Origin of the sequence: Faecalicatena orotica (assembly GCF_905197545.1) — a bacterium.
Taxonomy (GTDB): domain Bacteria; phylum Bacillota; class Clostridia; order Lachnospirales; family Lachnospiraceae; genus Faecalicatena_A; species Faecalicatena_A orotica.
In genome coordinates, this window is sequence record NZ_CAJJZH010000004.1 from 1 (window position 1) to 57,671 (window position 57,671).

General features: G+C 43.9%; 51 protein-coding genes, 2 tRNA genes, 1 pseudogene and 1 CRISPR repeat array. Of the genes and pseudogenes, 40 read left to right on the forward strand and 14 right to left on the reverse strand.

The window, feature by feature from the left end; translation table 11 throughout:
- The 4 genes from ABIN22_RS09515 to ABIN22_RS09530 form a co-directional block, all read left to right on the forward strand.
- A partial coding sequence (locus ABIN22_RS09515; RefSeq protein ID WP_346908183.1) for a hypothetical protein occupies positions 1–266 on the forward strand: 266 nt, incomplete at its 5' end.
- 19 nt (positions 267–285) lie between these two features.
- The gene (locus ABIN22_RS09520) at positions 286–1,581 is read left to right on the forward strand and encodes a DUF2812 domain-containing protein (RefSeq protein ID WP_346908185.1); all 1,296 of its coding nucleotides are present in this window, start codon (positions 286–288) and stop codon (positions 1,579–1,581) included.
- Between the two features lie 32 nt (positions 1,582–1,613).
- Entirely contained in the window at positions 1,614–1,928 is a 315-nt protein-coding gene (locus tag ABIN22_RS09525; RefSeq protein ID WP_109732908.1) for a PadR family transcriptional regulator, read from the forward strand.
- Positions 1,929–2,171: 243 nt separating this feature from the next.
- Complete coding sequence (locus ABIN22_RS09530; protein WP_346908188.1) at positions 2,172–4,298, forward strand: InlB B-repeat-containing protein; 2,127 nt, start codon at positions 2,172–2,174, stop codon at positions 4,296–4,298.
- Positions 4,299–4,438: 140 nt separating this feature from the next.
- On the opposite strand, the gene ABIN22_RS09535 is transcribed toward ABIN22_RS09530, so the two are convergent.
- The 3 genes from ABIN22_RS09535 to ABIN22_RS09545 all read right to left on the reverse strand — a co-directional run bounded on the left by ABIN22_RS09535 (position 4,439) and on the right by ABIN22_RS09545 (position 7,112).
- Positions 4,439–5,755 carry an MATE family efflux transporter gene (locus ABIN22_RS09535; RefSeq protein ID WP_346908190.1) on the reverse strand — a complete coding sequence of 439 codons (1,317 nt, stop codon included), beginning with the start codon at positions 5,753–5,755 and terminating at the stop codon, positions 4,439–4,441.
- Complete coding sequence (locus tag ABIN22_RS09540) at positions 5,742–6,188, reverse strand: MarR family winged helix-turn-helix transcriptional regulator (protein ID WP_346908192.1); 447 nt, start codon at positions 6,186–6,188, stop codon at positions 5,742–5,744. Before ABIN22_RS09540 ends, ABIN22_RS09535 begins: the two co-directional genes overlap by 14 nt.
- A 111-nt stretch (positions 6,189–6,299) precedes the next feature.
- Positions 6,300–7,112, reverse strand: a complete 813-nt coding sequence (locus ABIN22_RS09545) for a LytTR family transcriptional regulator DNA-binding domain-containing protein (protein WP_346908194.1) — start codon at positions 7,110–7,112, stop codon at positions 6,300–6,302.
- A 262-nt stretch (positions 7,113–7,374) separates the two neighbouring features.
- On the opposite strand from ABIN22_RS09545, the gene ABIN22_RS09550 reads away from it, so the two are divergent.
- Together ABIN22_RS09550 and ABIN22_RS09555 are read left to right on the forward strand one after the other, a co-directional pair.
- Positions 7,375–8,256 (forward strand): aldose 1-epimerase family protein, encoded by an 882-nt coding sequence (locus tag ABIN22_RS09550; protein ID WP_346908196.1) that lies wholly within the window; start codon positions 7,375–7,377, stop codon positions 8,254–8,256.
- A gap of 96 nt (positions 8,257–8,352) precedes the next feature.
- Complete coding sequence (locus ABIN22_RS09555; protein ID WP_346908786.1) at positions 8,353–9,348, forward strand: SPL family radical SAM protein; 996 nt, start codon at positions 8,353–8,355, stop codon at positions 9,346–9,348.
- A gap of 16 nt (positions 9,349–9,364) precedes the next feature.
- On the opposite strand, the gene ABIN22_RS09560 is transcribed toward ABIN22_RS09555, so the two are convergent.
- Entirely contained in the window at positions 9,365–10,171 is an 807-nt protein-coding gene (locus ABIN22_RS09560; protein WP_109732914.1) for an AraC family transcriptional regulator, read from the reverse strand.
- Positions 10,172–10,285: 114 nt separating this feature from the next.
- Here ABIN22_RS09560 and ABIN22_RS09565 point away from each other — a divergent pair, with 114 nt between their 5' ends.
- The 12 genes from ABIN22_RS09565 to ABIN22_RS09620 all read left to right on the forward strand — a co-directional run bounded on the left by ABIN22_RS09565 (position 10,286) and on the right by ABIN22_RS09620 (position 27,224).
- Positions 10,286–12,301 carry a beta-galactosidase gene (locus tag ABIN22_RS09565; RefSeq protein ID WP_346908199.1) on the forward strand — a complete coding sequence of 672 codons (2,016 nt, stop codon included), beginning with the start codon at positions 10,286–10,288 and terminating at the stop codon, positions 12,299–12,301.
- A gap of 490 nt (positions 12,302–12,791) precedes the next feature.
- Positions 12,792–14,145: a CRISPR direct-repeat array (repeat unit 32 nt; unit sequence GTCGTTCCCCTTGTGGGGACGTGGATTGAAAT).
- Positions 14,146–14,538: 393 nt separating this feature from the next.
- The gene (locus ABIN22_RS09570) at positions 14,539–15,015 is read left to right on the forward strand and encodes a GNAT family N-acetyltransferase (RefSeq protein WP_346908201.1); all 477 of its coding nucleotides are present in this window, start codon (positions 14,539–14,541) and stop codon (positions 15,013–15,015) included.
- Between the two features lie 472 nt (positions 15,016–15,487).
- Positions 15,488–16,240 carry a glutamine amidotransferase gene (locus ABIN22_RS09575; protein WP_346908203.1) on the forward strand — a complete coding sequence of 251 codons (753 nt, stop codon included), beginning with the start codon at positions 15,488–15,490 and terminating at the stop codon, positions 16,238–16,240.
- Between the two features lie 32 nt (positions 16,241–16,272).
- A complete protein-coding gene (gene deoC / locus ABIN22_RS09580; RefSeq protein WP_346908788.1) occupies positions 16,273–16,911 on the forward strand; it encodes a deoxyribose-phosphate aldolase in 639 nt (212 codons plus the stop codon).
- A 67-nt stretch (positions 16,912–16,978) separates the two neighbouring features.
- A complete protein-coding gene (locus tag ABIN22_RS09585) occupies positions 16,979–17,974 on the forward strand; it encodes a sugar ABC transporter substrate-binding protein (RefSeq protein ID WP_346908205.1) in 996 nt (331 codons plus the stop codon).
- Positions 17,975–17,988: 14 nt separating this feature from the next.
- A complete protein-coding gene (locus ABIN22_RS09590) occupies positions 17,989–19,473 on the forward strand; it encodes a sugar ABC transporter ATP-binding protein (protein ID WP_346908207.1) in 1,485 nt (494 codons plus the stop codon).
- A 16-nt stretch (positions 19,474–19,489) separates the two neighbouring features.
- Positions 19,490–20,458 (forward strand): ABC transporter permease, encoded by a 969-nt coding sequence (locus tag ABIN22_RS09595; RefSeq protein WP_118618012.1) that lies wholly within the window; start codon positions 19,490–19,492, stop codon positions 20,456–20,458.
- A 19-nt stretch (positions 20,459–20,477) separates the two neighbouring features.
- The gene (locus ABIN22_RS09600) at positions 20,478–22,841 is read left to right on the forward strand and encodes a pyruvate formate lyase family protein (protein ID WP_346908209.1); all 2,364 of its coding nucleotides are present in this window, start codon (positions 20,478–20,480) and stop codon (positions 22,839–22,841) included.
- Entirely contained in the window at positions 22,838–23,752 is a 915-nt protein-coding gene (locus ABIN22_RS09605) for a glycyl-radical enzyme activating protein (protein WP_346908211.1), read from the forward strand. The genes ABIN22_RS09600 and ABIN22_RS09605 overlap by 4 nt, the downstream gene beginning before the upstream one ends.
- 54 nt (positions 23,753–23,806) lie before the next feature.
- Entirely contained in the window at positions 23,807–25,006 is a 1,200-nt protein-coding gene (locus ABIN22_RS09610) for an ROK family protein (RefSeq protein WP_346908213.1), read from the forward strand.
- Positions 24,984–25,940, forward strand: a complete 957-nt coding sequence (locus ABIN22_RS09615; RefSeq protein WP_346908215.1) for an ROK family protein — start codon at positions 24,984–24,986, stop codon at positions 25,938–25,940. Before ABIN22_RS09610 ends, ABIN22_RS09615 begins: the two co-directional genes overlap by 23 nt.
- Positions 25,941–26,057: 117 nt before the next feature.
- Positions 26,058–27,224 (forward strand): class I SAM-dependent methyltransferase, encoded by a 1,167-nt coding sequence (locus ABIN22_RS09620; protein WP_346908217.1) that lies wholly within the window; start codon positions 26,058–26,060, stop codon positions 27,222–27,224.
- A gap of 65 nt (positions 27,225–27,289) precedes the next feature.
- Here the strand turns inward: ABIN22_RS09620 and ABIN22_RS09625 are convergent, their stop codons facing one another.
- Positions 27,290–27,574, reverse strand: a complete 285-nt coding sequence (locus ABIN22_RS09625) for a helix-turn-helix domain-containing protein (RefSeq protein WP_109732918.1) — start codon at positions 27,572–27,574, stop codon at positions 27,290–27,292.
- Positions 27,575–27,796: 222 nt separating this feature from the next.
- Between ABIN22_RS09625 and ABIN22_RS09630 the strand changes: the two genes are divergently transcribed.
- Positions 27,797–28,624, forward strand: a complete 828-nt coding sequence (locus tag ABIN22_RS09630) for an undecaprenyl-diphosphate phosphatase (protein WP_346908220.1) — start codon at positions 27,797–27,799, stop codon at positions 28,622–28,624.
- A 20-nt stretch (positions 28,625–28,644) separates the two neighbouring features.
- Complete coding sequence (locus tag ABIN22_RS09635; RefSeq protein ID WP_109732920.1) at positions 28,645–29,157, forward strand: P-loop NTPase family protein; 513 nt, start codon at positions 28,645–28,647, stop codon at positions 29,155–29,157.
- Between the two features lie 86 nt (positions 29,158–29,243).
- Here the strand turns inward: ABIN22_RS09635 and ABIN22_RS09640 are convergent, their stop codons facing one another.
- Positions 29,244–30,542 (reverse strand): dicarboxylate/amino acid:cation symporter, encoded by a 1,299-nt coding sequence (locus ABIN22_RS09640; protein ID WP_278321133.1) that lies wholly within the window; start codon positions 30,540–30,542, stop codon positions 29,244–29,246.
- A 195-nt stretch (positions 30,543–30,737) separates the two neighbouring features.
- Here ABIN22_RS09640 and ABIN22_RS09645 point away from each other — a divergent pair, with 195 nt between their 5' ends.
- The 6 genes from ABIN22_RS09645 (at position 30,738) to ABIN22_RS09670 (ending at position 35,332) form a co-directional block, all read left to right on the forward strand.
- A complete protein-coding gene (locus ABIN22_RS09645; RefSeq protein ID WP_346908223.1) occupies positions 30,738–31,982 on the forward strand; it encodes a sensor histidine kinase in 1,245 nt (414 codons plus the stop codon).
- A gap of 35 nt (positions 31,983–32,017) precedes the next feature.
- A complete protein-coding gene (locus ABIN22_RS09650) occupies positions 32,018–32,884 on the forward strand; it encodes a DNA-binding domain-containing protein (RefSeq protein ID WP_118618032.1) in 867 nt (288 codons plus the stop codon).
- Positions 32,885–33,062: 178 nt separating this feature from the next.
- Positions 33,063–33,725: a hypothetical protein gene (locus ABIN22_RS09655; RefSeq protein ID WP_346908225.1), complete on the forward strand. Its 663-nt coding sequence runs from the start codon at positions 33,063–33,065 to the stop codon at positions 33,723–33,725.
- Between the two features lie 209 nt (positions 33,726–33,934).
- Positions 33,935–34,270 (forward strand): nucleotidyltransferase domain-containing protein, encoded by a 336-nt coding sequence (locus ABIN22_RS09660; RefSeq protein ID WP_109732924.1) that lies wholly within the window; start codon positions 33,935–33,937, stop codon positions 34,268–34,270.
- 66 nt (positions 34,271–34,336) lie between these two features.
- Positions 34,337–34,657 (forward strand): HEPN domain-containing protein, encoded by a 321-nt coding sequence (locus ABIN22_RS09665; protein WP_346908227.1) that lies wholly within the window; start codon positions 34,337–34,339, stop codon positions 34,655–34,657.
- Between the two features lie 474 nt (positions 34,658–35,131).
- Positions 35,132–35,332: a hypothetical protein gene (locus ABIN22_RS09670; protein ID WP_109732926.1), complete on the forward strand. Its 201-nt coding sequence runs from the start codon at positions 35,132–35,134 to the stop codon at positions 35,330–35,332.
- Between the two features lie 137 nt (positions 35,333–35,469).
- On the opposite strand, the gene ABIN22_RS09675 is transcribed toward ABIN22_RS09670, so the two are convergent.
- A tRNA-Trp gene (locus ABIN22_RS09675) sits at positions 35,470–35,540 on the reverse strand.
- Between the two features lie 198 nt (positions 35,541–35,738).
- Positions 35,739–37,115 (reverse strand): MATE family efflux transporter, encoded by a 1,377-nt coding sequence (locus ABIN22_RS09680; RefSeq protein ID WP_346908229.1) that lies wholly within the window; start codon positions 37,113–37,115, stop codon positions 35,739–35,741.
- A 109-nt stretch (positions 37,116–37,224) separates the two neighbouring features.
- Between ABIN22_RS09680 and ABIN22_RS09685 the strand changes: the two genes are divergently transcribed.
- The gene (locus tag ABIN22_RS09685) at positions 37,225–38,046 is read left to right on the forward strand and encodes a MerR family transcriptional regulator (RefSeq protein ID WP_346908231.1); all 822 of its coding nucleotides are present in this window, start codon (positions 37,225–37,227) and stop codon (positions 38,044–38,046) included.
- 64 nt (positions 38,047–38,110) lie between these two features.
- On the opposite strand, the gene ABIN22_RS09690 is transcribed toward ABIN22_RS09685, so the two are convergent.
- Positions 38,111–38,770, reverse strand: a complete 660-nt coding sequence (locus ABIN22_RS09690; protein ID WP_346908233.1) for a hypothetical protein — start codon at positions 38,768–38,770, stop codon at positions 38,111–38,113.
- A 359-nt stretch (positions 38,771–39,129) separates the two neighbouring features.
- Between ABIN22_RS09690 and ABIN22_RS09695 the strand changes: the two genes are divergently transcribed.
- The 6 genes from ABIN22_RS09695 to ABIN22_RS09720 all read left to right on the forward strand — a co-directional run bounded on the left by ABIN22_RS09695 (position 39,130) and on the right by ABIN22_RS09720 (position 44,784).
- A complete protein-coding gene (locus tag ABIN22_RS09695; protein WP_118618044.1) occupies positions 39,130–39,816 on the forward strand; it encodes an N-acetylmannosamine-6-phosphate 2-epimerase in 687 nt (228 codons plus the stop codon).
- A gap of 128 nt (positions 39,817–39,944) precedes the next feature.
- Positions 39,945–40,859 carry a dihydrodipicolinate synthase family protein gene (locus ABIN22_RS09700; RefSeq protein ID WP_109732931.1) on the forward strand — a complete coding sequence of 305 codons (915 nt, stop codon included), beginning with the start codon at positions 39,945–39,947 and terminating at the stop codon, positions 40,857–40,859.
- A 12-nt stretch (positions 40,860–40,871) separates the two neighbouring features.
- A complete protein-coding gene (locus tag ABIN22_RS09705; RefSeq protein ID WP_118618048.1) occupies positions 40,872–42,377 on the forward strand; it encodes a sodium:solute symporter family protein in 1,506 nt (501 codons plus the stop codon).
- A 33-nt stretch (positions 42,378–42,410) separates the two neighbouring features.
- Positions 42,411–42,863, forward strand: a complete 453-nt coding sequence (locus ABIN22_RS09710; RefSeq protein WP_118618050.1) for a NanQ anomerase/TabA/YiaL family protein — start codon at positions 42,411–42,413, stop codon at positions 42,861–42,863.
- Positions 42,864–42,972: 109 nt separating this feature from the next.
- On the forward strand, positions 42,973–43,878 hold the full coding sequence (locus ABIN22_RS09715) for an ROK family protein (protein ID WP_118618490.1): 906 nt from the start codon (positions 42,973–42,975) through the stop codon (positions 43,876–43,878).
- 63 nt (positions 43,879–43,941) lie between these two features.
- Positions 43,942–44,784, forward strand: coding sequence for a MurR/RpiR family transcriptional regulator (locus ABIN22_RS09720; protein ID WP_109732934.1), 843 nt, complete (start codon positions 43,942–43,944; stop codon positions 44,782–44,784).
- Between the two features lie 54 nt (positions 44,785–44,838).
- On the opposite strand, the gene tsaA is transcribed toward ABIN22_RS09720, so the two are convergent.
- Both tsaA and ABIN22_RS09730 read right to left on the reverse strand, forming a co-directional pair.
- Positions 44,839–45,528: a tRNA (N6-threonylcarbamoyladenosine(37)-N6)-methyltransferase TrmO gene (gene tsaA, locus ABIN22_RS09725; protein ID WP_109732935.1), complete on the reverse strand. Its 690-nt coding sequence runs from the start codon at positions 45,526–45,528 to the stop codon at positions 44,839–44,841.
- 25 nt (positions 45,529–45,553) lie between these two features.
- Positions 45,554–46,498 (reverse strand): cation diffusion facilitator family transporter, encoded by a 945-nt coding sequence (locus tag ABIN22_RS09730; RefSeq protein ID WP_118618054.1) that lies wholly within the window; start codon positions 46,496–46,498, stop codon positions 45,554–45,556.
- Between the two features lie 267 nt (positions 46,499–46,765).
- Between ABIN22_RS09730 and ABIN22_RS09735 the strand changes: the two genes are divergently transcribed.
- The 7 genes from ABIN22_RS09735 to ABIN22_RS09765 all read left to right on the forward strand — a co-directional run bounded on the left by ABIN22_RS09735 (position 46,766) and on the right by ABIN22_RS09765 (position 54,973).
- Positions 46,766–47,845, forward strand: coding sequence for a hypothetical protein (locus tag ABIN22_RS09735; protein ID WP_346908237.1), 1,080 nt, complete (start codon positions 46,766–46,768; stop codon positions 47,843–47,845).
- 140 nt (positions 47,846–47,985) lie between these two features.
- The gene (locus ABIN22_RS09740) at positions 47,986–48,780 is read left to right on the forward strand and encodes an SseB family protein (protein WP_109732938.1); all 795 of its coding nucleotides are present in this window, start codon (positions 47,986–47,988) and stop codon (positions 48,778–48,780) included.
- 151 nt (positions 48,781–48,931) lie between these two features.
- Complete coding sequence (locus ABIN22_RS09745) at positions 48,932–49,597, forward strand: response regulator transcription factor (RefSeq protein ID WP_346908240.1); 666 nt, start codon at positions 48,932–48,934, stop codon at positions 49,595–49,597.
- The gene (locus tag ABIN22_RS09750) at positions 49,594–50,625 is read left to right on the forward strand and encodes a sensor histidine kinase (protein WP_346908242.1); all 1,032 of its coding nucleotides are present in this window, start codon (positions 49,594–49,596) and stop codon (positions 50,623–50,625) included. Before ABIN22_RS09745 ends, ABIN22_RS09750 begins: the two co-directional genes overlap by 4 nt.
- 81 nt (positions 50,626–50,706) lie before the next feature.
- The gene (locus ABIN22_RS09755) at positions 50,707–51,474 is read left to right on the forward strand and encodes an ABC transporter ATP-binding protein (protein WP_346908244.1); all 768 of its coding nucleotides are present in this window, start codon (positions 50,707–50,709) and stop codon (positions 51,472–51,474) included.
- The gene (locus tag ABIN22_RS09760; RefSeq protein WP_346908246.1) at positions 51,464–53,560 is read left to right on the forward strand and encodes an ABC transporter permease; all 2,097 of its coding nucleotides are present in this window, start codon (positions 51,464–51,466) and stop codon (positions 53,558–53,560) included. The genes ABIN22_RS09755 and ABIN22_RS09760 overlap by 11 nt, the downstream gene beginning before the upstream one ends.
- Before the next feature lie 54 nt (positions 53,561–53,614).
- A complete protein-coding gene (locus ABIN22_RS09765) occupies positions 53,615–54,973 on the forward strand; it encodes a metallophosphoesterase (protein WP_346908248.1) in 1,359 nt (452 codons plus the stop codon).
- A gap of 45 nt (positions 54,974–55,018) precedes the next feature.
- Here the strand turns inward: ABIN22_RS09765 and ABIN22_RS09770 are convergent.
- The 3 genes and pseudogenes from ABIN22_RS09770 to ABIN22_RS09780 form a co-directional block, all read right to left on the reverse strand.
- Positions 55,019–55,104: transfer RNA gene (locus ABIN22_RS09770), tRNA-Ser, on the reverse strand.
- Positions 55,105–55,186: 82 nt separating this feature from the next.
- Positions 55,187–56,584: pseudogene (locus ABIN22_RS09775) on the reverse strand (MATE family efflux transporter); the annotation flags it as partial.
- Positions 56,585–56,725: 141 nt separating this feature from the next.
- Entirely contained in the window at positions 56,726–57,382 is a 657-nt protein-coding gene (locus tag ABIN22_RS09780) for a DUF305 domain-containing protein (protein WP_346908250.1), read from the reverse strand.
- Positions 57,383–57,671 lie beyond the last annotated feature (289 nt).

Below are 57,671 nucleotides of genomic sequence, written 5' to 3' on the forward strand. Positions count from 1 at the left end.
TCGAGGGCATAACCAAACAGGGTGATAGGAAATGGATGGAAAGATTCTTTGTATGTGGTTTTGAAGGTATATATACAGATGGAATGAGGGAGACGGTACCAATTAGGTATCGTTTTTTTATGCATTTTTTCTCCAAATTGATAAACAATTCTGAAAACGGAGGGCAAAAGGGTCTGACCCCCTTGCACTTCATTGTCAGAATTTTGCAACTTGACATTATCGAGTATCGATATTATAATATAAATAGAAATATCGATACTCGATAATACGGGAGGAGGCGCTCTCATGAGAAATAGGAAAAGGGTTTTAAAGGGGTTTCATTACTGGGAATGTGATTCTTTTGGTGATTATTTGCACAATATGTCTGCGGAAGGATGGCATTTTGTGGAATGGAAGCTGGGATTGATTTTTGAGAGGGGAGAATCGAGGGATTACTATTATGATGTTGAGGCTTTTCCAAAAGGAAGTGAGATGGATACAAGGCCTGAACCGGACACGGAGGAATATGCGGAATATTGTGAAGCAGCAGGATGGAAGTTCATTGACAGCAAGCAGAGGTTTTGTGTGTTTCGGCGGGAACAAGAAGATGCACTGCCAATTGTAACACAAGAGGAACGTCTTCAAAATATAAAGAAAGCCGGATGGAGGAAATGGGTGTCAGATTCCATAGGTATGCTTTTTATCACAATTCTCATTTGGTTAGAGTTTTTAACAATCAATTTTGAAAGATGGATATTTTTTGACCTTATGCTTTTCTTAATACTTGCGGTTACTGTTGGAAGTATAACGAAGATTCTGGAATGTTTTGTCATGATACTGGAAGGACATAAGAAAAAGGCAGAGATTGCAGCAGGCAATATTCCCTATTATGGAGGTAAGTTTCAGGCGGCAGCACGTTTTTTTCGAAATTATATGTGGGTATTTGTAATAACAATTGCTTCTGTGATTGCATGTATTCAAAAATATTATTATTTAGCAGTGATTGTACTTGTGTTTGTTTCGATTATTTTTTTTATCACAGCCGTGATAGCTGTACGAAGGCCTTCCAGGGCTGATAACTGGATATTTCAGATAGGAGGAGCTCTTGGCCTGTTAATGGTGATAATCCCTGTTATTGTTTTTATAGCAATAACAGCAGGAGACCAACAGATAAATAATCTATCGATGCAGGAGATCCCCTTATTACAATCAGATTATAAAGAGATAACAGGAAAAATTGATTTGACAGATGAGGGACATTTTCAGGGAGTTTTAGGTTCCATGTCCTATTTTCTGGTCCGCTATGACGAGACAACAAATTCCGTAGGGGACAGCAGCGACAGCTTATGGTACTACGTTTATGAGAGCAGCCACTCATGGATTTTGAATAAAATATGGAAACAGCACTTGGAAAAAACAGATGGAGCGAGGGACTGTACGCAGGAGTGGCGGGCAGAAGCTGCTGTATGCAGTGGGAGCCGGGGAAGTATCTATACTGTACTTTATCAGGAAAAGCTCCTGTATTTATATTCAAATGATCCACTTGATGAGGAACAAATCGATATAATTCGTATGAAACTGAAATTAGGAGAGATCATGTAAGTTGTATATAATAAATAGAAGGCAGGTATAATATGGCACGAGAACAATTTCAGACGTTGACAGAGCCGATGTATTATATTTTATTGGCCCTGTTGGAAGAATGCTGCGGCGTTGATATTATGGATAAAGTAGAAAAAATATCAAAAGGACGAGTGAAAGTAGGGCCGGGAACACTTTATGCTATGCTGTCGAAATTTGAGAAGAATAAAATCATAAGACTTACTGAAGAAGAGGGGCGCAGGAAATCGTATATCATAACAGAGAGCGGGATGAAAATGCTTAAGAAGGAATATGACCGCCTTAAGATAATGACCGGAGATGGAAGACGTTTAATGGAAAATATCTAAAAATCATTATTTTTTATACTTTAAATATTAAGAAGATTCTGAAAACGGAGTGCAGAAGGGTCAGACCCCTATGCGCTCTATTTTCAGAAATAAATAATAATATCTGCAAATATACAGAAAAAATTAAGAAAAACTTAAACTATACAGCTTTTTTTATTTGTAATCTCTGTTATAATATAATCAAGAAAGAGTCTGTATGGTAATGTTCGTATTCAGATATAATCTCTGAAGGAGGTGAGATTTATGAAACGGAAGTGTAGAAGTGGATTGGCGCTTGCATTGGCTTTTGTTTTGACGGGGGCGGCGTGTATGTTGCCGGTGATTCCGGTTTCTGCAGAGACAGGAGCCGGTGTTGAAAGTAAGGACGTAAAGAAAATAACTGTGAACGTTCAGACAACTGATAGTATTACATTAAAAGCAGAAGATAATTACGAATATGCCATAGAGACGGAAAAGGATAATGTGAAGACTTGGAAATGGGCGGAGGCCGGGCAGTATGACAGGACGAATAAGACTGTTATATTTAAAGGCCTTCAGGCAGAGACCCAGTATCGGTTTGGCTGCAGACTGGCAGGAAGTACCGAGGCAGTGAACCAGATTACAGTGCAGACATTAAAGAAGGCTGAGAATGTCCAGATACCGGAAAATCAGAATACACCGGCATCGAATGTACCGGACAACAGTCAGGAACAATCTGGAAATACGCAGGATCCTGTTCAGGTACCGGAAGAAAATATACCGAATGTACAAGATCCGATTGGTTCCGCCCAGACGCCGACAGGCGGGGAGAAGATTAAGGAAGAGGATAATAAGAATCAGTCAGACGAAGTTATCAGTCAGACAGATGGTCAGCCGGAAGGTAATGTCCCTGTAAATGATAATAATATGAAGGCACCAGACAAGCTGTCATCAAACCAAACGTTACCGAAACCGTCTGCTCCGGTTGTATCAGAAGTAAAGGATGTAGAAATCACACTGAAGCTGCCGGAAGATGCAGATACAAAGTATAATTATGAGTACAGTATCGATGGTATAAAATTCCAGAAAGATCCAGTATTTAAAGGCTTGACGGAGAATACGGAATATAAGTTTTACCTTCGGATTGCGGCAGGCACCTATGATAATAATGTTTATCCTGCAAGTGAAAACAGTGATCCTACTAACATGAAGACATTGAAGGCTGCACCTGAAAAGCCTCAATATCCGCCGAAATTGGCAGAAAAAACAGATACAGGAATTACCTTGAAGGCAGCGGACGGGGAAAAAGAGCCAGAAACTCTTGAATTTGGAAGGCTGACTTCTGCGACAGATATTGCATGGAATTCAACAGGAGTGTTTGATCAGCTTACACCGGGGACAGAGTATCAGTTTGTTACCAGACGCAAAGTTGATGAAAAGGAACAGATGCAGGGATTATCCAGTGATGTACTGAAGGTTACGACACTTCAAAGTGCGGCAGCGGCTCCGGCAGCTCCGGAATTACAGAAAAGGACAGATACATCCATTACCTTAAAAGCTATTGACCAGCAGCAGTATGCAATACTGATGGCAGATGGCAGTGCAGTCTGGCAGGACAGTGCAGTGTTTGACGGATTAAAGCCGAATACAGCATATTCGTTTATTACACGGATGAAATATAATCCGGATATGGATATGGAAAGCGCAGCTAGTGCAGCTGCAGCCTTTAAGACGGTTATTCGTTTCGAAGGTGCAAAGATAACCGGTATTACTCCGGGTGGTTCATATGAGGAAGGAACAACACTCACATTTACGGCGGCCGGTGTCGGTATGGAGAATGCATCTCCTCTGGCCGGTGATACGAGATGGGCGCCGAAATCCTGGAGCTGGGATGGAAAATCTTTTAAGAACTGGGACAAGGAACCGTATTCATACACTTATAAGTATACAACACCTGGTAATTACAAGTTAAGAGTTGCTTTCCAGCTTGAAGAGTGGACCACAGGCGGCTGGGTATCTATGGGCGAGACGAATACGATTACTACGGAATTTAAGGTTATTGCAAAAAAGGTGATTTATACAATTACAGCAGAAGCAGGAGCAAATGGTAAGATTGAACCAAAAGGCAGTGTAGACGTGGAAAAAGGAAAAGACTGTGAGTTCAAATTCACTCCGGATAAAGGATACCGCGTGTCAAAGGTTACCGTAGACGGCAAGGCAGTTTCTGTAAGCAATAACCGTTATACGTTCTCAAATGTACAGGGTAATCATAAGATTTATGTCACCTTTGAGAAAGACAACCGTACACCTAAGACCGGTGATACAACACAGGTGGCATTGTTTGGCGGCCTTGTTACGATTTCAGCAGTATTGATCCTTATGCTTGTGTACAGAAAGAGAAAGCACTTATAATAAAGTAAAAATGATAATGGCTAGAAAATGAAATGCGGAAAATAATTCCAGAGTCACAAAGGGCATTATATATGGCTAAAACAATTTGTCATATATGATGCCCTTTTGAGCGGATAGCATGCAGGATGTGAACTATTGGTTTAGTCTGCCCTTGCCGTGACATGTTTATATGGTTCAGGCTGCCTGTTGATAATTAGAAGGCTCAGCATCATCGCAAACAGTTGCGAGGCAGGGACGGAGAACCAGGTTCCGGAGATGCCTGCTATTTTGGGAATAAAAAGCAGCAGTACAAATAGGAAGAATACTTCCCCATATATCAGTATATATGCCCACATATTTTTTCCGGTTGCATAGAAGTAAGCTGTCGTTATCCTTGAAATACTGACAAATAGATAACCGAGGAGAAAGACAGGCAGTATGCGGGCGGCATTTCCGGCAATCTTACCGGAAGCACCGAATAATTCCGCAACACTCCTTCCTGCAAAAAATAAGACAATAAAACTGAATAATGCTGTGAGTAACCCGAAACGATAAGCCATATTCCGGAATTGCTTTGTTTTTTGGACATTACCTTCCCCGTAGGAAAGGCTTAAGAGAGGCTGGCACCCGTCGCTGACTCCCTGTAGCAGTAATAGGACGATACAGGAAATATAGCTGACCGGTGCATAATATGTTACAGCCAGTGTCCCACCGGTTAGTGCGGCACTCTTATTGATCAGAATTAATGTAATATTAGGTGAAAAAGTAAGTCCAAACGGGGAGAGTCCAACTTTAAGTATGTTTTTTACGAATGAAACCTTGTGTCCCTGAAAATGGAACAGAGGGACCTCTTTTTTTATAAACAGGCAGATCAGACATACAAGGAAGGTAACTGCCTGACCGCAGACGGTAGCTGCTGCAGCCCCCGTCATTCCGAGAGGATATTTCCACACAAACAGATAGTCCAAAATGATATTAGTAAAAAAACCTGCAGTCATTGCAAGCATTGCAGCGATGGAACTGCCCATATTCCTTATGAATGGTACAATACCGGTGCCGAGTATCTGGAAAACTGCGCCATAGGTAATATATAGAACATATTCTTCAGCAAGCACCTGAATATCACCCGAAGCGCCGAAAAACTGTAAGATGGCCGGGGCGGCAGGCAGATATATCAGTGTCAGAATTATGGATGACAGGACAAGCATGATCAGTGACATGCCGAAATACTGTCTGCCCCGGGTATGGTCATTAGTTCCGAGGCTTATAGCATATTCAACTGCGCCGCCCATTCCAAGCCCGGTGCCGGCGGCCTGCAAAAAAGCAGTGAGAGGGTAGGCGACATTGATAGCGGCAAGAGCACTGTCCCCCAGGGCGTTTCCAACGAAAAAGCCATCTGCAATTGCGTATACCCCAGAAAGTGCAAATGCAAACATAGACGGAATAACGCAGCGGAAAAATTCTTTACGTAGGTTCATCAGTATCAGCCTCCTTGAATAATTTGTTATAAAGGGCAGTAATTTCTATCAGGGCACGGGATTTTTCCTGGCCGAGTGAGTTCCAGACAGCACACTCATGTGCCTGCAGTTCATTGACTGCAATCTGGACAAATTCATTACCCGCATCTGTCAGGAGGATATCCTTATTGCGGCGGTCCTCTTCAGAAGGCACAAGTGTGACCCAGGAACGTTCCATGAAATGCTTCAGGATGGTATTGACAGTCTGCTTGGGGAGTACCCAATCCCGGCAGATGTCTTTCTGTTTACAGATTCCTTCCGATTCGGAGAGTGAGAGTATGACCAGAAGTTCATAGTAAGACAGGCCATGCCGTTTTGCCCAGTCTTCATACAGGCTTGTCGTTTCACGCCATAGTGTGGTATATAGTTTGATTTGTTCTAAAGATGTCTTCATAAGAAGCCCTCCATAAATAATAGTCTGTTTACGGACTAATATTAGCACAGAAATTTACAAGATGTCAATAGAAAAGAAAAATCCGCCGTTTGTAAAAAAATAGAGCCTTGGTCAGGCCCTATTCTGTTCACCCGTAAGTTGGATTTGTATCTCTACATATCGTTCCTTTCCGATTGGCAGCTGTGTACCATCTGTCAGTGTTGCCTTATACCGCCGTATAGACTGGATATACCTCAGGTTGGCCAGATAACTGCGGTGGATATGCAGAAACTGGGGATGTTCCATATTTTTAAGAGATGTCCGTGCAACAAATGCCCCACTTTCTGTATAAATGGTGCATAATTTATCGTTCGATTTGATATACAAAATTTCTGCAGGGAACAGAAAACGGACATTCCCATCCAGATCCTTTATCCGGATCTTTGTAAGATCACCTCCTGTCAGTTCTTCAATATGCATACGGTCGAAGAACAAAGCCTGCGGTGTATTGGCGTGAGCAGCCTCGAACGCACTGGACAGGAATGTTGCATCAGTTGCGTGGGTGGCATGAGCGTGAATCAGCTTCAGAAAATCCTTGTGCTGGTTCCATACAAAGGTAAAGTGCATTTTAACGGCCAGAAGAGAACTGTCAGGCATTGATGCGGAAGCAGTGAATCTGCCATAGGTGATCCAGGTCTGACGTTCATGGATCAGCATGCTGTATTCCTCATGTGAAATTTCAATGGCCGAGAGGGCACATTCTGATTCCACCTGCTTTAAAAATTCCTGGATTCCTTTCGTATACTGTACATTGTAATCCCCGATCCAGACAAAGTCCTCATCTAAAAGGTCGATAAATTCCGGTATCCGGCGGCCTACGAGTGCGTACGACAGTTCACGTGACTTATCGAGTACTTCCTGCTCTGTAAAATGATGATATTTCATAGCGGTTTCCTCCTTTTTGCTTATAATATAGTTTATATTATACAGTATTTTCAGGTAATATGTAAATATATGTCAAAAATTCAGTTAGTTTGTATGGATAAATGTCGGCTTTAAAGAAATATAAAGTGAAATGTTTAAATCCCGTTTAGGCGAAAGAATCAAATTAATTATTTGCAAACTGTGTGAAGAATGTTAAACTGTTTTTTTTACAAGAGAGGTGCTAATATAACAGTAAATAAAAGTATAAGGTAGGGATCAGATAATGGAATTTATTTTAGAAAATGAAGAGTTAACCGTTAAGATTCAGTCATTGGGTGGAGCGCTTTCGTCTATAAAGACGAAGGATGGACTGGAATACCTGTGGCAGGGGGACAGAAACTATTGGAGTGGGCAGGCACCTGTCTTATTCCCGATATGTGGGAGTTTAAGGAATGATTCTGCAAGGATAGGTAAGAATCATATAACAAAGATGCCAAGACATGGGATTGTCAGAAAGAGAGAATTTATCTGTGAGAAGAAGGAAAAAGACAGTGTTTTGTTCAGCATTGAAAGCGATGAAGAAATGCTGCAGCAGTATCCCTATCATTTTAAGCTTGGAATCCGATATACATTGTTGGAAAACAGAGTGATAACAGAATATTGTGTGGAAAATAGAGGGTCCGAAGTCATGCCGTTCTTTATCGGCGGACATCCGGGATTTAACTGCCCTCTCTGTCCGGGGGAAAACTATGATGATTACCGTCTTGTTTTTTCAGAGGAGGAGACGTGCAGTGTGCCGTATCCTGTAACGGAGACAGGTCTGATTGATATGGGGCGCAGGGCCGGTTTCCTGAATCACCAGCAGGAACTGCAGTTAAACCATGATCTGTTTTCACGGGATGCAGTGATTCTGGATGAACTGAAGTCCAGAAATGTAAAGCTTTGCTCAAAAAAGCATGAAAAAGGGGTGGAGCTGGCATTTGCTGATTTTCCATATCTCGTATTATGGTCCACGGCAAATAAGGGGCCGTTCGTGGCACTGGAACCCTGGACAGGACTCTCTACCTGCAGTGATGAAGGTGACGTGTTTGAAGAAAAAAGAAACGTTCAGTTGGTTGAGGCGGGCAAATGTAAGGCGTATAAGTTTGATATCAAAATTTTCTGAAGTCCATCTGTAAATTTCATGGAAAAGGTACATAATAAAGAAAAAAGTGAAGGATGAAAATTACGTTTCCTTCACCGGAAAGGTATGGACCTGAATATGAAGTTTGACGCAGTTTATTTTGAACCCGGCAGTTTAACATATCCTCTGGGGAAACAATTGAAGGAACAATTTGCAGCTCTGCCGTGGATTCCGATAGAGAGCCATAATTCCATAAAAGAAATGCAGGAGAAACCGAATTCTGAGTTTGGGCGTATGAAGCGGAATCTGATTATCGGAACCCGGAAAACGCATAAATATGTGGAGAACCATAAGGTGTCGGATTATCTGGTACCTTATACCTCCTCCGGCTGCACCGCCATGTGCCTGTACTGCTATTTAGTTTGCAATTATAACAAATGTGCATATCTGCGTCTGTTCGTTAACAGGGAACAGATGATGGACCGCCTGGTCAGGCAGGGGAAAAAGAGTGAAAGAGAACTGACATTTGAAATTGGCAGTAACAGCGACCTTGTTTTGGAAAATACAATTACAAATAACCTGTTGTATACAATACCAAGATTTGCGGAAGAAGGGACCGGGAAGATTACGTTTCCGACAAAATTCCATATGGTAGAGCCGCTGCTTGGCCTTTCACACAGGGAGAAGGTAATCTTCCGCATGAGTGTAAATCCGCAGCCGGTTATCGAACGGATTGAGCTGGGTACTTCGAATCTGAAGCAACGGATAGATGCCGTAAACGAGATGTGTAAGGCAGGCTATCCCTGCGGACTACTGATTGCGCCGGTTATATTGATGGATGGCTGGAAGACGATGTATACAGGACTACTTGAAGAACTAAAAAGCGGACTTAGCAGTAAAGTAAAGAAACAAATGTTTCTGGAAATTATTCTGATGACTTACTCATATGTCCACCGTGCCATCAATGGTGATGCATTTCCCGGAGCGGTCGATTTATATGATAAAGAATTGATGACCGGCCGGGGAAGAGGGCGCTATTGTTACAGAAATGAGGCAAGAGAGGAGGCGGAGCTTTTTCTCAGATCTGAAATCAGGCGGATACTGGGGGATGTACAGATCCTTTATATAAGTTAGCTAAGGACATTCTGTATCAGTTCAGTTTCCGGAATCCAAGAGGCGTCATTCCCGCCATTTTCCGGAAGATGGAGATGAAGTGACTCGAATCGGTAAAACCTACATTTTGTGCAATATCCTGAACTTCCATGCGCGGGTTTGTGAGAAGGAGTTCTTTCGCTTTGTTGATCCTGTAAATGGTAAGGTATTCATAAGTAGAACATCCAAGAAATCGTTGGAACAGCCGGGACAGATACTGCGGGGTGACGTAAACCCTGCGGCTGAGCTCCTGCACGGTGAGTTCAGTGGGATAGTTTGTTTCAATATCCTGTATTGCAGGGGCGACATACCTTTGATATAGAGGGTCGTCCATTAAGCTGCGGGTATAGACGCCGTCTGCAAAATACATCAGCAGGCGGTAACAGTCCGATGACAGGGCTATGACATCCAGCGGCGGATTTTCATATTTTTTTACAACATCAGAGATCAGGGCCTCAATCTGTGCGCCCTGTTCTTTTTCTATGAAGATATATTGCCTGTTTCCAAGCAGTCTGGAGATGCTGCTCTCAATTGTACCCGTAAAAGTAGCAAATAAAGTATGCCATTCATTCGTTTCTTTTGCATAGGAATGGCGGATAAAAGGCGCAATTAAGACACCTTCTCCTTCATGAAGAAAAAACTTTTTGCCCTGGATGAAGATTCTCCCGGTGCCTTTTTCGGACTGGAGGTAATGGTAAAGGGGGTATCCTTTTGGACGGGAGGTACTTTCCTGCACCCAGTGGCTGCCTACCGAGTCAAAAGTAAATGGTTCCGTGACCGGGATGTTTCTAAAATAGATTGCCATGATTATCTCCTGTTTCGATATCTTATATTATTTAGCTTAACATATTACACAATACTTTGTCTATCCATAATATAATCGCATTAGATTGATAAGATTTATAAGGAGATGGATGGTATGGAGAACAAGTTTAAAAGAATTTTATATGGCGGGGACTACAATCCGAATCAATGGCCAAAAGATGTTTGGGATGAGGATATGAGGATATTTAAAGATGCACGCATTAACAGTGCAACAATTAATGTATTTTCCTGGGCCAGGATTCAGCCGGCAGAAGAAGTTTATGATTTTCAGGAACTGGATGAAATTGTTGAAATGCTGGGCAGGGAGAACTATGATATTGTGCTTGCGACGTCGACTGCGGCTCTGCCGGCCTGGATGGTAAAGCGGTATCCAGAAGTAGCAAGGACGGACTATGAAGGCCGTCACCATAAGTTTGGCCAGCGGCATAATGCGTGTCCGAATTCACCTGTTTACCAAAAATATGCAAAAGCACTTGCAGCAGAGCTGGCAAAACGGTACGGAAGCAATAAGCATATTGCATGCTGGCATATTAACAATGAGTACGGCGGGGAGTGCTACTGTGAAAAATGCGAAAAAGCATTCCGTGTCTGGCTGAGGAAAAAGTATCAGACGCTGGAAGCGCTGAATAAAGCGTGGAATCTCGAATTCTGGGGGCATACCATATATGACTGGGATGAAGTTGTACTGCCGAATGCACTGAGTGAAGGTCTGGAGAATGATAAGACAGCATTTGCTGGTATTTCGATTGATTACCGCAGATTCAATTCTGACAGCCTTCTTGGCAATTATGTTATGGAGCGCGATGCAGTCCGTGAGTATGACAAAGAGACACCGATTACGACAAACCTGATGGGAACATTTAAGGGGCTCGATTATTTTAAATGGGCAAAAGAGATGGATATTGTATCCTGGGATAATTATCCGAGTTATGATACACCGTGGAGCCAGACGGCGATGCGCCACGATTTAATGCGTGGATTAAAAGACCAGCCATTTATGCTGATGGAACAGACACCCAGCCAGCAGAACTGGCAGCCGTATAATTCACTGAAAAAACCGGGGCAGATGCGTGCCCAGAGCTATCAGACGATAGCGCATGGTGCCGATACAATTCAATTTTTCCAGCTCCGCCGTAGTGTGGGAGGCTGTGAAAAATTCCACGGTGCAGTGATCGCACATGTAGGAAATGAAGATACAAGGGTATTCCGGGAAGTGAAACAGCTTGGAACGGAACTGGAAAAACTGGCGGACACAACACTTGGAGCGGTCAATGAGGCAGAGGTCGGGATCATTTTTGACTGGGATAATTACTGGGCTCTTGAATATACAAGCGGTCCTACGGTGGATCTTAAGTATGTCGAACAGATTCATCAATATTACAAGTATTTCTATGAACATAATATCGCGGTAAATATGATTCCTTATGACGCAGATTTCAGTAAATACAAAGTAGTGGTGGCGCCTGTACTCTATATGGTGAAAGAAGGGATGCAGGAAGCTCTGGAAGCTTTTGTGGAAAAAGGCGGGATACTTGTTACGACATACATGAGTGGTATTGTGGACCAGTCTGACAATGTTCATCTGGGTGGCTATCCGGGACCTCTGGGCAGGATGGCAGGCATCTGGGTTGAGGAAATTGACGCTTTGGCGCCGGAGCAGACAAATTCAGTGGTCTTCAATGATGGAGAGGAGGCTGCAGGCAGGCTGGTCTGCGATATCATCCATTTGAGGGGCGCAGAATCTGTTGGAAATTACGGATCTGATTTTTATGCAGGAAGCCCGGCTGTTACAAGAAATCAGTATGGAAATGGAATCGTATATTACATAGGAACCAATATGAATGAAGACGGCCTTGGGAAAGTGATGGGGATGGCAGCAGGTGATGCAAAGGTGAAGCCTGCTGTTGAAATCGAAACCGGACTGGAAATCACATGCAGGAAGAAGGATGGACATAAGTATTACTTTGTAATCAACTTCAAAGATGATGAAATAGAAATGCCCGATTGTTTTGCAGGATGCAAAGACATGCTGTCAGGGGAAACAATTCGCGGGGGTGAGATGCTTTCCAAATATGATGTGAGGATGGTATGCGTTGAGGAAAGGGGATAAGGAATAACAGAATATATATTTAACAGTCGGGGGAATGCAGCGATGGCCTCAGTATTGGGGCGATGCTCCTTGCTGAACATGAGGCGCTGGCACATAGCACCCTTGCCACAGGTGTCTTTTAATGAACTGATGCGGTTACTGTCACACCAGAAGGATGTGCACAGTAACCGGGAATGCAGGTTTACAGGTGGATATTGTAATTTAAGGTTGTATTGGAGATGGAAAAGGGATAAAATTTAAGGAGAAGGTAGATTTTTCTATAGAGGAATTGTGGATTGTAATTAGGAGAATTGCAGTTGACCAGATACTAATTATGTGGTGCGAACCAGAAGTGAACATAAAAACACTGGGGGATTCGCACCAGAAAAAATGCACAAATTGAGTGTGCCTGTAAATAAAATGAAGAGAAAATGAGCGTAAAGTAGATAAGTTAATCAGATGTTTAGGTGAAAATGACTAAATATTTGGAGAAGAAATTGTCTATTTTGCAGTCGTTCCCCTTGTGGGGACGTGGATTGAAATTTTATATGCTCCAGAGAGGCGTGTGACAGGTCCTGTCGTTCCCCTTGTGGGGACGTGGATTGAAATGTGTTAAAGTCCTTGTTTGTATCCGTCACCTGACGTCGTTCCCCTTGTGGGGACGTGGATTGAAATCACCAATCGTAATACCACAGGCGGCAAGCAGAGTCGTCGTTCCCCTTGTGGGGACGTGGATTGAAATTGACACAGCAGCTGGTGTCCCGGCCTTTGTATAGTCGTTCCCCTTGTGGGGACGTGGATTGAAATTGCTGTACCCCTTTGTGCTTCTTTAATCAAAAATGTCGTTCCCCTTGTGGGGACGTGGATTGAAATATTCGGAAAAACTCTGCAACCGCTCCTTTAGACAGTCGTTCCCCTTGTGGGGACGTGGATTGAAATCACAAATCTGTTCTGTTTCTTTGTCATTCAGGCTCGTCGTTCCCCTTGTGGGGACGTGGATTGAAATCTTGCGGCCTTTGTGGTTTACTTAGTTGCAACAGGTCGTTCCCCTTGTGGGGACGTGGATTGAAATCAACCATTTGCTTAGATCGTCTGCGTACTCTGCCTCGTCGTTCCCCTTGTGGGGACGTGGATTGAAATGTCTTCAATAATCGAAGCTATCATTTCTGCCTCGTCGTTCCCCTTGTGGGGACGTGGATTGAAATTTACATTCTTTGAAAACATGGTTGACAGTGTCTCGTCGTTCCCCTTGTGGGGACGTGGATTGAAATACTTACAAGGCTGTCTTCTGGATATACCTTTCTTGGTCGTTCCCCTTGTGGGGACGTGGATTGAAATAGATGGATAGAGCGAGTGAAAAGGACCTGAACAGTCGTTCCCCTTGTGGGGACGTGGATTGAAATCCAGTAAATGCGTAGCCTGTTCCGGGGCCTTTTGTCGTTCCCCTTGTGGGGACGTGGATTGAAATTCCTCGATCAATCTGATCGTCAACACACCCCAGAGTCGTTCCCCTTGTGGGGACGTGGATTGAAATCTGCATCTTAAATCCCATAAAATCAATGACAGCGTCGTTCCCCTTGTGGGGACGTGGATTGAAATTGGAATATCATGCATAACGCAATAGATTCAGCCACGGTCGTTCCCCTTGTGGGGACGTGGATTGAAATATTCCAGTTCCATCCAATATGCGGCATCGGAATAGTCGTTCCCCTTGTGGGGTCGTGGATTGAAATGCCTCCAATGTGATGGAATATATGCCATCTTCCGAGTCGTTCCCCTTGTGGGGACGTGGATTGAAATGATAAATTGTTATCTGATTGGGATGGGATCAAAGTCGTTCCCCTCGTGGGGACGTGGATCGAATTTAGATGGAGGTGCCTTATGAACCGTTTATTTCTCAGCTTAACAATAGTTTCATTGTTAGTTTTAATGATTTCTGGTATTGCTTTTTTAATAACGGGGATATATCATCCAATTGCCGGATTGAGTCTGATTTTGTATATGGTGTCTCTTGCCGCGTACCAAAAGACTAGAGCGTGTTAGATAATTCATTGTACACGTCTGACCGCCCCACTTCACGCCCTATTTGAGCCAAATTTTATCAACGTAGAACCACTACGCCTCAAAAATTCGGCTCAAATATCTCGCGAATTGGGACAATCAGCCTTATACATGATTTATCAAACACGCTCGAGAAGATAAGCAAGATTCTCCAGTATTGTGGCCTGTAGTTAATAACATGAAAATGTGGAGGAATAATGAACTATAAAATAAGGGAAATGAGAAAAGATGAGTATCAGTATCTTGATGATTTTCTATACGAAGCAATTTTCCAGAGAGAGGGAGATGATCCTGTCCCCAGAGAAATAATTCTTAATCCGGAATTACAGGTCTATATTAAAGATTTTGGCATGCTGCCGGATGATTACTGCCTGTGTGCTGAAGTTGATAACAGGTTAGTCGGTGCTGTGTGGGTAAGAAACATTGCCGGGTATGGCAGTGTCGATGATGGGACGCCTGAATTTGCCATTTCTCTATATAAAGAATATCGTGGATACGGTATCGGGAGTGAGTTGATGCGTCAAATGCTGCAACTATTGGGGAGCAAAGGTTATAGAAAAGTTTCTCTTGCGGTGCAGAGGGACAATTATGCTTTGAGTATGTATAAAAAGGCCGGTTTTCAGATCATTGATGAAAATGCGGAGGAATTTATAATGGAATATAATTTCGTATGAGTTAAAGGTGGGACGACTGAATTATATCAGTCGTTTTACTTTATACGGAATAATTAAATCATCGGCTCTATGCCACAAAGATATCAGTGGGGGAAGTAACAAATTGATAATGTGGGTCAGTATCAAGATATGGTACTGATCTATTTTTATGCTTATTATTTTATAGGAGAGCACACCATATGAAATAATAAGCCCTCCGTGTGGAATGCTCCCTTCGGCGTAAGTGGTAGATGTTACGATGCGGCTGATGCAGAAAACTTTCCTGATATGGTTATAAGGTTATTATAAACTATTATATAAAAGTGCAAATATAACAAAATTCTAATTATAAAACTGTTATATTTGACGAAAATATGAATTAAGTACAACACTTTTACTTAATTCATTGACAAAACAAAAATGCGAATGTATGATGAGATTAACTCGAAGAAGGCCTTTAAAAAATTTGTGGTGAAAGTGAGATGGTAGAGATTTGAAAGTATTATTAGCAGGAGAAAGTTGGGTAACCAGAGGGGAGAATGCAGTTGGACTGGATGTTATCGGCATGGGCTCTTACACGGAAGCGGCAGGAAGTTTCATGGAGAAGATCAGTGGACACGGGATTGAGTTTACATATATACCAGGGCAGCGTGTTTCAGTAGACTTTCCAATGACAGAGGAAGAGATGAAAGAATATCAGGTTATCATCATCAGTGATATCGGCAGTAATTCCATCCTGCTGCATCCTAAAGTACAGAACAATTGCGAGAGAATTCCAAACAGGTTAAAAGAGTTAGCCAAATATGTGGAACATGGCGGCGGACTGCTTATGTGTGGCGGTTATATGGGGTTTTCCGGATTTATGGGGAAAGCAAGATTTGGAATCACACCGTTGGCCGGGGTCCTTCCGGTAACATTATTAAACTATGATGACCGCATCGAAGAACCATCGGGCGTCATTCCCCAGATCCATGTGAAGGATCACCCTATTTTACAAGACGTTGAAGAAAACTGGCCGTATTTCCTTGGATATAACTGTTTGAAAGCCAAAGAAGGGGCAGTGGAGATTGCCAGTGTAAACGAGACGGACGCATTTATTACGGTATGGGATTACGGAAGCGGGCGCTGCGGGGTCTTTGCCAGTGATATAGCACCACACTGGGCGCCGCCGGCATTTTTAGACTGGAAATCATATGGTTTATTCTTTGCAAACTACTTAAGATGGCTGGGACACGGAGGATTATAAAATTGGGATATGATAAAAGTTATGCGAAATATATGGATCATACAGTATTAAAAGCAGATACAACGAAAGAGACATTAAAGCGGTTCTGCGATGAAGCGAAGGAGTATGGGTTTGCCAGTGTCTGTGTGAATCCTGCAAATGTTCCATTTGTAGCGGAACAACTGAAAGGCAGCAAGGTAACAGTATGCAGCGTGATCGGTTTTCCTTTGGGGGCGTGTACGACATTTATCAAGGCATTGGAGGCTCTGGAAGCTGTTAAGAACGGAGCAGGGGAAGTGGATATGGTTATTAACATCGGAGCTCTTAAAGATAAGGATTACGATTATGTAAAGAAAGATATCGAGGCGGTCGTAAATGCCGCACATCCTCAGGCGGAGGTAAAGGTTATCATTGAGACATGTTTCCTGACGGATGAAGAGAAGGTAACAGCCTGTAAGCTGGCGAAAGATGCCGGGGCAGATTTTGTGAAGACATCTACCGGGTTTGGAAGTGGTGGTGCAACAGCAGCGGATGTGCGTTTGATGAAAGAAACTGTTGGAGAGATGAAAGTGAAGGCATCCACAGGAATTAATAACCGTAAGGTATGTGATGAAATGCTTGAGGCAGGCGCATGCAGGATGGGGACAAGTAAAGGTATTTTTATTGTTAAGGATGAGGAACCGGACTTGTAAGTAGGAAGCTTCACCCGCTTAGATGAACGAGAAGTTACAATCAGATAATATTATGGAGGATTCAGATATGAGAAAGAAAATGAAGAAGTTAGTGGGAGTTGTACTTGCAGCAGCATTGGTATTGGGAATGACAGGATGCAGCATGGACGGCGGGAATGCGAAGAGTGAAGATAAAAAGACAGAGAACAGGGGTGAGGAGAAAGCAAAAAAAATCGGATTGTCACTCTGGGCATATGACAGCCAGTACTGGACAGAAGTAAGAGACGGGGCACAGGAGAAGTGTGATGAACTGGGGTACGAACTGGTCATTGCCGATCCGAACAATGTACCTTCCCAGCAGGTTTCTGACATTGAGAATTTTATTACGATGGGAGTCGATGCGATCATCGTGGCAGCAATTGATCCACAGTCGGTATCAGGTGTTTTAAAAGAAGCAAGGGAAGCGGGGATTAAAGTAGTTGCACAGTCCATCGAAGTGAATGAGGATGAGTGTGACGTATACTCATCAGCGGACGAATACCAGATGGGTGAGATGACCGGAGAAGGTGCAGGAAAATGGATCGTTGAGAAGTTTGGCGATGACGCGGTTGAATGTGCGGTGCTGAACTATGATTCTAACCCGTCCTGCATCCCGAGAGGAAATGGCATGGAAGAGGGGATTACAAAAGCGGCTCCGAATGCAAAGGTTGTGGCGAGGCAGGATGCCAGCACAATCTCAGACGGGCAGTCTGTGACTGACTCTCTTCTGCAGGCAAATCCGAATCTCAAAGTTATTGTATGCCAGAACGATGCAATTGCTCTGGGGGCATATTCAGCAGTACAGGCAGCAGGAAAAGATACGGATGATTTTTATATCGGCGGGATTGACAACACAGACGAGGGCAGACAGGCAATTGCAAAAGGCGGGGCATACCGTGCAACACTGGATATCATTGCAAGGGAAAACGGATATCAGGATGTGGAAATCTGTGAAAAATTATTAGGCGGAGAAGAAATGGACTGGAGGTATGTGATCGAACCTAAATTAGTTACCTACGATGATGTGAAGGATGAAAGCAAATAAAAAGAGGTGGCAGGATGCAGGATAATTTACTGGTAATGAAAGATATCGTGAAGACTTACAGCGGGACTGTGGCACTGAACCACATGCAGCTTACCGTAAGAAGGGGCACGGTGCACGCTTTACTGGGAGAAAATGGTGCAGGAAAGTCCACTCTGATTAAAACGCTGGCCGGGGCGATACGCCCCGACAGCGGAACGATCGAGTATGAAGGACAAACATATCAGGGATTTGAGCCAAAACAGGCACTGGAATTAGGGATTGGTGTGGTATATCAGGAATTTAATCTGGTGCCGTATCTGACAGTAGCTGATAATATGTTTCTGGGAAATGAGCCTGTAAAAGGTATCCATTTAAACAGAAAGCAATATTACAAAAAAGCACAGGAAATATTCGGGATGCTGGGTGTTGATGTGGATGTAAAAGCCCAGATAAAAAATCTGCCGGTAGCATACCAGCAAATGGCGGAGATTGCAAAGACTGCTTCGAAACAGGTGAAACTGCTGATTTTGGATGAGCCCACGGCTGCGCTTTCCGACTCAGAGGTGAATGCATTGTTTCAGCTAATCCGCAGACTGAAGGCACAGGGAGTTTCTATTATTTATATTTCTCACAGGATGGAAGAACTTGACGAGATAGCAGATGATGTGACAATTCTGCGGGATGGAGAGTATGTAGAGACACTTCCGATCGGTTCCTGCACAAGAGAGCAGCTCATCGCGAAGATGGTTGGAAGAGAACTGGGCAAACAGTTTCAGCCGGGACATTTTGGAACCGGTAAAGTGGTATTGAAAGTGGAAAACCTGAGAAATGACTATGTAAAGGATGTCAGTTTTGAACTCCATGAGGGCGAAATTCTGGGATTTGGAGGTCTGGTAGGGGCCGGAAGGACAGAGGTTGCCAGAGCTATTTTCGGAGCGGATTATGCTGCCGGAAAGATTGAAGTTATGGGAAAAGAGGTTACCATCCGAAGTCCGAGAGAAGCAATTCATAATGGAATTGCATTTATAACGGAAAACAGAAAAACAGAAGGACTGATCTTAAAAAGAAGCATCAGGGAAAACATTACGATTAGTTCTCTTGATAAAATGATCCGACACAAACCATCGATTAATAAAAAAGAAGAGAAAAAAATTGCACAGCAGTATGCAGACAAGCTGAAAACAAAATGTGCCGGACTTGAATATCTGGTATCAAGCCTTTCAGGAGGTAATCAGCAGAAAGTAGTACTTGCGAAATGGCTTCTGACGGAATCAAAGATTATTATTTTCGACGAGCCGACCCGGGGGATTGACATCGGGGTAAAGCAGGAAATTTATCAGATTATGAAGGATTTAGCAAAACAGGGAATCAGCATCATCATGATTTCTTCAGAAATGCCGGAGCTGATTGGTGTTTCTGACCGGATTATTATTATGAGGCATGGGAAGATAGCTGGAGAAGTGAACAGTGAAGACTGCACACAGGAACAGATATTAGATATTGCATTACATGAGGATTAAGGCGAAAGGAGCTTTTATGAAAAGGAGAAAAGGCGAGGTGTTCCAGAAATATGGAACTGCTGTAATCTTGGCATTACTATTTGTATTCTTTGCATTAAGAACAGAAACATTTTTATCTGTCAGCAATATATGGAACATGCTTAGACAGACGGCTGTCACAGGAATAATTTCACTGGGGATGACGATGGCTATGCTGACAGGAGGTATCGATTTATCAGTCAGCGCCGTCGTTGCAATATCATCAGTGACATGCAGTATGTGCATGGTAAACATGAAATTGAATATGTGGGTTGCGATTTTGATTGCGCTGCTTGCAGGACTTGCGGCAGGTTTTGTCAACGGGCTGTTCATTACATATATTAAAATCCCGCCGCTGATTGCTACACTTGGCACGCAGACTGCAATCAGGGGACTTGCTTATATTATGACGGGCGGATATACCGTTTATGGTTTCCCAAAAGCTTTTGATTTCATAGGAAAGGGATATATTGCCGGGATTCCGGTACCAGTCATCATACTTGTCATTGTCCTGATTATAGGCTGGTATGTGATCAATAAGACGAAATTTGGCCGCTATCTGTATGCAATAGGCGGAAACAGTGAGGCTTCGAGGCTTTCCGGAATCAATGTGAACCGCCGCCTTGTGATGACATACGCCATCTCAGGAGGTCTGGCGGCCCTTGCAGGAATCATTGAGCTCTCAAGGCTGAGTTCGGGCCAGCCGAATGCGGGTGAGGGTTATGAAATGTCCGCTATTACCGCAGTTGTATTGGGCGGAATCAGTGTATCGGGAGGAGAAGGGAAGTTCAGCGGAGTTGTTTTCGGTATCCTGATTATGGGGATCTTGTCGAGTGGTCTGATTATGATGAACGTTTCCACTTACTATCAGCAGTTGATTAAGGGGCTGGTCTTATTGTTTGCGGTAAGTATCGACCAGATTTTAAAACTGAATCTGCTGTCCAAAAGCAGCCGTGTCCGTTCATAGGCGGAGAAAGGAGTAATATATGTTGTCGGAAAGACTTCAAAAGATAAAAGACAGAGTTTTTGATGTGGAATTCCATGAACCAAATACGTGGTATTTTGCAGATGTGAATATTCTAAATGATGAGAATAAGAATGAACCTTTGGTAGTCAGAAAAGGACTGTCTTCCAAATTTCTCGGGGAGGCGCTCCCAGTCGTGATTAAGCCGGACGAACTGATTGTGGGTAATCCAAATATGAACAGTGTCGGTTTTGGTTCTGTCGTACCGCAATATGCAACTCCGAAGGAGGAAGCATATGGTGCAAAATATAAACTGAATGAAAAGTCAGTATGGGGGCATCATCCGCCATATTGGGAAAAAGTTCTGAACATCGGGTTTAAGGGAATCATCGCAGAGATTGGGGATGCCATTGAAAAGCAATATGATACAGGGCATCCTGATATGAAAGCAATTGCTGAATACAGGGCGATGCTCGCGGGGATTGAAGGAGTACTGATTTTTGCCGAAAGACATGCGCAGGAGGCCCTGAAAATGAGTGCGGCGGAAGAAAATGCTGACAGACGCAGGGAACTGTTCCAGATTTATAAAAACTGCAGCAGAGTTCCATACTTTCCGGCGGAGACCCTCTGGGAGGCATTACAGGCTTACTGGTTTACATATTGTCTGGTAAACAGCGGCGGTGAGTTTGTACCTCTCGGACGTGTAGACCAGAATGTATATCCTTTCTACAAAATGGATATAGAATCCGGGAGGATTACAAAAGAAGAAGCGAGAGATTTATTAGGTTCTTTCCTTGCAAAATGTAATGAAAGAGTCTGCACAGATACAAAAAAATGTGAGAATCACTACGATTTTGGCGTGTTTTCACAGGGGGTCCCGCCAAAGTTCGCGAATGATATGGAAGAGACCGGGGGACATGAAAGTGGAAGCTATGACAGCCGGAGCCTGATGTGGAAGGATGAGGATGATCCATACAGTGAGAATAATTTCAACTTTGGGCAGTCAGCCAATGACTGGCTGATGAACATGGTTATCGGGGGTCTGAGGCCGGATGGGGAGGACGGGACAAACGAAGTGTCCTATGAGCTATTGAATCTGCGTTTTGAAATGGATTTTGTCATGCCGACCTTATCTGCAAGAGTATCCCGTAAGACACCGGAAAGTTTTTGGAGGGCATTATCAGAATGTCTGAAACATAGTCAGGGTGAACCGGCTATTTATAACGATGACCTGATTATACCCGGGTTTGTTGAAATTGGTGTTCCTTTGGAAGATGCCAGAAATTACACAAACGATGGGTGCTGGGAATGCCTGATTCCGGGAAAGAGCCATTTCAGCTATGCGCATGTTCAGAATCTTCGCTGTCTGGAGTGGGTGCTGACAAGAGGGAAGACTCTTTTAACAGGGGAACAGGAAGGTATCGATACAGGGGAGCTGTCTCAATATGAAGATTTTGAAGACTTTTATCAGGCATATTGTAAACAGGTAAACTCACAGATTGACATGCAGGTGGAAAAGAGACTGGAAAATCTGGGCTTATCCTGTGCAATTGCGCCAGACCCGCTTATGTCATCCATGTTTGAAAATTGTATTGAAAAAGGGCGTGATCTGACAGACAGGGCGATCGTCCCGTACACCTTCCATCTTGTCCTGATTACAGGGCTTTCGGATACGGTAGATTCCCTGACGGCTATTAAAAAACTGGTATTTGAAGACCGTGAGGCGACTCTGGAGGATTTCCGGGATGCGGTGATTCATGACTGGGACGGGTACGGAGAACTTCTTCACAAAGTAAGGACCCAGTGCCCGAAATATGGAAATGACGATGACTATGCAGACGAGATTCTGCTGCGGGTTATCCGGGATTTTGAGGACCATGTTTCCGGCTGGAGGGAAAGGCAGGACGAAATCATGGTTCCGTGTGGAATCGGCACATTTGAAAATTATGCGGCCCTTGGCTGGAACTTAAGTGCAAGTCCAGATGGCAGGAAGGCAAGGGAGGCTCTGGCGCCGAACTACGCCCCGACGCCCGGAATGGACATTCAGGGACCTACGGCAGTAATCAAAAGTGCTACCAAACCGGAACTATTGAAATATTACTGTGGCTGTCCGCTGGATATTTCTCTGAATGCCAGTGACTTTATGGGGGATGTGGGCACCATGCGGATGACAGGAATCCTGAAATCGTTCTGTGAGCTGGGCGGCTGCATTGCAACGATTACCACCTGCGATATTGAGGAATTGAAGGATGCAAGGCTCCATCCGGAAAACCACAAAAACCTGATGGTAAGAATGGGCGGGCTGTCTGCATACTTTATAGCGATGTCACCGGCGCAGCAGGAAAATATCATACAGAGATTTTCAAAAGGGGCTTTGATAAAGTGAGTAAGATATGTATATCCAATATTCAAAAATTCTGTGTCTATGACGGACCCGGGATACGGACTGTAGTATTCTTCATGGGGTGCCCCCTGCGGTGCAAATGGTGCCAGAATCCGGAAAATTTTTATCATGATCCGGTCGTTATGTTTGACGAATTAAAGTGTACCGGATGCGGGATCTGTATTGAGCGGTGCAGGAACCATGCAATAAGCAGAGGCACATCAGGTGGTATCCTGCTGGACCGCAGGCTCTGTACATCGTGCGGGGAATGTGTCCTGCATTGCCGGCAGCAGGCGCGGGAAGTGTGTGGTAAAATCATGTCTTTGGAAGAAGTATATGAGGAAGTCATGAAAGATGAAGTGTTTTTTAGAAACACTGGCGGTGGTATTACATTAAGCGGGGGGGAGTGTACCCTGTTTCCGGAGTATGTGTCTGTGCTTCTGAGTAAGGTAAAGATGAGGGGCATTCATACGGCAGTCGAGACATGCGGGTTCTGTGAACTGGAAGCATTGGAGGAGATAGAACCATATGTAGATTTATTTTTATATGATATAAAGCTGATTACACCTGATCTGCATAAGAAGTGGACCGGGCAGGACAATGATAAAATCAGGGCAAATCTGGAGCATTTGTTAGGGAACGGCCGGGAAGTTGTAATAAGGATTCCTCTGGTTGCAGGAGTAAATGACGGAGATGAATTCAGGGAGATTTTAGATTATCTGAAAGGACTCCGGGAGATCAGAAATATTCACATTCTTCCGTTCCACCAGCTTGGATCATCAAAATACAGATTATCCGGGCAGGACTATGAGATGGAAGAATGGGGGGAATGCCCGGTTAAGATTGTTGACCAATGCGCTCTGATGGCTGAGAATGAAGGATTCAAAGTAAATGTGGGAGGCTGGAACTTGTAAATAAATATTTGAAAGTATATAATTGAAATGTGGAATAAATTACCAGGAGCGTACATGATGTTAAAGAATACAAATATAGTAAAGATGGCCAATCAAGCGTTGGTATTGGACTCAATTAAAAAGAATAAGATGATTACAACGGAAGAGATCATCAGCCAGACAAGGCTGAGCCGTACGACAGTGCTGACCATGATGAAAGAACTGGGGCAGCAGAAGCTTATTGAGAAACGCGGCAATGTCAGGCAGTCCGTGGGCCGTCAGCCTATTTTATATTCTTTAAGCAGGGATGTATATTATGCAATTGGGATTGATGTTGACGTTGCACCTATTTATATGGCCATATCCAGACTGGATGGTACGATCGTCTATTCCAGACAGTGGGACGTCTCGGAGAATGCTGACGGCAGGGAGATTAAAGAGTCCATTGCAGAGCATGTGAGCAGGGCGTTTGTAGAGGCACGAATCAGCCGTGATAAGATTATCGGGATGGGAATCGGACTTCCGGGGGTTATGAATCTTCAGGAGAATATAGCTGAGAAGATCAGCCGTATACGGGGATGGGAAAACTTTGATATTGCAAAAGAATTAGGCGATGTTTTTGATTTTCCAATCTACGTTAGGAATGATACCCATCTTCTCGGACACATGGAGATTGAATCAGAGAATGAAAATATGCTTTACATCCTCCATCGTTCCGGTATCGGTATGGCACCGATCATTAATGGGGAGGTGTATGAAGGGACCTTCGGAAATGCCGGATATATCGGGCATACACGGATTGGCGCCCAGGGCAGGAGATGCAACTGCGGGCTGAAAGATTGTCTGGAGGTGTACTGCTCCAAAAGAAGCATTGAGAAATCTTACGAAGAGACCACCGGTATCAGGCTGGGGTACGATGCTCTTATAACGGCAGCCCGGAACGGGGATGAGAATGCATGTGAGATTTTTAAGACGGCAGGCACTTATTTCGGTATAGGAATTACCAATGCGATTAAGACCTATGATATACTCGATGTCGTGATTGGGGACCTGCGGTGTCAGGAAGACCACATTTTCTTTCAAAGTATACAAGACAGTGTAGCGGAAAATTCCGTTAATTTCAGTGTAAAGCAGCCAACCGTAAGGCTCAGCAGCCATAAGAAAGACGAATATGGCATGGGAGCCTGCCAGTTTGTACTGGAGAAATTCTTTGAACAGCCTAAATTCCATACGAACATAAGTGAAAATGGCGGTGAATGGGTTGAGACAATGTAAATATAATGTAGGAATTGATATAGGAGGAACAAAAGTCAATATCGGGATTTTCCAGAAAACAGGACAACTTGTGGATAAGGTGAAGATTCCATCCCAGCAGGGGGAAGATATTGAAATTTTTGTGGATAGGATAGGATGTGAATTGAAGCGGCTGGCCCAAAAGTGCGGGATCATGATTGAGGAGATCGAATTTATTGGCTTAGGTGTTCCGGGGACCGTTGATATGAGAAGTGGTATCGTAGAATACTGTCCTAATTTATTCTGGGATATGGTCCCTTTAAAGGAGTATTTTCAGACTATTTTCCTGAAACAGGAAATACAGGTCATTCAGGATTCCTGGGCAGGTGCGCTGGCGGAGCATGAGTTTGGTGCAGGGATCGGATATGCAGATATGACCTGCATAACTCTGGGGACGGGAATAGGCGGGGGAATTATCGCAAATAACCGGATTTTTTCAGGAGGAATGCACTGCGCCGGGGAGATCGGACATACGATCATAGAAAAGGACGGGCGCGGCTGTAATTGCGGTAACTGCGGATGTCTGGAAAAGTATGCTTCCGGGAATGGAATATATGAACAGGCGCTGGAATATTTCCCTGAGAAACTGCGGGGAATGAAAGAGGGGGCGGAGTCTGTATTTGAGCTGGCTTATCAGGGCTATGAACCGGCCCTCAGGCTGATAGAGAACAGCGTGCAGATGCTGGCTGTCGGACTGGCGAATCTGGTCGGAATCATCTCGACGGAGGCGATTATTATCAGCGGAGGGCTTTGTGAGCATGAGGAGTTGATATTAAAGCCATTGCAAAAATATATATTAGAATATGGATATCATTCCTGGACCCGCCAGAACAGGCTTGTAGTCAGACAGGCAAAGCTTGGAAGTGATGCACCGATGATCGGGGCGGCTTTCATATATAAAGGACTGGGAATATAAATCATACAAGGCGGCTGGTTTTCATCAGCTGCTTTGTTTATTTCATACAGGGTTTTTCTTTCATGTGCATCATCCTCCCATAAAATGGCAATACTCCTTTTGAAAGGAGGCAGAACAATGCTGGAAGAAAACGTGTTAGTATCATTTTTGAGGAAATTTGACGAGCAGCCGTTTCTCGTGAAAATGAATGGCAAAGAATACTTAATCGGGGAGGGGAAACCCACCTTTACGGTGAAGATCCATAAGATGATCCCCATCAAAGACTTGGTGACAAGTACGTCCCTCGCATTGGGGGAAGCCTATATGGACGGAAATCTGGAGATCGAGGGAAACCTTTATGAGGCGCTGAATCATTTCTTAGGGCAGATGGATAAATTCTCTACGGACCAGAAAGCGCTGAAGAAGCTGATTTTCTCTTCTCCGGCAAAGAAGAATCAGGAGAAGGAAGTGCGCAGCCATTATGATATAGGAAATGATTTTTACAAGTTATGGCTGGACGAAACATTGAGTTATTCCTGCGGATATTTCCGGCGGGAAGACGATACGCTTTATCAGGCTCAGGTCAATAAAGTGGATCATATTCTGGAGAAACTGTATTTAAAGGAAGGAATGAACCTGCTGGATATCGGATGCGGATGGGGATTTCTTCTGATTGAAGCGGCTAAGAAGTATCAGGTGCATGGCACTGGGATCACATTAAGTGAAGAGCAGTACAGAGAATTTAGGCACCGCATTCAGGAGGAAGGACTGGAAGACCTGTTGTCGGTAGAGGTGATGGATTACCGTGATCTGCCGAAGACAGGAAAAAAGTTTGACCGGGTTGTGAGCGTGGGGATGGTAGAACATGTTGGACGTGACAATTACCAGCTGTTTCTGGACTGTGTAAATCAGGTTATGGAACCGGGCGGGCTGTTCCTCCTGCATTTTATCAGTGCGTTAAAAGAACACCCGGGTGACCCTTGGATTAAAAAATATATTTTTCCCGGCGGTATGATACCGAGTCTGCGGGAAATGCTCTCTGATATGGCGGAGGATAATTTTCATACTCTCGATATAGAAAATCTGAGACTTCACTATAATAAGACACTGCTCTGTTGGGAAGAAAATTATAAGAAACATATCCCGGAGGTCCGGAAAATGTTTGATGACAGGTTTGCAAGGATGTGGGATTTATATTTATCTTCATGTGCGGCGACATTCAGAAATGGAGTGATTGACCTGCATCAGATATTGGCGACGAAAGGGATTAATAACCAGCTGCCTGCAGTCAGATGGTATTCATAAGGAAAATATGTGCATCACTAAAGTCGTTACAGTGCATAACCGATAAGGAACGTACTGTAACGACATTATTTCTTTTTCATAGCTTTTATTAAATTTCTCAATGCAATGATTTCTTCACTGGATAGTCCGGATAAATCAACTTCCTGTCTGTTTTCAACACCAAGGAGATAATCTGTAGATACCTTAAAAATCTTCGCTATGTGAATTAAGACATCATACGATGGAAAACGAAGTCCGGTCTCATAGGCACTGATGACAGACTTTGTCATTTCCAGCTTTTGTGCCAGCTGTGCCTGTGTTAATTTATCTCGCAATCTTAGATTTCTTAAATTTTCTCCAAATTCTACCATAACAACTCTCCTTACACTATAAGTGTACTATATTATGTGCATTTAATTGGTTGATTAAAACTTTATTTAGTTGATAAAAGCATCAATATGCATATAATTGAGATGCAAAAAAATGGAGGAGAAAAAGAATATTTTGAAGGTTTCACGACTGAAAGGGACTCCCTGTTGCATTTTCCTGAAAACTAGATTACAATAGACCGATGTGGAAAGGAGAAGTTAAACATGGACTTTATTGAAATTTTGAAGGCGGTCATTCTTGGGATAATCCAGGGGATTACTGAATGGCTTCCTATCAGCAGTACAGGGCATTTGATTCTATTTGACAACATATGGCCCATGACCTCGACACCGGAGTTTTTTGAAGTATTCAAGGTCGTCATCCAGTTCGGCTCTATTCTGGCGGTTCTGGTGTTATTTTTTCATAAGCTCAATCCGTTTTCAGCACATAAGAGCAGGCGGGAAAAGAAAGAAACTTTTGACCTGTGGAAGAAAGTAGCCGTTGGCTGTGTACCGATCATTATTGTCGGGCTGCCACTAGACATGGTTCTGGAGGATTATTTGTCCAGTGTCTATATAATCGCGGCGACCCTGATTATATACGGTATCGCATTTATTGTGATTGAGAATATGAAGAGGCGTCCTTCTATGCGGTCTCTGGGGGAACTGACATTTAAGACGGCCTTTTTTATAGGGTGTTTTCAGGTACTGGCGGCTATTCCCGGGACCTCCCGCAGTGGTGCAACGATACTCGGTGCGGTACTGCTTGGATGTTCACGCTATGTGGCCAGTGAGTTTTCCTTCTTCCTTGCAATACCAGTTATGGCAGGTGCAAGCGGGCTGAAGCTGATCAAATATTTCCTGAAGGCGGGGATGTTCAGTGGGACAGAGTGGGTGCTCTTAATTATAGGCACAGTAGTTTCCTTCGTAGTATCTGTATTTGCAATCCGAATGCTTCTGAGCTATATCCGCAAGCATGACTTTAAGATATTTGGTGTTTACAGAATATTACTTGGTATCATTATCATCATTTATTTTGGATTTATCGGTTAATACTGGCGGAGGAAATCGAAATGAAGACGGCGGTTATAGGATACAGCGGATGCGGAAAGTCCACACTGGCACGATTTCTTGGAGAGAAGCACCACACAGAGGTTCTGCATCTGGACTGCGTACACTGGCTCCCTGAATGGCAGGAGAGAAGGCATGAAGAGGAGGCAAACATTGTCTGCCAATTTATGAACCGGAATAGCTCATGGATTATTGAGGGAAATTATACCGGTCTGTTGTACGACAGAAGACTGGAAGAAGCAGACAGGATTATCATGATGTGTTTTAACCGTTTTGCCTGCCTGTTCCGTGTAATGAAAAGATTATACAGATACCGTGGGAAAACAAGGGAATCTATGACGCCCGGCTGTCCGGAAAAGCTGGATCTGGAGTTCCTGATCTGGATATTAGGTAAAGGCCGCGATCGGAGGCAAAGGAACAATTACAGACAAGTCAGGGAGAAGTACAGAGATAAAACGATTGTTATCAGGAATCAGAGACAGCTCACGGCATATATGCGGCGAGAGACAATTTAGAACTAAAAGATACCCGGACAGTAGATTGAAAATTGTCCGGGTATCTTTTTTGTTTCTTTTTTCAAAGGGGTCTGACCCCTTTGGATTTATTCAGCAGGAACTTCGGCGATTGGGACTTCCGGGAATTCCATTCCGTGTACCGTACCGCCCGCAGCGGCCTTGGCGGCTTTCCGTGCTGCTTTGCGGTCTTCTGCCTTTGAGATACAGATGGCACAGTTTGCGTCACCGGTAATGTTGACAACGGTACGTCCCATATCAAGGATACGGTCAATTCCGGCAATCAGTGCGATTCCTTCCAACGGAAGACCGGCACTCTGAAGTACCATAGAGAGCATGATAACTCCGGAGCCGGGAACACCTGCTGTACCTACAGAGGCCAGTGTGGCTGTGAGCACAACCATGATCTGCTGTGTCAGTGTCAGGTGGATGCCGAATACATTTGCGATGAAGATTGCACATACGCCCTGATAGATGGAGGTTCCGTTCATGTTAATCGTAGCGCCTAAAGGAAGTACGAAGCTGGTAATCTCTTTTTTGGCCCCCAGTTTCTGGCTGCATTCGATGTTCAGCGGCAGTGCGCCCACTGAACTGGATGAGGAGAATGCCATAGTCATAGCGGGCAGCATTCCTTTGAAAAATGCCAGTGGTGACATTCTGGCCATTGTCTTTGTTGTGAAAGAGAATACAACAGCCATATGGAAAATATACGCAAGGTAGATAACGATAATTAGTTTTAATAATGGAAGCAGGACGGATGGGCCGTTTTCTGCAACTACAGGAAGCAAAAGGGCAAATACACCAACCGGAGATAGTTTGATGATGATCCCCATAATCTGAAGACAGACATCTGTCATGCTGTCGATCAGCCGTCCCAGAGGTTCTCCTTTTTCCCCGGCGAGAATGATTCCAAATCCGAAGAAGAGCGCCAGTACGATTACTTGAAGCATGGTAGCTGAAACAAGTGGTTCTACTGCGTTTGAGGGGAATATATTGAGCAGGGTATCCATAAAGCTCGGTGTTTCAACGCTCTCAAATGTGAGTGCTTCTGTTGCAAGGTTGAAGCCTGTTCCGACCTTGCTCACGTTGGCGAAAACCATACCAAGTGTAACTGCAACTGCCGTGGTCACCAGATAGAAGGATACACTTTTGAGTCCGACAGAACCGACTTTTTTAATATCCTTCATGGAAATAACTCCGCTGATAATGGAACATAATACAACAGGGACAACAATCATTTTAATCAGATTCAGAAACAGTGTACCAAATGGTTTGATATACTCGACTGCGAACTCGGGATTCTTCTGGAATGGGATTCCTCCCAGAATACCGAGTACCATACCCAGCATAATCAGGAATGGCAGTGACACTTTAAATTTCTTTTTCATATTAGAATCTCCTTTCAATTGCAAATCTCTTTTTAATCCGTTCGTCTCTCTACGTTATATATTAGTAATAACCTACAAAAAACTACAAAAATATTTCTGGAAAATATAAAATTGCACAATGCGATAATAATTTAACACTTGCGGCAGCACGGCCACGTCTGTATACTTAAAGGTAGACCAATGGGAGGTGGAGGCATGACTTCAATACCGGGGATTTTAAAAAATAAGCGGATCAGGGCAGTTTGCTATGGAATTCTGCTGGGACTTGTCTGTCAGATTTACATTGCGCCATTTGCCTATTCGAGTTATGTTGTCTCTCTGGGGACGCCGGTTTTAACGGCACTGCTTTTATTTTATCCATCCATTTGCGTGATACCGCTGACATTTTCCATGACAGTGACGGCGTGCCTGCTGCGGGGTGTAATCGGTGCAGCAGCCGGAAAAACTACATTTTCAGATATGTTTATCCCGGCTGTTTTTTATTATGGTGTGTACAGCCTGATCCTGTGTATTTGTGTCAGGCTTTTCAGGGAGCGTGGGAAGTCGAAGCTTATGGCAGGAATGATTTTCTGCGATTTTGCCGCGAATGCAGTGCAGCTCGTGCTTATGGGACATGTTGACGGTGCGGCGGTTGTAGATTCTGCGCTTGTAGCAGTGATACGCGGTGTGCTTGTCTGGATGCTGTACTGGATGTATGAATGGGAACACCTGTATCTGAGGAAAAAAGAACATCAGAGCCATTATGCACAGTTGAACCAGATCGTGACAGATATCTATGCAGAATCCTTTTACCTGAGGAAATCGATGGAAGATTTGAATGAACTGACCAGAAAGAGCCACCAGCTTTATGAGAATCTGGAGGCGGAAGGGCAGGATGGACAGCCGGCGCTTGATATTGCAAGAGAGGCGCACGAGATCCGTAAGGATTACCAGAGGATTGTGGAAGGAATCTCATCACTCGTACACGAGCATGAAGAGAAAAGCATGAAGCTTTCTTATATTTTGCGGATAATTGAAGACAATACGAAACGTCAGATAAATGAGCGGGGCAGGATGTTGTCATTTAAGCTGAAGAATCAGTCTGAGATGCAGATACAACATTATTATGATATATTTACGATTTTAAATAATCTGCTTGTAAACAGTATGGATGCCTGCGAAGAGAACGGACATATCAGCCTTACTGTTCAGGAACAGGACCAGATGTTGAAACTGGAGGTCGCAGATGACGGATGCGGGATGGATGAGGATACGAAAGAATATATCTGGGGAGCCGGGTTTTCTACGAAATATGATAAAGAAACAGGGCAGATGTCCACAGGGATCGGATTGTGCCATGTGGCAAATATAATCAGGCATCTGGATGGATCGGTAGAAGTAGAGAGTGCGCCGGGAAAGGGCACAAAATTCACGGTGCTGCTTCCACTTAAGGAATTGTAATGGAAAATATGGGGCATAAGACGGAGGGGTAGAAGATGAAACCTTCTATATTTATAGTAGATGATGACAAAAATATACAGAAAATGCTGGAACTTTTTATCCGCAGGGAGGATCTGGGAAGAATTACCGGGATTCAGGACTCTGGGGAGGATGCGGCGGAAGAAATCCTGTTTGCACAGCCGGACATCGTACTTCTGGACCTGCTTCTCCCGGGAAAGGATGGGATCCACGTTCTGGAGGAAATCATTCAGGGCGGTTTCAAAGGAAAAGTAATCATGATCTCACAGGTTGATGACCCCGTGATGATGGAAAAAGCCTACGAGAGAGGGATTATGTTCTATATTAACAAACCGCTCAATGCCATCGAGGTCATCAGTGTAATCTCGAATGTGGCTAAACTGGTAAACCTCCAGAAATCTATGGATACGATTCAAGGTGCACTTATGGGCATTCAGTCCGCACCGTCGGTTAGTAGAAATGTGCTGAATGAAAGATATCAAAAGATATGCTCTGATATCGGAATCTGGGGGATGAAAGGGATTGATGAACTGAAAAAGATTATTTTCACTATACTGGAATACCAGAAGGTGGAAAAGTCTTACCAGATGAAGGAAATATATGAAAAAGTAGCTGGTGAACTATATGGAACAGACCAGCTTGCTTCCAATAAGAAAGCACTGGAACAGAGAATCAGGAGAATCATGCTGAAGGCTCTGGACAATATTGCACAGATGGGGGCAGAGGACTATTATGACCCTGTGTTTGCAGATTATGCGAACCTGCTGTTTGATTTCGGACAGGTAAGGGCAGAGATGAGGCACTTAAAAGACTCCTCATCAGAGCCGGGGCGGATCAGTTCCAAGAAATTTATCGAAGGCTTTCTTCTCAGAATGACGGCTTAGATGGAAAATGCCGGGCTTCAGCAGCAGAAATAGTTATGTGTTGAAGCATAAATACAAGATATAAAAGAATATGATGACGGCTGACAGACTTTTATCTTTTTCAACAAAGGGATAATGCTATAATCTTCCGGACAAGGACCAGACGGCCCTGACAAGCTTAATTTAGGAGGAAGATTATATGTATAGGAAGAAACGGATCATAGCGGTACTGCTTGCAGCATTTATGCTCGCTCTGTTAGTTGGATGTGTCGGGAAATTCGATGCAGGCGGATACACGAAGTCACTTTTGGATGTTACTTATAAGAACGACACACAGCAGTATATCGAGCTGACAGGCTCCACAAAGGATGCGGCGGACAAGATATTTGAAAAAAATCTGGATGCCACGATGGAGGAATTTGAAAACCTGAATCTGCCGGACGAGCTGGAAAACAAATACCGTCAGCTGTTCGGGGATTTGATCAGAAATGTAAAATATACAGTGAGCGAGGCCAAGGAAGATGACAATGGGAACTTTACAGTCGATGTGTCGATTGAGCCGCTGACTATTTTTGACGATACATATACAGACTTTCAGAATCAGGCAAAGGAATATGCAACCCAGGTCAGCAATGATGTAATGAACGGGGCTCCCATGCCTTCTGACGAAGAGATGCAGAATCATATCTACGAGTTATATTATGAAATCCTGAATCAGGATCTGGAGAAAGGGCTCCAGTATGGGGAGACTGAGGTCATAACCGTGCATGTGAACCGGGGGGAAGGGGACATCTATGAGATTCCGCAGGAGGATATGACGGCGCTGGATGAAGCGATGCTGTCACAGACAGTGCTGCAGTAGGGAATAAAAAGAATGACCATAGCATAAAAAATTAAAAAATGCATTTAATTAAGTCTGCTGCCAGTTAAGGAATGTAATTGGCAGCATTTTTTCATTCTAATACTATAAAAAAAGTATCATGAATGGGTGATGATTTGAATAACCAGAGCATAAATGTTATAATCTTATTGTGAATTAGAAACATCAACTATTGGGAAAGGAGCAGGCTAATGCAGAAAAACACGCATGATATTTTACTTGAGTTTACACGTGGGATAAAGTCTATACTTGGAAACAGGCTGACTAAAGCGATTTTATATGGCTCATACGCGCGTGGAGACTTTAGGGAAAATTCAGATATTGATATCATGGTTTTGACTACTCTTACGGATGAAGAAATTGAAAAGGTAGAAACTCGTGTATTTGATTTGGCATTTGATTTTCAGATGGACTATGGGATAGATATTAGCGTAGTTATTAAGAATGAAGATCATTTCAATTATTGGCTCGGGGCGGTACCATTTTATAATAATGTGCAGAAGGAAGGAGTAGTTTTAGATGAATAGCAGGCAGATGGAGTTAAGTAAATATCGCCTTAAAGAATCAGAAGACAGTTTAAAGGTTGCGGGGCATTGCTTGAAAAAGGACTTTTTAAAGATTCTATTAACCGCTCTTATTATGCTGCTTTTTATTCTATAAAGGCGGTACTGGCAATAGGGACTATTGACTTTAAACGTCACAAAGATGTAATAGCATATTTTAATAAAAATTATATTGCAACAGAAATTTTTCCACGAGAACTAGGCAGACGCTTAGGAACATTAAAACAGCTACGTGAGAAAAGTGACTATGATGATTTCTATATAGCTTCCAAAGAAAAAGCAGAGGAACAATATCAAACAGCAGAAATGGTACATAATTACGTGAAAAATTATCTGTTAGAAAAACAATAAGTTATTTAGAGGCTGTTGAACATTTGGACTTATAAGTATGGCCTAATTTCGTCTGGCTTCAGTTCTAAATTTCCTAAAAATAATTTTATAGAAAAGAGAGATTACCCATCTAATTACAAATTTTTTGTTTTATGGACAGCATTTGTTCATTAATTAGTAATAAGAGAAAATAGGAGAGGTTAATAAACTGGGTTAAACAAGTTATTTTAAGATAATAAATGCGACAATCTACGAGTTTTATTATTGTTAGTAATGGAAAGATAAATAAAGAAAAACATGTATGATAATTTGATTCTGTCATTTTATATAGATATAAAGAACAAAATTATAAAAATATCTATATAGAACAGAAGAGATAACTCATCTTATGATGAACTATATGAATTTTAGTAAAGAAATACACGATTAAGTGATTTATGTATTTTGGGTGAGATGATATTATCAAGAAATATTTAAACTACGGGAGGGATAGATATGGATATATTTAAGTCAATATTGGGTTTAAATAATATTCAGGTTAGTCTATTTAACATGAATTATGATTCATTATTAAGTGCGTCGGAAGCACTTTGTATACCTTATTCTACTATTTCGCATATGCTTGACCAGAATAGTAAGGCAATGGAGATTAAAATTATAAAATACATGGTCAGGTATATAAATCATATTGAGTAATTCCCTTAGGATTGAAAATGCTATCTCATTTTAGGAGTGATTCCTAGTTGACTATATCCTTGACTACATAGGAATTTTTCGGAAAATGAAAAATGCCGGACTCCTTGAAAATTCAAGGCTTCCGGCACTTTGTAATACAGGGGATGAGAGAATCGAACTCCCACCAAAGGTTTTGGAGACCCCTATCATACCACTTGACCAATCCCCTATTTGTTTGTGACTCAATTACCAGTCACTTGATTATTATACTCATAGGACATATATTTGTCAAGAAAAATTAAAAACTTTTTTAAATTTTTCTCCGGCCTATGTTACTGTTCATACCCTGCGGGCGTGCATAGTAACCAGCCTATATCATCACACTTATGCAGAAGCAGGGTACAGCACGATACCCTGCTTTTATGCACTAAATGTTGTCTCCAGAGAGTCCAGCTGCCGGCTGTTTTTTATGTCCCCCGGCGTAATGGTAAACGCCCTTCTTGCACCAGATGAATCCTGCTGATACAAATACGGTTAAAAATTCCGCGGCCGGAACAGAAAGCCAGACGCCGTTAACACCGATCAGGCGGGGCAGCAGAAGGATACTGACTACAAGGAAACCAAATGTTCTCATAAAAGAGATGGCTGCCGATACCTTCCCGTCTGAGAGTGCAGTGAACATCGCTGATGCGAAGATGTTTATTCCTGCAAACAGATAATTGAAAGAGAACAGGAAGAAGCCTGTGGCAGCGATTTCAAAGGTTCTGCTTGTTCGTGGAGTAAATATTTCGACGATCAGGTCAGAGCCAGCCAGTGCGCAGGCCATGATGACTACGGAGGAGACAGCGATAAACAGCATACATATTTTGAAAATCCTGCGCAGCCTCCTGGTGTTGCCACTGCCGTAATTAAAGCTGATAACCGGCGCCACACCCATTGAGAATCCCATATACAGGGCGTTGAAAAGGAATTGGCCGTATAGCACGATTGTGATAGCAGCGACACCTTCTTCGCCCAGCATCTTCAACATGATGATATTGAACAGGTATGTCACGATAGCAGTGGAAAGATTGGTAACCATTTCAGAGGAACCGTTCAGGCAGCTGTTCAGAAGAACCTTCATATTGAATGTGGGTTTGACGAAATATAAATCATTCCGGGTAATCAAAAAGTAAAGGACTCCGATGACTCCGGGAATCATCTGTCCCATGCCGGTTGCAATGGCGGCACCTGCGATCCCCATCTGAAGGGGCCCCATCAATACATAATCCAGAACGGCATTTGCGATACCGCCTAAGATTGTTATTACAAGCCCGATCTGTGGCTTGCCCGCTGTTACGAAAAAGGTCTGGAACAGCATCTGGAGCATACAGACCGGAGCAAAATAGAGCAGGATACTGAGGTAAGTAACACTGTCGGCCACGATTTTTGGGGTTGCGCCGAGTAATTCCACAAGCGGCGTAATCCAGACATTGCCGAATATCAATACTGCGGCCCCAAAGAGGACGCCTGTTATGACGAGGAGCGTGAAGCTTTGTTTTGCCTCTTTACTTTTACCTTCGCCCATTTTTTTAGCAACAACCGCACTTCCTCCCGTGGCCAGCATAATCCCGACAGCGATCAGTATATTAATGGCAGGATAGACAATATTGGATGCGGACAGCGCGTTGCTTCCAAGCAGCCTTGATATAAATACGCCGTCTATAATAGTATAAAGCGACATAAACACCATCATAATCATGGATGGCAGTGCAAATTTTAATAAAGAAAACAGTTTAAAATCCTGTCCGATTGATTGACTCATAATATCACCTCAAAACTTTGTTTATCAGCTTGTCAAGCTGCGGGTATACATTTCCCAAAGGATATGATAAGGTATAGGGTAACCCGATAGTCAAGAGGAGATTTGCCATATGAATAATAATATGTACTTTACCACAGGAGAATTTGCAAAAATAACGGGAGTGACCAAACACACACTTTTTCATTATGACGACATCGGCCTGTTTTCGCCGGAGATAAAACAGGATAACGGGTATCGTTACTATTCGGTCGGCCAGCTGGAGGTTTTTGATGTAATCTGGACATTAAAAGAACTCGACATGCCTTTAGCGGCAATAAAAGAGTATCTCGCGGCTAGAAGCCCACAGGCATTTGCAGACCTTCTGGAACACGAAGAAAAAAGTATTGAACAGAAGATCAGAAAGTTGAAAGAAACAAGGAGATGGCTGCGCACGAAATCCGCACTTACCAGAGAAGCGATACAGAAAGATGTGGATGTAATTGAAAAGGCCGAAGTTCCGGAGCAGTATTATATAGAAGCTTTTTGTGAATTGAATGATGGAAAAGAGTTCGCCGTTCGTATCAGTGAACTTGTGAATTATTGCGATGACCTCGGGATAAAGAGCCCGTACAGTCTGGGCTACATCCAGAAACGTGAAAATATTTCCCAGGGGATTTACAACGATTATCATACATTCTATATGTTGTTTGATACACCGCCTAAAAAAGCGGTATATCAGATCAAACCGGCAGGGACATATCTGTTCGCATATTTCAGGGGGCACTGGGAGGACATCGGTTCAGCTTACGTAAGGCTCATGGACTTCGCAGAGGAGAATAATCTGAAGCTTGATGACTATTATTATGAGGATAACCTCCTGGATGAATTGACTACAGTGGGATGTGACAATTATCTGATGCGTATTGCAGCACGCATTATAAGACAGGCCTGAAGCAAAACAGCCCGGCTGTTCCGCATGAGCGGAAATGCCGGGCTGCTGGTGATTATATGGCAGTCTAAAAGATATCAGCAGCAATTGTCAGTTCATCCAGTGCAGTAAGGTCTGCCTCAGGAATCTCGTAAACATTATTATTTCCTTTGTTAACATGCATAGTTACGGTTTGTGCTTCCCCGTAATTAATACCTGCATCTATAGAAGCCCTTAAAATATTATAGTAAATCTCAAATACTTTATTTTGCATTTCTTGTTCGGAAGGTGTTTCGCCTCCGTTTATTATATCATTACTAACCTGAGTAGTATATTCTTCCGTTTTTGTCATGAATTCTTCGTAGGTATCCTGCAGATTGGTAATTGGTTCGACAGAAACATCTACTGTAAAGTTGCCTTTTTTATCCGGGACAGCCTCTCCGACAGTATACTTCACATTTTGGGCAAGATCTTCAAAGAATTCTTTGTAACTAGCCTGCAGTTCTTCGGAAAGATTTAACGCTGCAAACTCCTCCATGATTTGCTCCATATTATCTGAGAATACAGCTTCAGCCTCTTCTTTTGATGAATTGGTAAGCTTCATATACTGCTCAGTCTCGCCTTTGTAGCATACATCCAGTACTGCTTTCGTATATCCACTGGCATCAAATTTTCTTGCGCATCCACTCAGCATCATAACTGCCATTGACAAAATCAGAATGGACACAATTCCTCTTTTCTTGTTCATTCAATTTCCCTCCTCATTTCGTATGTCAGGTTTGCCGGATTATAGTGCCGGCAGGAATATAAACCTGTTAATGGTATTATACCATTCCTATGCAGACAAAGATAGTTAATTAATTGACACGGGGAAATTTTTAACGCAGAAGGTTACAACCTCCGCCTAACAGAGGTGTATTGCTTGGACATTAACGAAAGCAGGCACGATTGGTTGTGCAAAATTAACAAAATAGTGAATAGAAAAATGTACTAAATGCCATAGTAAAGAAAAAAGAATGAAAGCACTTTCAGATGAAATCAGGTCTATTGAAATTAAAAACAAGCAGGCCTATACTGGTAACAGATCGAGCAAGGAGGATGAGAAATATGAACGAACGAGTAGAACAGCTGAGAGGAAAATTAATCGTATCCTGTCAGGCACTTCCTCATGAGCCCCTCCACTCTTCCTTTATTATGGGAAGAATGGCACTGGCGGCAAAGGAAGGCGGGGCATCCGGAATCAGGGCGAATACAAAAGAAGACATCGCCGAGATACAGACGCAGGTAGACCTTCCGGTTATCGGAATTGTAAAAAGGGATTACGAAGACTGTAAAGTGTATATTACACCGACAATGAAAGAGATTGATGAGCTCATGGAAGTGAAACCTGAGATCATTGCTATGGATGCGACGATTGATAAACGCCCCGGAGGGGTGAGTCTGGATGAATTTTTTGTACAGGTAAAGGAAAAATATCCGGAACAACTTTTTATGGCGGACTGCTCCACTGTGGAAGAGGCGCTTCACGCGGATGAGCTTGGATTTGATTTTATCGGCACAACGATGGTTGGTTATACGGACCAAAGCAGGGACTATAAGATAGAAAAAAATGATTTCGAAATACTTCGCAAAATCGTAGCCAATGTAAAGCATCCGGTCATTGCGGAAGGCAATATCAATACACCGGAAAAGGCAAAACGGGTGATTGAACTGGGGGCATTTTCCGTGGTAGTAGGTTCAATCATTACCAGACCGCAGTTGATTACGAAGCCATTTGCGGATGCGTTAAAATAACTGACATTTTCACAAGAATGTAAGCAGAAGGATGCATCACACAACGGGACGGTGCAAGGAGACAGGTGCATATAAAAAGGGTAACTATATGGCCGCATATTCTATATAAAAGAAAAGGAGAATTTATCATGAGAAATCTGGACAAGTACAAAGGAGTTATCCCGGCGTTCTACGCATGCTATGACAAAGAGGGGAATATAAGCCCGAATGGAGTACAGGCGCTGACACGCTATTTTATTGACAAAGGGGTAAAAGGCGTGTATGTGAACGGGTCTTCAGGGGAATGTATCTATCAGAGCGTTGAGGATAAAAAGATCGTTCTGGAAAATGTGATGAAAGAGGCAAAAGGGAAATTGACTGTAATCGCACACGTTGCCTGTAATAACACCGCGGACAGCAAAGTGCTGGCGGCTCACGCAGAAAGTCTTGGCGTGGATGCTATCGCGGCAATCCCACCGATCTACTTCCATCTGCCTGAGTATGCGATTGCAGAGTACTGGAACGACATCAGCTCGGCAGCACCGAACACAGACTTTGTGATCTATAACATTCCCCAGCTCGCAGGTGTTGCACTGACTATGAATCTGTTTGCAGAGATGAGAAAGAACCCGAGGGTGATCGGCGTAAAGAACTCTTCCATGCCGGTGCAGGATATCCAGATGTTCAAGGATGCAGGCGGAGAGGATTATGTGATCTTTAACGGACCGGACGAGCAGTTCATGAGTGGACGCGTGATAGGGGCCGAGGGAGCAATTGGTGGAACTTATGGAGCAATGCCGGAATTATTCCTGAAACTGGATGCTTTCGTAAGAGCAGGAAAAATGGAAGAGGCAAGAGAACTGCAGTATGCAGTCAATGCGATCATTTATAAAATGTGTTCTGCACACGGCAATATGTACGGTGTGATTAAAGCAATCTTAAAGATCAATGAAGGGCTTGAACTGGGCGGAGTGCGCAAGCCGCTTCCGGGCCTTACTGAATCAGACATGGCAGTCGTAGAAGAAGCTGCAAAGATGATCACAGATGCAAAAGCAAAATATTAGGAGGAAGAAAATATGCAGGGCTTTACAGTCATTGATCTTGTAATACTGATTGTATATCTGGCAGCAGTATTATTTGCCGGACTTCATTTCGCGAAAAAGGATATGAAGGGAAAAGAATTCTTTAAGGGCGACGGGACGGTGCCGTGGTGGGTCACTTCCGTATCCATATTTGCCACATTATTGAGCCCGATTTCATTTCTGTCACTGGCAGGGAACTCCTATGCTGGGACATGGATTATGTGGTTTGCACAGTTAGGCATGCTTCTTGCTATCCCTCTGACAATTAAGTTTTTCCTTCCGATTTACAGCAAACTGGATATCGACACGGCTTACCATTATCTGGAGCTGCGTTTCGGGAGCAAGGGACTGCGTGTACTTGGTGCGGTGATGTTTATCATCTATCAGGTGGGACGTATGTCAATTATCATGTATCTGCCGTGTATGGTACTTTCAAACCTGATGGGCATTAATGTAAATATCCTGATCATCATCATGGGAATTATTGCAATTATATATTCATATACAGGCGGTCTGAAGTCCGTGCTCTGGACAGACTTCATACAGGGTTCCGTGCTGCTGATCGGTGTATCGTTCGCGCTGATCTTCCTTCTTGCACATATCGATGGCGGGATCGGGGCAATCTTCGGTGCCTTTGCCGCAGACCATAAATTCCTTGCAGCAGACCAGCCGGTATTTGATATCAATATCTTAAAAGACAGCGTATTTATCCTGATTGTGGGCGCCGGATTCAATACAATGGGCTCCTATGTATCAAGCCAGGATATTGTACAGCGTTTTACAACAACAACGGATACAAAGAAACTGAATAAAATGATGCTGACAAACGGAGCATTATCTATTTTTATTGCAACTGTATTCTACCTGATCGGTACCGGACTGTATGTGTTCTACCAGCAGAACGCACTTCCGCCGGCAGCAGCCCAGGACCAGATTTTTGCCTCCTACATTGCTTTCGAGCTTCCGGTAGGTGTTACAGGACTTTTGCTGGCAGCCATCTACGCGGCGTCGCAGTCTACACTGTCAACGGGGCTGAATTCGGTAGCATCCAGCTGGACACTGGATATCCAGTCCCGCCTGACCAAAAAGGAACTGAGCTTTGAAAAGCAGACAAAGATAGGGCAGTACGTATCTCTGATTGTAGGTATTTTCGCAATCGTGATCGCAATGGTACTCGCAAACGGTGGAGTAAAATCGGCATATGAGTGGTTCAACGGATTCATGGGTCTCGTACTCGGTATCCTTGTCGGAACATTTATACTCGGTGCATTTACAAAAATTGCAAATACCTTCGGTGCTACGCTGGCATTCATCGCGGCATCTGCTGTTATGATCGGTATTAAGTACTTTGCACCAGCCGGAAGCGTTACTATCTGGTCATACTCACTGATCTCAATTGCAGTATCTCTTGTTGTAGGAATTCCTGCGAGCCTGATCTGGAGGAAAGTAAAGGGTGATACTTCTGTACCGGCTCCAAATACAACTATCTTTAAAAATTAATCTATTGTAAAATAAAAAGAAGGGAGCAGAATTATGATTTTTGGAAACATCCGTAATTTAAGCGAGTACAGCTTTCTGGACAGCCAGATTCAGGAATGCTTTGCCTATGCAAAGGAACATGATCTGATTTCATTTGAAAAAGGATCTCATGAAATAGACGGAGACAGATTGTTTGTAAATATCGTGGAATATACGACAACGACGCCGGAAGATCGTTTCTGGGAGGCACACAGAGAGTATCTGGACATCCATGTCATGCTGGACGGGCCTGAACAGATCGATGTGAACTTCATTGAAAATATGAAGGAAGAAGAGTTCCAGCCAGAAAAGGATTTCCTTCCTCTTCAGGGCGGGGCAAACGGCCATGTTGTGCTGGATGCAGGGGATTTTCTGGTCTGTTATCCACATGACGCACACCGCACGGCTGTGAAGGTGGATGAGCCCAAGTTAATTAAGAAGGCGATCTTTAAAGTAAAGATCCAGTAATTGTAAAATAGTAAAAAAGGTCAGGCACCTGTTCAGCGGGTGTCTGGCCTGTTCAGGTATGAAGGGAGTTTCGGACATGGCATTGCAGAAAGCAGACAAAGAAACTGCGGTGGAGAAATATATAAGCATAGATATCGGCGGCACAGCTATAAAATACGGAATTATAAATGAAAACGGTCGGATATTGGAACGCAGGGAAATGCGGACAGAGGCGGAAAAGGGCGGCCCGGCTATTCTGGAAAAGGCGGTCGGTATCGTAAATGAACTAAAAGGACGTGACGCGCAGGAAGCAGGTGAAATCAGTGGAATCTGTATTTCTACGGCGGGAATGGTTGATACAGAAAAAGGCGAGATCTTCTATGCTGCACCGCTGATCCCTAACTATGCGGGCACAAAGTTTAAGGCAGTGATGGAGAAGAAATTCGGGATTCCGTGTGAAGTGGAAAATGATGTGAACTGTGCAGGACTTGCAGAGAGCATGTCCGGTTCAGCCAGGAACAGCTCAAGCACACTGATGCTGACGATAGGGACCGGGATAGGAGGCTGTATTGTACTGGATAACAAAGTTTTCCACGGTTTTAGCAACAGTGCGTGCGAAGTGGGATATATGCATATGTTTGACAGTGACTTCCAGACTCTCGGGGCGGCCAGCATTTTGTCAAAGAAAGTAGCCGAACGAAAAGGCGAACCACTGCAAAAGTGGAGTGGTTACCATATATTTGAAGAAGCAAAAGCAGGAGATGAGACATGCATTCAGGCGATCGCGGAGATGGTGGACATCCTCGGGAGGGGCATCGCAAATATCTGTTATGTACTGAATCCGCAGACTGTAGTGCTCGGCGGCGGGATCATGGCCCAGGAAGAATATCTGAAAGGAAAGATTCAGGGGGCAGTCGCGGGCTATCTTGTTCCGAGCATAGCACGCTGTACAACGATCACGTTTGCGAAGCATAGAAATGATGCGGGAATGCTTGGGGCATTCTACCATTTTATGGAGAAGCATGGTAAAATGTAAGCTCTCAGGCAATGTATCGAAGAAGCATGGGTAAATACAGGAGAAGATGAGGACCGGTGAGTGATGGAATATTATGTAAAGTCCGTAGTACCGATTATTGAATCAAATTATGATAATTTTACAACTGTAGAAAAAAACATCGCCGATTTTTTCATTCAGAACAGGAAGAAGATGGATTTTTCGGCAAAGGCTGTTGCGGAGCAGCTCTTTGTCTCGGAGGCGTCGCTGTCCCGTTTTGCGAAGAAATGTGGTTACAGGGGCTACCGCGAATTTGTTTACCAGTATGAAGAAACTTTTGTTGAGAAACCGGAGTCTATTACCGGGAATACGAGGATGGTGCTCAATGTCTATCAGGAACTTCTGAATAAGACATACAGCCTTGTGGATGAGGGACAGATCGCCAGAATCAGCCGCTATCTGAATCAGGCCGCAAGAGTGTTCGTATGTGGGATGGGCAGTTCCGGTCTGGCGGCAAGGGAAATGAAACTGAGGTTTATGAGGATCGGAGTGGATATTGATTCCATACAGGACAGTGACCTGATGCGTATGCAGGCCGTGTTTCAGAACCAGACATGCCTGGTGTTCGGGATCAGTATCAGCGGTGAGAAGGAGGAAGTGCTTTATCTGCTAAAAGAGGCACATAAGAGAAAGGCACGTACCGTGATGGTGACTGCCAGGAATAAGGAAATGCTGGAAGAGTTCTGTGATGAAGTGCTGCTTCTGCCATCGCTTCGTCATCTGAATCACGGGAATGTCATCTCTCCGCAGTTTCCGGTGCTTATTATGCTGGATATTATTTATTCCTACTTTCTGGAACAGAATAAGTATGAGAAGGAAACCCTGCATGATAATACACTGCGGGCGCTGCGGGAGCGGGAAGAAAAAGAACGGTATCTGGGAGAGTGAGGAAAACGCCGTCCGGGTATCTATCTGGCCAGAACGGCGTACTTACCGGTAATACTACAGTTTTTCGATCTTACAGATATGCAGGATATCTCCGTCTACATAGAACCTCACGTTCATGCCGGCGTATTTCATCCCATAGATGCGGTCTGGATCGCTTTGATAGGATGGACGCGGGTCCTGGGCAAGAACTGCCAGCAAGGAGTCGAGGTGCTGTGCAGGAATCTCCTTAAGACAGCGGGGAGGACAGTCCACCTCAAGCCGGTAATCCTTATGCAGACTGCCGAATCCCCCCAGGGCATCCGGGTGGCTGTCAACATAAGGAAGATAAGGCTTGATGTCGTAGATGGGTGTGCCGTCCAGCAGGTCGGCTCCTGTAATATGGAGAATGACGCCCCGGTCACTGGTATGTTCCATTCCGGTGAGGCGGACACAGGAGAGTCCAAGTGGATTGGGACGAAACGGAGAACGGGTCGCGAATACACCCATGCGCTGGTTGCCGCCCAGTCTGGGAGGGCGCACGGTGGGTGACCAGCCATCACGGACCGATTCTGAAAACCCCCAGATGAGCCATATATGGGAATATTCCTCAAGGCCCCTTAAGGCGTCAGGGGTGCGGTAGTCCGGCTCGAACAGGATGTCGGCTTTTAGCTCTTCTATCAGCCCGCTCTGTCGCGGAATCCCGAATTTTTCAGGAAAGTCACTACGGATATGGGCAATCGTTTTCAGGGTAAAGGGTGATTCCATTTTCTATTACTCACTTTCTGTTTTTTTAGACATCTTCAGACGCGGGAGGCTTCTCATCCTCCAGTGTAAATTCTATATCAGGGAGCAGCTCGAAGTAGAAGTCCGAAAACTTTTTCGCCAGCGCCTGTATGCAGAAATTTTGTACGATCTTGAATCTGCGGATAGAGACTTCATCCCGGTCAAAGGTAATATAGACGCTGATCCACAGTTTGCGTCCGGTACGGACAATATCATAATATAGCTTTTCATAACCGTAGGCTTCCAGAATAGGCTCTACGGTTTCTTTGATTTCATCTACTGTTTCCTCTTCCGGGGGCAGCAGGAATAAGTCTCTCAACCCGGTAATGACCGCTTTGACCGGAGTCGGAATCATGCAGATGGACAGAACTACAGTAATGATCTGGTCGAGATAAGGGATAATGCCTTTTAAAGGTCCGAAGGGAATGACAACCGGAAGAAAGAATGCAACCGCCATGCCGAGGGAGGCCACGCTGTCAAGCTGCCAGCCGTGCATCTCCATCTCGACTAAGTGGGAATTCATGACTTCATTTTTCCTGTGCAGATACACTGATACTGCAACACCTAAGACACAGGCAGCCAGTTCAAACCACGCGATCGTCCCGAAGGAAACAGTCCGCCCGCCGTGCAGCATGATATCAATGTTATTAAAGATCAGTCCGATCGTTACGGCCGCCATAGTCACACCTTTGACAACGACAAACATAGACTCTATCTGCATATAGCCGAAAGGATGCTTTTCATTGGAAGGTTTGTAGAGGAGCGGTATCAGAAAGATGGATGGCAGCAGCATGACGAACTCCACGCCGTCATAGACTGCATCCAGCAGAACCGCCTGGGAACTTGTATAAACTGCCATGATAAGTTCCAGAATAACAAAAAGCATATTGCCATACAGCGAAACAGTCATAGCCGATTTTTCCTTTTTCTGAGCCTTGCTGCCCACGTGCATAAATAAAACCTCCTAATGGGCCGGGGGTTGTCCTGTGGGGAGAGTTCCGGCCTTTTAACCATTATTTTACGACAAAAGCACGTAGTTGACAAGCCGTCTGTACTTTGAAAAATCTGTCAGTGTAAAATGTATCAATAAATAAACAGAAAATGTTATTGGAAAAGACAAGAATTCAAAAAATGAAACCATGTTCAAAGAAAGCAATGGTATAATTAATAATAAAAATAGTGATGATGTTATATAAAATTTAATTAAGGAGGGAGCAGGATGAAAAGATTAGTAAAGTTTTTGGTTATTTGTCTTTGTGTAGTGGGAACAATCGGTTGTGCGAAGAAAACCCCTCCGCAGGAAGAAAATAAGACAGGGGAAGAGAAAGTGGAAAAACAGGATAGGGAACAGATAGCAGAGATTAAAACCGGTTTGGAATACTTTGTGGAAGAAAAGGTTTCTCTACCCGAGGAAGCTGTGAATGTCATGGATGTCAGAAAAAGTGGGGATACCATTTTAATTGCATCCAGTGAAGGTAGGCAGAAAAGTTCTCTGATTTGGAAGACTGATGACAAAGGAGAGTCTTGGGAGAGAGTGCTGGATTTACCTGAGATGCTGCAGTATAGTCTGGTATCAGAGGCATTATTCGTGGAGGATAACAGTCTGATATGTGGAGTACAGGTGGATTTACTGAAAGAAGGGGCGGATACAGCAAATCGTCAGAAAAAATACTATAAGGTGAACTTACAGGGGGACTTTATAGAGCTTTCATCGGATATGTCTAATCAGGAAATAAGCATTTTGCAGTACTATGATTCTCAGATTTACGGGACAAACCAGAGGGATGGGATTTTCGTGTTTGATGGGGAAACAGGAGCGCTAAAGGAATCGTTTGATAAAATGAGTGGACAGATTAATGGGTTCTGTATTATGAATGACAAAATATTCATAGAAGGAATTGATCATATTGAAATATTAGATGCACTGACGGGTGAGCCTGTGGATGCTGATGAAAAGCTACGAGGATCTCTGGACCCGGTTTTGCTTAAAGGCAGCAGAACGACAGGAAAGCAGGGGTTTATTGACAAAATGATATGTGATCCGTCCACTGGTCTTCTATACTATATAAATGCGGATGCACTGTATCAGTATGATTTTGCTGACGCTGAATTTAAAGAAGTGCTATATGGAAAGAATTACAGATTTGCGGAAGAAGAGATGGTCCTGATGGAGATTTCCTCATCAGGAGACCATGAACTGTCAATTGTTACTTATAAAAATAATACAGAGGATTTGAAAACCCCGGTAAAACCGGAGATGTACTGGTATACTTACGTCCCAGAAGGGATAGAAAGCTAAACTAAGATTCCTGAAAATTATTTGCGTCCATAAGAATACTATAGTATAATTTAAAATATCAGGCTCAAAGGGTTATACAATGTATGCAATTGGATGACTTTGGGAACCGCTAATATAAGGAAAATGAATCGAGGTTTATCATGGACAATAATTTTCAAATTCAAGTGAAGAAGCTGCAGAAGCTTGAAACTACATATGTCGCATTCAGCCAGGGGACGAGAATGCCGTTCATTACCTGCGATGAGGAAACTTTTAATGATCAGGTGTGGATTTTTACTACGGAGGATAAGGCAAAAGAGTTTGGCGAGAAACGCAGGGATGAGGAGAAGGACCTGCTGATGATTGTGCGTCTGGAGAATAAGCAGCTGCTAGGTTTTTACAGCGGACTGTATCTGGTTGGGGTTAACGAGATTGTATTTGTGGAAGAGGAGATGACGACGAAGATTCCGCTGGACAAGCTGGTTGTACAGCCTGATTATTCTAAGCTGCCAAAGGAAAAGCAGCCGTTAGTAAACCCGCAGATGCATCTGACAGGCCTGTATTTTATGCAGGAGCTGCTTCGGGCAAAGCCGAATAATGAGAAGCCGAAACTGCCGGAGCTGGAAGAGGAGATGGTCGTGAACCTGATCCGTTCCAGATTCTTTATGGCGATCGAGGTACAGGGGGAAAAGCCGGATAAAGATGGCTCCAACATCAAGCTCCCATGTGTGAAGAATAAGGAAGGTAAGATGTTCCAGCCGATTTTCACAGACTATAATGAATTCCAGAAGTTTAATACGGAAGGAAAGTTTAAGGCTAATATGGTGGACTTTGTAAATATTCAGAAGGTTCTGGGAAATAATGTAGAAGGGATTGTTGTAAATCCGCAGGGGATGAACACTGTGATCGCTAAGAACATCATTCCGAATCTGCTGAACAGGTTCTCAAAAGGTTAGAGCGTGTTTGATAATTCATTTGGGACAATCAGCCGTATACATGATTTATCAAATACGCTCTAGAGTTTCAAGTTAATTTCGTTCATAGGGGAGCTTCACATGCGGTGGTTTCGCAGGTGAAGCTCTTTTTACCAAATGGGGAGGTCAGGTCATGGAACGTATTTATATAGTAGAAGACGAAGCACGCCTCAGGGATGAACTTTGCAGCGTGCTGGAAAAGAATGGGTATGAGTGCATTGCAGCAAAAGAATTTGACCGGGTGGCAGAGGATATTCTGCGGGAGGCGCCGGATCTGGTACTGCTGGATCTGAGCCTTCCGGTTCATGATGGGTTTTATATCTGCAGGCGTATCAGAGAGGCTTCTAATATACCAATTATTGTTGTTACAAGCTCGAACAGCGACATGGATGAACTGATGAGCCTGAATCAGGGGGCAGATGATTTTATTACGAAGCCATATAATATCCATATTCTTCTGGCCCATATATCAGCGGTGCTGCTTCGGACAAATGGACATAAAAACAGCCTTACATTGTCACATCTGGGGCTGACACTGGATATTGGAAAAAGCCGGGCATCCTATAAAGGAAATTATGTGGAGCTTACAAAAAATGAACTGGGGATACTGAAGACTTTGATGGATCATAAAGGGACGATTGTCAGCCGTGATGAATTGATCAGAGAATTGTGGGAGATGGAAGAATTTGTGGAGGAGGGCACATTGAATGTCAACATCAACCGTCTTCGAAAGAAGCTTGCAGACATGGGATTGAATGACTATCTGAAAACAAAACGGGGACAGGGGTATATTATATGAAATTTTCACGCTATTGTCAGGATAAATGGGTATCAATCTTTATATTTGCCGTGATTTTGTTTGCCGGATGGGGGCTTCTTCTGTTGATAGAGACACCCATTGCAGTGACCTGTGTGATAGAGGGATTCTATCTGGCAGGTCTTTTGCTTTTGTTCCTGCATGACTTTTTTTCCAGAAAAGAGTTCTATGATAAGCTTTTAGAATATGCAGAGGATGTGGATGAGATTGCATATCTCTCGGAACTGATAACGGAACCTTCTTTTCAGGAAGGACAAATTTTGTATTATATTTTGCAGAGAGATGAGAAATATATGAATGACAGGGCTGCGAGTCAGGAAGCGGAACTTCAGGAGTATAAGGATTATGTAGAGATGTGGGTGCATGAGATCAAAACCCCCATTGCAGTGTCCAGACTGATCATGGAGAACCACCGGGATGAGGTGACGCGGAGTCTTTCCGGCGAGATGAACCGGATAGAAAAGTTTATTGACCAGATGTTGTATTACAGTAAAAGCAGCAGCCTGCAGGATGACTATATGATACGTGCCGTGTCTCTGAAGGAATTGGTGATGAGCAGTGTGAAGGAACATGCGGCAGATATGATTGCCGAGAAAGTAACGCCAAAATTCGAGGGGCTCGATATCATGGTCCTTACGGATTTGAAGTGGATGAGGTTTGTATTGGGACAGATCATTTCCAACGGGGTGAAGTATCATTCCAAGGAGCGGAAACCGCAGCTTGTTTTTTCGGCTGTCAGAGTAGGGCGAAAGGTATGCCTGTCTATTTCGGATAACGGGATCGGAATACCGCCGGAAGATGTGGAGCGGGTATTCCGCAAAGGTTTCACCGGAAGCAATGGGCGGGAATATACAAAGTCGACCGGTATTGGGCTTTATTTGTGCGATATCTTATGCAGGAAACTTGGGACAAAACTGTCACTTACCTCGGTGAAGGGGGAAGGTACGGTTGTTTCCCTTGAATTCCTGACGGCTGGTGAGGAAGGGATGAAAAATATTACAAAAATGTAATCTTGCTGTTATGTAATGAAGTAGCAGTGCCCTTTTCCCTGTGATAAAATGATCCCATTAAAAAGGAAAAGGAGTATGATTATGAATCCTGTTTTAAAGATTGAAAACCTGCAGAAATTTTATAAAACAAAAGGTACCGTTACGAAAGCGATTAACCATATCAGCTTTGAAGTAGAACGAGGAGAATATATCGGAATCATGGGGGCATCCGGGAGCGGAAAGACGACACTTTTGAATTGTATTTCCACGATAGACCGTCCGACGGCCGGAAAGATATTGATTAGTGGGCGGGATGTGACCAATCTGAACGAGAATCAACTGGCAAGGTTTAGAAGGGAAGCACTGGGGTTTATATTTCAAAGCTTTAATCTTCTGGACACATTGAGCGGTAGAGATAACATTGCTCTGGCACTGGCAATCAACGGGGTGAAACCTTCGAAGATCCCCCAAATAGTCGGGCAGGCAGCATCAGATTTAGATGTAGAGTCTATTCTCGATAAATATCCATATGAGATGTCCGGGGGACAGCAGCAGCGTATTGCCTGTGCCCGGGCGATTGTGACGAATCCAGCCCTGATCCTTGCGGATGAACCGACAGGGGCGCTGGATTCTAAATCAGCGGGCATGCTGCTGGAAAGTCTTAGAATCATGAATGAGGATAAGAGGGCGACGATACTGATGGTCACTCATGATGCATTTACTGCAAGCCATTGTAAGCGTATTCTGTTCATAAAGGACGGAAGAATCTTCAATGAACTGGTCAGGGGCATGAAGAGCCGGAAAGAATTTTTTGATGAAATCATGCAGGTCGTTTCTTTTCTGGGAGGTGAGAAGAGCCATGCCCTTTAAGAAAATAAAAAACAGGTCCACATCAGGGCTTTTCGATGAACTTGCCAGAAAGAATGTAAGGAAAAGTGCGAAAGATTATTTTATCTATTTTTTTACTCTGGCTCTTTCTGTATGCTTATTTTATAGCTTTAACTCCATAAGTACCCAGTTCACTTCATTGGGAATCGAGGATAAGCTGAATTATCTTGCTTTTTCGTCCGGCATGCTGAACGGATTTTCTGTGATTGTCTGCATTATCATGGGCGCGCTGGTCGTATATGCAAACCGCTTTCTGCTGAAGCGGAGAAAAAAGGAAATGGGAATCTATGCGACGCTTGGAATGGAGCGTAAGGAACTGAACGGAATTCTTATGAGAGAAACGCTGCGTATAGGCGCATTTTCACTGGTCGCAGGTCTGGTCATGGGAATCTTTGCGGCACAGATATTGTCTTTGCTGACTGCAAAGCTGGCAGGGATCAGCCTGGAGTCCTATCGTTTTATGGTTTCTTTTAAATCAATAGGGCTGAGCGTGCTGTTTTTCGGAATTTTATTTATTTTCGTACACTTTTTTAATACAAAAGAATTAAAGAAAATGAGCCTTTTGGATATGCTGTATTCAGACCGGAAGAATGAAACTGTGGCAGCGGCAGGCATAGGTGCAGGATGGCTGTTTGCAGTGCTGTCAATCGCCTTAACCGCAGGTGGATATTATATACTCATCACTGTGGCCAAGGAGGATATTGCAAGGGCTCTGGGGCAGGGCGTGGTACTGCTCATGCTGGGGACATTGTTTTTTATCAAGTCTGTCCTTAGAATTTCGACCAGACTGGAAAAGATGAACAAACGATATTATTTTAAGAACCTGAACCTATTCACGACAAGCCAGTTCTCCTCCAGGCTGAAGTCAGAAAGTACTTCAATTGCAATGACCTCTGTTCTGTTGTTCTTATCGTTATCTTTAATCATTCTGGGGCCTGGAATGGGGAAATACGTGACGAATGGGATTGAGTATTCGACACCGTATGATGCTTCCATTTATTATTCATCGGTGGAAGGTAAAGATGTAGAGGATCCGATGGAGTTGTTGAAGTCAGCAGGATTTGACCTGCAGAAGTATTCCAATTCTTACGAGGCGTTCTGGACTTACACGGCACCTTCCCTTACCTCGGATTTCCTTTCGGGAGAGAAGGCGGAATACGAGAAAAGCGAAACGAATCATAAGGTAGAAATAAGTCATGAGGCTGGCGGATTCGAAGGGTATGACGAAGCAGAGTATGCAGCATATGAGCAGCAGATGTCCCTGCTTACGATTCTGGGGCTGGAGGACTATAATCGAATCTTAGCCTCCCAGAATCAAGAACCGGTACAACTGAAAGAAGGGGAGTATGCAGTGTCATATGCATTCCCTGTGATGGAAAAGAAGCTGGAAGAGTTCCAGAGGAATCCGAAAACACTGACCATAGGTGATACATCCTTATCTCTGGCACCAAAGGGGATTTACCGTGCCGGTTGGAAGAATCAGAATATATTATCTGAGAATGGAACAATCATTGTGCCGCAGAGTAAGGTTCAGGAATTGACACGGGACATGTGGTTCGTAGATCTTAACTATCTGAGTCAGGATGAATCTTTTGGCGATAAGGTTTACGATGGCTGGTTCAATGCAGACGTGACAGGTTTCCAATTGTGGACGAGGCAGGAAACAATGGTTTCCCTCACAGCGGATAATCTATTGACCACATATCTGGGGCTGTATCTGGGTATGACATTCCTGATTACAGCCGGTGCGGTTCTGGCGATCCAGCAGATGGCCCATTCAGCAGATAATATAAAACGCTATAACCTACTGAAGAAGCTGGGGGCATCAAAGAGGAATATGAAACAGACAGTGACAAAACAGCTAAGGGTTTACTTCGGCATGCCTCTGCTGCTGGCGGTCATTCATACAAGCGTTATTGTAGGTGTCGTATTTAGCGAGTTTGAAGGCTTTGATGCCAAAACAAAGCTGACGATTATCGGTGCCGGGGGTTTGATTGTTTTTGGCGTATATATTGTATATTATATTACGACATATCTGGGAAGTAAGAGAATCCTGCAGTTGAAATAAAGGGCCTTCAAAAATCTTCTGCCCTTGATTTATAGAGAATCAAGAGGTTATCTCATGCATAAAATGTACAGTATAAAATTGACTGGTACGGCAGATTCCAGCAAGATAAAGGACAGTGAGGCAATTATGAATAAGAATTCTATCAAGTCTGACCGGGCCCAAATAGCTGCAATTATCGGGGGGATTCTCCTGCTTTTTGCAGCTTTTTTTATCGCTTTTTCTGTGCAGGACCAAAAACAGGGAGAAAATAGGGAAGGCCTGATACAAGAGGCAGCACGGCTTGATACTTCCGGGCTGATTTTGGAGGTAGGTGAAGATGAGAGGAGTGTACAGGTAAATTGGTATTCGAATGAAAAGTCTGATTTTGAACTTCAGTACGGGATTCCGTCCGGGGATGGAGAAGCTGACAACTATGTGTCCGTACCGCTTAGCAGACGAAAAGGCGGTGTCGGGGGCGCCTTCTGCTATACAGCCGGTATGACGGCACTTGAGGCGGACAGCAGGTATGTATACCGGATTCTGGAAACTGGCAGTGGGAAAATGTCCCGGGATTATATTTACCGGACTGCACAAGTAGAAGAGATGTTCACCTTTTTGTTCGCGGGCGATCCGCAGATCGGGGCGGAGGGAACGGAGGAAGACAGTAAAAAATGGGATGAAACTTTAAAGAAGAGTGTGTCCCTTGTGCCGGAGGCTTCTTTTATTATTACGGCAGGCGATCAGACAGACAGCTCTGACAAGAAGAAAGCAAATAAGCAGTATCTTGGGTTTCGGAGTCCTGATGTGTTAAAGGAGCTTCCGGCAGCAGTCAACCGGGGGAACCATGAGGCGGGGAATGACCTGTATGAAAAACAGTTCCAGAGGGAAGGGCAGCAGGGGATGGAATATAGCTTCCTATATAAAAATGTGTTGTTTATCGCACTGGATTCGATGTCCACGGAACCCGTACAACAGATAGAGTTTTTTAGAAACACGGTGGAAACATATCCAGCGGACTGGATTGTGGTGACGATGCATTATTCCCTCTTCAGTGCAGGCTCTCATGCATATGATCATGACATTATCCGGCAGAGGGAGTATTTTGCACCTGTTTTTTCGGAGTGCAATGTGGACCTTGTGCTGGCAGGGCATGACCACAGCTATATGAGGACTTATTATATGAACGGATTGAATTCAACGGGAAAGGATGGCGGGAAGAAGGAAAGAGGAGAAGTCCTTTATCTGACTGGCGGTTCATCCACAGGAAACAAATTCTATAAGAAGACGAAAAAAGAAGTCGGGTATGATGCATTTTTTCTGGAGGATAAGATTCCAGTGGTTACGTCTGTGAATGTGGACGGAAAGACGATGACAATACGGACTTTTGATATGGATAGTAACGAGGAAATAGATTTCTGCGAAATAAGGAAATGAAAAATGACTGTTTACAGAATCATCTGTGAACAGTCATTATAAAAACGCAGCAGGAGGGATTTGAACCCCCGGAGCGTTGCCGCTCTTCTGCTTTCGAGGCAGATGCCATCAGCCAACTCGACCACTGCTGCATATGGGGCACAGTTATATAACTGTGCCTCAAATATTGTAACAAATTTCGGCAGGAAACTCCAGTATTTTTTCAAAAAAGTTTTATCTTATTATCTTCTGTCTCATGCCCTGTTTTTTCTGGAAATAGGGGTACCCCCATTTAAAAAACCAGAAGCAGAAGACGATCTGTATAACGGTGGAGCAGGGCGTTGCGAGGGCTATGTGGAACAGCGAAGCATCTGCGGCCCTGCTCATAAGATAGGATACCGGTATCCGGACACCGAAAGCGCCGATGAGGCCCTGTATCATAACGAAGGTTGTGCAGCCGCATCCGTTAAAATATCCGATGAAGCAGAATAAAAAGGAAACGAGCAGTGTATCAATGGCATAACCTTTCAGATACTCGGCGGAGGCAAGGATGACGGCACTGTCTTTCGCGAAGACTCTGGAGAGGAGATCGCCGTGGAAGAATGCGAAATAGCTCATGATAATGCCAAAGCAAAAGGAAGTAAGCATTCCGTAATACAAGCCTTTTGTTGCCCGTTTCGGCTGTCCGGCGCCTATGTTCTGTGCGACATAAGCGGACATGGACTGCGTGTAGGCGGAGGGCACAAGCATGATAAAACCACACAGCTTTTCTGCAACGCCTACCCCGGCAGACGCGATCACACCAAGCTGGTTGACGATAGCTGTAATAGCCAGAAATGAGATGCTGACAAGCAGGTCCTGCAAAGCACAGGGAGCGCCCATTTTTACGATCCGCAGGATGATTTTCCTGTCAAACTTAATCTGTTTTCTGGAAAACGGAAAAGCCAGTCCGCGTTTTTTGATAATGATAAGTGATAAAACAACGCTGATGGCCTGTGAGAAAACAGTTGCCAGAGCTGCCCCGGAAGCCCCCAGCCTGAATGCCGCGACAAACAAAAGGTCGAGAAGAATGTTCGCTGCACAGGCAATCATGACAGCGATCAGGGGAGTTCGCGCATCGCCCATTCCCCGGAAGATACTCCCCAGGGTATTATAGGCGGCGATGAACAGGATTCCGGCGGAACAGATCATGACATATTGTACCGTATATTCAAAAGCTTCCGGAGGTGCGTGGAGGAGTCTGACGAATACAGGGGTCATGAACATCATGACAGCGGTCAGCGTCAGGCTGAGTGCAGCAAACAAGCAGATTCCGGCGCCTACGGTATTGCCGATCTCATGTTCCCTGCGCTGCCCGAACTGCTGGCCTATGATGATGGTCACGCCCATAGCCAGTCCTGTGATGATGACGGTCAGTGAATAGAGCACCTGGCTTCCTGTAGCTACGGCAGAAACGGACGCAGGCGATGCAAACTGCCCGACAACGAGTAGGTCAACCGCCCCATAAAGTGTCTGCAGGATCAGGGCAGCCATGATGGGCAGGGTAAAGCGCATCAGCGGTCCCAGTATTTTCCCTTGTGTTAAGTCAGTATTTTTCTTCATAGTGTAAAAGTCCCCCATAAAAATGATAAAATAAAAAAGGACAAGAAAGCAGGCATTTCAGCCTGCCATCTTATCCGGCAAATCACTTCTTAGTGAGTATCCGCCCTCCGATGAGCAAGTATATTTTATCGGGGAGTGAAGAAAATGTCAACCTATTTTGGGGAGAACTTATTAAGATCTTTTCAAAATGGCCTGCATCTGGCCAATCTCTGCATTCTGTGATTCGATGATATTTTGTGCGAGTGCTGCTACCTGCTCTTCATCTGTGTTTCCTAAGATGGCCCGGGCCATGTCCACTGCCATCTGGTGGTGCATGATCATCCCTTGTGCGAAGGCATCATCTACGTTTTTAGGGGACTTGTGGGAGGCGTGGTCCATATGGTGTGCGGAAAGCATTTTTTCATAGGCATTCAAATATGTCTGCTCCTGCCCGGCGTTCTGGGTGCCCTGTTTTTTTATATCGTCGATCATTGTCTGCATCTGTTGGATTTCCTGCTTCTGGACCTGTATGATACTTTCGGCCAGCTGGCGCAGTTCATCATCGGAACCGCCGTATTTCAGATAGCTTTCTGACATGGAGACAGCTGCCTGATGATGGGGGATCATTCCAGTCAGGAAGTCCAGGGCGGCGTTACCGGCCGGGGCAATATTTTCCATATCCTGCATCATTTGATCCATGAGTTCATTTTCATCATTTATATAGCTGCTGAGATTTTCCTGGGCGGAAGAGCCGGCACCGGTATTTCTTCCGAAGAGGGCCCAGAAAATCAGTACGATTAGGACGGCTGCGGCTATTCCGCCTGTCCAGTAAACTGTTTTTTTGTTCATGATGACCTCCATATGAGATAGGGTGATTATATATTACAGTCTGTATATTCCGGTGCAGACTGTTAGTACTTAGAATGCCGCATTCGCCGGGGTTTATACGGATTGATCTTGAAAGAAGCTGGGATATATACCTCGGCTCGCAGCAGGTATGTTTCTCACGCGGATATCACGCACTCATTACCACAAAACTTATGCAAAGTTATATTAGGAAAATAAAAGTATTGTTAAAATAAATATAATATATTATTGACAATAGTGTGTGACACACAGTATAATAAAAACACAAGGA

Coding starts and splice junctions, on each gene's coding strand:
- ABIN22_RS09520 (WP_346908185.1), top strand. CDS start 286: ATGAGAAATAGGAAAAGGGTTTTAAAGGGGTTTCATTACTGGGAATGT.
- ABIN22_RS09525 (WP_109732908.1), top strand. CDS start 1,614: ATGGCACGAGAACAATTTCAGACGTTGACAGAGCCGATGTATTATATT.
- ABIN22_RS09530 (WP_346908188.1), top strand. CDS start 2,172: ATGAAACGGAAGTGTAGAAGTGGATTGGCGCTTGCATTGGCTTTTGTT.
- ABIN22_RS09535 (WP_346908190.1), bottom strand. CDS start 5,755: ATGAACCTACGTAAAGAATTTTTCCGCTGCGTTATTCCGTCTATGTTT.
- ABIN22_RS09540 (WP_346908192.1), bottom strand. CDS start 6,188: ATGAAGACATCTTTAGAACAAATCAAACTATATACCACACTATGGCGT.
- ABIN22_RS09545 (WP_346908194.1), bottom strand. CDS start 7,112: ATGAAATATCATCATTTTACAGAGCAGGAAGTACTCGATAAGTCACGT.
- ABIN22_RS09550 (WP_346908196.1), top strand. CDS start 7,375: ATGGAATTTATTTTAGAAAATGAAGAGTTAACCGTTAAGATTCAGTCA.
- ABIN22_RS09555 (WP_346908786.1), top strand. CDS start 8,353: ATGAAGTTTGACGCAGTTTATTTTGAACCCGGCAGTTTAACATATCCT.
- ABIN22_RS09560 (WP_109732914.1), bottom strand. CDS start 10,171: ATGGCAATCTATTTTAGAAACATCCCGGTCACGGAACCATTTACTTTT.
- ABIN22_RS09565 (WP_346908199.1), top strand. CDS start 10,286: ATGGAGAACAAGTTTAAAAGAATTTTATATGGCGGGGACTACAATCCG.
- ABIN22_RS09570 (WP_346908201.1), top strand. CDS start 14,539: ATGAACTATAAAATAAGGGAAATGAGAAAAGATGAGTATCAGTATCTT.
- deoC (WP_346908788.1), top strand. CDS start 16,273: ATGGATCATACAGTATTAAAAGCAGATACAACGAAAGAGACATTAAAG.
- ABIN22_RS09585 (WP_346908205.1), top strand. CDS start 16,979: ATGAGAAAGAAAATGAAGAAGTTAGTGGGAGTTGTACTTGCAGCAGCA.
- ABIN22_RS09590 (WP_346908207.1), top strand. CDS start 17,989: ATGCAGGATAATTTACTGGTAATGAAAGATATCGTGAAGACTTACAGC.
- ABIN22_RS09595 (WP_118618012.1), top strand. CDS start 19,490: ATGAAAAGGAGAAAAGGCGAGGTGTTCCAGAAATATGGAACTGCTGTA.
- ABIN22_RS09600 (WP_346908209.1), top strand. CDS start 20,478: ATGTTGTCGGAAAGACTTCAAAAGATAAAAGACAGAGTTTTTGATGTG.
- ABIN22_RS09610 (WP_346908213.1), top strand. CDS start 23,807: ATGATGTTAAAGAATACAAATATAGTAAAGATGGCCAATCAAGCGTTG.
- ABIN22_RS09620 (WP_346908217.1), top strand. CDS start 26,058: ATGCTGGAAGAAAACGTGTTAGTATCATTTTTGAGGAAATTTGACGAG.
- ABIN22_RS09625 (WP_109732918.1), bottom strand. CDS start 27,574: ATGGTAGAATTTGGAGAAAATTTAAGAAATCTAAGATTGCGAGATAAA.
- ABIN22_RS09630 (WP_346908220.1), top strand. CDS start 27,797: ATGGACTTTATTGAAATTTTGAAGGCGGTCATTCTTGGGATAATCCAG.
- ABIN22_RS09635 (WP_109732920.1), top strand. CDS start 28,645: ATGAAGACGGCGGTTATAGGATACAGCGGATGCGGAAAGTCCACACTG.
- ABIN22_RS09640 (WP_278321133.1), bottom strand. CDS start 30,542: ATGAAAAAGAAATTTAAAGTGTCACTGCCATTCCTGATTATGCTGGGT.
- ABIN22_RS09645 (WP_346908223.1), top strand. CDS start 30,738: ATGACTTCAATACCGGGGATTTTAAAAAATAAGCGGATCAGGGCAGTT.
- ABIN22_RS09650 (WP_118618032.1), top strand. CDS start 32,018: ATGAAACCTTCTATATTTATAGTAGATGATGACAAAAATATACAGAAA.
- ABIN22_RS09655 (WP_346908225.1), top strand. CDS start 33,063: ATGTATAGGAAGAAACGGATCATAGCGGTACTGCTTGCAGCATTTATG.
- ABIN22_RS09660 (WP_109732924.1), top strand. CDS start 33,935: ATGCAGAAAAACACGCATGATATTTTACTTGAGTTTACACGTGGGATA.
- ABIN22_RS09670 (WP_109732926.1), top strand. CDS start 35,132: ATGGATATATTTAAGTCAATATTGGGTTTAAATAATATTCAGGTTAGT.
- ABIN22_RS09680 (WP_346908229.1), bottom strand. CDS start 37,115: ATGAGTCAATCAATCGGACAGGATTTTAAACTGTTTTCTTTATTAAAA.
- ABIN22_RS09685 (WP_346908231.1), top strand. CDS start 37,225: ATGAATAATAATATGTACTTTACCACAGGAGAATTTGCAAAAATAACG.
- ABIN22_RS09690 (WP_346908233.1), bottom strand. CDS start 38,770: ATGAACAAGAAAAGAGGAATTGTGTCCATTCTGATTTTGTCAATGGCA.
- ABIN22_RS09695 (WP_118618044.1), top strand. CDS start 39,130: ATGAACGAACGAGTAGAACAGCTGAGAGGAAAATTAATCGTATCCTGT.
- ABIN22_RS09700 (WP_109732931.1), top strand. CDS start 39,945: ATGAGAAATCTGGACAAGTACAAAGGAGTTATCCCGGCGTTCTACGCA.
- ABIN22_RS09705 (WP_118618048.1), top strand. CDS start 40,872: ATGCAGGGCTTTACAGTCATTGATCTTGTAATACTGATTGTATATCTG.
- ABIN22_RS09710 (WP_118618050.1), top strand. CDS start 42,411: ATGATTTTTGGAAACATCCGTAATTTAAGCGAGTACAGCTTTCTGGAC.
- ABIN22_RS09720 (WP_109732934.1), top strand. CDS start 43,942: ATGGAATATTATGTAAAGTCCGTAGTACCGATTATTGAATCAAATTAT.
- tsaA (WP_109732935.1), bottom strand. CDS start 45,528: ATGGAATCACCCTTTACCCTGAAAACGATTGCCCATATCCGTAGTGAC.
- ABIN22_RS09730 (WP_118618054.1), bottom strand. CDS start 46,498: ATGCACGTGGGCAGCAAGGCTCAGAAAAAGGAAAAATCGGCTATGACT.
- ABIN22_RS09735 (WP_346908237.1), top strand. CDS start 46,766: ATGAAAAGATTAGTAAAGTTTTTGGTTATTTGTCTTTGTGTAGTGGGA.
- ABIN22_RS09740 (WP_109732938.1), top strand. CDS start 47,986: ATGGACAATAATTTTCAAATTCAAGTGAAGAAGCTGCAGAAGCTTGAA.
- ABIN22_RS09745 (WP_346908240.1), top strand. CDS start 48,932: ATGGAACGTATTTATATAGTAGAAGACGAAGCACGCCTCAGGGATGAA.
- ABIN22_RS09750 (WP_346908242.1), top strand. CDS start 49,594: ATGAAATTTTCACGCTATTGTCAGGATAAATGGGTATCAATCTTTATA.
- ABIN22_RS09755 (WP_346908244.1), top strand. CDS start 50,707: ATGAATCCTGTTTTAAAGATTGAAAACCTGCAGAAATTTTATAAAACA.
- ABIN22_RS09760 (WP_346908246.1), top strand. CDS start 51,464: ATGCCCTTTAAGAAAATAAAAAACAGGTCCACATCAGGGCTTTTCGAT.
- ABIN22_RS09765 (WP_346908248.1), top strand. CDS start 53,615: ATGCATAAAATGTACAGTATAAAATTGACTGGTACGGCAGATTCCAGC.
- ABIN22_RS09780 (WP_346908250.1), bottom strand. CDS start 57,382: ATGAACAAAAAAACAGTTTACTGGACAGGCGGAATAGCCGCAGCCGTC.